This window comes from Enterobacter sp. PL_is379, from assembly GCF_055817355.1.
The window spans coordinates 227,331-284,459 of sequence record NZ_JBVPGT010000026.1 but is presented as its reverse complement, the minus strand read 5'-3'; the positions used below and the strand labels follow the sequence as shown (position 1 = coordinate 284,459).

Sequence of the window (57,129 nt, the reverse complement as noted above, 5' to 3'; positions counted from 1 at the left end):
TTGCAGCGCTTTTGCCACGGCCGCCATCACCGCGCTGGACGGATTGACGTCCCTGCCCTGCTCAAGCCAGGTGTACCAGGTTACGCCCACGTCAGCGAGCATCGCCACCTCTTCCCGGCGCAGACCGGGCGTGCGGCGGCGACCGCTGCGCGGCAGGCCTAAGCGCTGCGGATCGAGGCTTTCACGCCGCGCGCGTAAAAATGCCCCCAGCTGTTTTCGGGTGTCATCCTGAAGTGAAACGACGGGTTCAGACATCAGCGCCATAAATCCCCCTGCATGGTAGTACCAGTACCAGTATAAGTAAGAACTGGTACCCGTTTATCTGATGGTAGATGCTACGACCATCTGTTGAATGACGCAATGGAGTTACCATGAATACGTCAGTTGTTTCACCGGGTCGCGCTGGCCTGATATTGCTGTTAACCGGCCAGATGCTGCCGATGATTGATACCTCAATCACCAACGTGGCGCTGGACGCCATTACCCATTCACTGCACGCTACCGCCACCGAGCTGGAGCTGATCGTCGCGCTCTACGGCGTGGCCTTTGCCGTCTGCCTCGCGCTCGGCAGCAAGCTGGGGGATAATTTTGGCCGTCGCCGTCTGTTTATGTGGGGTGTGGCGAGCTTTGGTCTGGCCTCGCTGCTGTGCGGAATGGCGGGGAACATTGAACAGCTGCTCGCCGCGCGCATCGTTCAGGGCGCGGGTGCCGCACTGATCATGCCGCAAATTCTTGCCACGCTGCACGTGACGCTGAAAGGTACGGCGCATGCAAAAGCCATCAGCCTGTTCGGCGGCATCGGCGGGATTGCGTTTATCGTCGGGCAGATGGGCGGGGGCTGGCTGGTGTCGGCGGATATCGCCGGGCTGGGCTGGCGTAACGCCTTCTTTATCAACGTGCCGATCTGTCTGGTGGTGCTGGCGCTGAGCCGCCGCTTCGTACCGGAAACCCGTCGCGAGACGCCGTCACGCATCGACTGGCCGGGTACCGTGTTGCTGGCCATCATGCTTTGCTGCCTGCTGTTCCCGATGGCGCTCGGCCCGCAGTGGCACTGGTCCTGGCCGCTGAAGACGATGCTGCTCGCCCTGGTCCCGCTGGCCTGGCTGATGGCGCTGAATGCGCGCAAAAAAGAGCGTGAGAATGCCCACCCGCTGATCCCGCCGCGCCTGCTTGCGCTTCGCAGCGTGCGCTTTGGCATTCTGATTGCGATGCTTTTTTTCAGCGTCTGGTCCGGGTTTATGTTCTGTATGGCCCTGACCATGCAAACCGGTCTGGGGATGGCGCCGTGGCAGTCCGGGAACAGTTTTATCGCCCTGGGCGTGACCTACTTTGTGTCGGCGTGGTTCGCACCGCGGCTGATTGCCCGCTACAGCACCAGCACTATCCTGCTGACGGGTCTGGCGATCCAGATTACCGGCCTGCTGGCGCTGATCGCCACGTTCCGCGTTTGGGGCATGGAGAATACCGCCCTGACGCTGGCACCCGCCACCGGACTGGTGGGCTACGGGCAGGCGCTGATCGTGAACAGCTTCTACCGCATCGGGATGCGCGACATTCAGCCTGACGACGCGGGGGCCGCGAGCGCTATTTTAAGCACGCTGCAGCAGGCCGCGCTGGGTCTTGGCCCGGCCATTTTTGGCGCAATCTTGCTGCACGCGCTGCAAAACCATCACGGGGATTACACCCAGGCGATTAACGTCTTCCTGATGGTGGAAACGGCCATGATGGTGGTGCTGGCTCTGGCGACGCTGCGCATCCGCCATAGCCTGTGCCTGCCGGTGGTAAAGGTCTGCCAGGCCGCCAAATAAGTTCGTGAATTTGCATAATAGATCCGCAGCCGCCATTATGGGGCTGCAAAAATACAGGAGACGTTATGCAGGAATTGATTGCTCAGGTTGAAGAGTTAGGCATTGAAATTAATCACACCACCTCTTTAGTGATTATCTTTGGTATTATTTTTCTGACCGCCATCATCGTTCATTTTATTCTGCACAAAGGGGTGCTTCGCGCATTCGAAAAACGCGCGCAGGCCAGCAGCCATTTATGGCTGCAGATCATCACCCAGAATAAATTATTTCACCGTCTGGCCTTTACCCTGCAGGGGATAATTGTCAACGTCCAGGCGGTACTGTGGCTGCAAAAAGGCAGCGAAGCGGCGGAAATTCTCACTACCTGCGCCAGGCTGTGGGTAATGGTTTATGCCCTGCTCTCCTTCTTCTCGCTGCTGGACGTGATTTTCAATCTGTCGCAGAAAATGGCCACCGCGTCACAGCTGCCGCTGAAAGGGATCTTCCAGGGCATCAAGCTGGTGAGCGCCATCCTGGTGGGGATATTGATTATCTCCCTGCTCATCGGCCAGTCCCCGGCGATTCTTATAAGCGGTCTGGGCGCCATGGCCGCCGTGCTGATGCTGGTGTTTAAAGATCCGATACTCGGACTTGTGGCGGGTATTCAGCTTTCCGCCAACGACATGCTCAAGCTCGGCGACTGGCTGGAGATGCCTAAATACGGCGCCAACGGCACGGTGACGGATATCGGCCTGACCACCGTGAAAGTACGCAATTTCGATAATACGATTACGACCATTCCGACGTGGGCCCTGGTCTCCGACGCCTTTATCAACTGGAGCGGCATGTCGGCCTCCGGCGGGCGACGTATTAAGCGCAGCCTGAATATTGATACCACCAGTATTCATTTCCTCGACGAGCAGGAGCAGCAGAAACTCATTCAGGCGAAACTGCTGAAGCCTTATCTGGCCGCACGTCATGAGGAAATTAACCTATGGAATCAGCAGAACGGTGAAGGGGAATCGGTACTAAACCTGCGCAAGATGACCAATATCGGCACCTTCCGCGCCTACCTGAACGAATATCTGCGCAACCACCCGCGCATTCGCAAAGATATGACGCTGATGGTGCGTCAGTTGGCACCTGACGCGAATGGTTTGCCGATTGAAATATATGCCTTCACCAATACGGTGGTCTGGGCAGAATATGAGGAGATTCAGGCCGACATCTTCGACCATATTTTCGCGGTGGTGGATGAATTTGGGTTACGTATTCACCAGTCCCCGACCGGGAACGATATTCGCGCCCTGTCGGGGGTCATCGCCAGGTAATCTGTGTGGGCAACCGGGCGTGAAGGCAAGTGCGGTCTGGTGCCCTCACCCTGGCCCTCTCCCACAGGGAGAGGGTGAAAAACGTGCTACTTTTTGCGGGAAAGCTTAAACGTCACAAACAGGAAGATCACCCACACCGGCAGCAGCATCGCCGAGAGACGCATCTCATCCATGGTGCACATCAGCACCAGAATCAGCCCCAGGAAAGCGATACAGATGTAGTTCCCCGCCGGGTAAAGCAGCGCTTTGAACTGCGTTTCGCGTCCCTTGCGGCGCATCGCGGCGCGGAATCGCAGGTGCGCCAGGCAGATCATGATCCAGTTCAGCAGCAGCGTGGCGACAACCAGCGCCATCAGCAGGCCAAAGGCCTCTTTCGGCAGCAGGTAATTGATTAGCACTACCAGCGACGTAATGGCACCGGAAAGGAACAAGGAATTCACCGGCACGCCGCGACGGCTGACGCGGGTAAGGAACTTCGGTGCGTTGCCCTGCACGGAGAGGCCAAACAGCATACGGCTGTTGGAGTAAACGCCGCTGTTATAGACCGACAGAGACGCCACCAGAATGACAAAGTTCAGCGCCGAGGCGACCACGTTGCTGTTCAGATCGTGGAAAATCATCACGAATGGGCTGCTGTCGGATTTCACTTCCACCCACGGATAGAGCGCCAGCAGCACCACCAGCGAGCCGATGTAGAACAGCAGAATACGGTATACCACCTGGTTAACCGCTTTTGGAATGCTTTTATGCGGGTCGTGCGCTTCCGCGGCGGTGATGCCAATCAACTCTAATCCGCCGAAGGAGAACATGATCACTGCCAGCGAGAGGATCAGCCCTTTCCAGCCGGTCGCCAGGAAGCCGCCGTGCTGCCAGAGGTTATCGATCGTGGCGCGCTCGCCGCCGTGGCCTGAGAACAGCAGCCACAGGCCAAAGCCGATCATGCCGATAATCGCCAGCACCTTGATCAGCGCAAACCAGAACTCGGTTTCGCCATACAGGCGGACGTTAACAAGGTTAACGGCGTTGATAATGATGAAGAAGGCCGCCGCCCAGATCCACGTCGGGACATCCGGCAGCCAGTACTGCATGTAAATGCCTGCGGCGGTCAGCTCCGCCATCCCCACCAGCACGAACATGACCCAGTAGTTCCAGCCGGACAGGAAGCCGGCAAACGGGCCCCAGTATTTATAAGCAAAGTGCGCGAAGGAGCCTGAAACCGGCTCTTCAACAACCATCTCGCCAAGCTGGCGCATGATCAGGAAGGCAATAATCCCGGCGATACCATACCCCAGCAGCACCGCCGGGCCCGCCATCTGAATAGCGGGGCCGATGCCGAGAAACAGCCCGGTACCGATCGCGCCGCCAAGGGCGATTAACTGAATATGTCGATTTTGCAAACCACGTTGCAGCGTCGGATTCTGATCCGACGAGGCTTCGGCGCTACCATGGCCTGAAGCGGATGACGCGTCTTTCACGTCCTACCCCTGTCTCTTTTTTAGAAGGGGCACGTTTTAACACTTCATGCTGGAGGTAGCAAGGGATTGGGGCATCCCTGCCCCGGATAACGAGATGGAACGCTTAGAATTCGTAGCCAACCGAGATCTTAAAGGTACGCGGTTCACCCTGCGTGATGTAAGTACCGGAATCGTCCACGCTGGCCCAGTAGTTTTCATTGGTCACGTTGTCGATGCCCGCGCGCACGGTCATCTGGTTTGCATTGTGGTTCACCGCGAAGCGATAGCGCATACCCAGATCCAGCGTGGTGTAGCTGTCCAGCTTTTTGGTGTTTGCCAGGTCAGCGTACTGCGCGCCGGAGTGGTTCACGCGGGCGGTGGCGGTCAGGCCGTCAATCGGCTTGATGTCGTACTCCGCGCCCAATACGGCGTAAAAGTTCGGAATACCGATCGCATCGTTCCCCTGATTGACGCCATTTTTGGTTTTGGTCAGCTCGGCCTGCAGCCAGGTGGCGCTGGCATTCAGACGCATCCCCAGCATGGGCTCGCCAAAGACGTTCAGCTCCACGCCACGGTTACGCTGCTCGGCGTCAAGGCCGTAGTGGCCGCTGTCGTCGAGGATCGCCGACGGCATCTTGATTTCGAACAGCGCAAGCGATCCGCCCACGCGGCCAAAGTCCGCCTTCACGCCCACTTCGTTCTGCTTAGAGTGCACGATACCGGTGCTCTGGCCGTAGTTGGTGGCGGTATTAGGCGCGGTTTTGCCCGGCTGCAGCGCTTCGGTATGGTTAGCATAGAGGGAGATTTCCTCCCACGGCTTGTAGACCACGCCGTAGGTTGGCATCCAGCGACTGCCGTCGAAGCCGTCTGCCGCGTTTTCCGCACCGGTAATTTTGTTATACCCGCGAATGACCACCTTCTGGTGGCGCGCGCCGGCGGTGAATAGCAGTTTGTCGTCCAGCACGCCCAGGGTATCGCTCAACAGCCAGCCTTGGGTACGGGTGCGTCCGCTGGTCAGCGGATCGCTGTATTTCCCGCCTGAGCCGTTGAGGTTGCTGCTGTCCGGCATATCCACGCCGGTATTGTGGTAGATATTGGTCGTCGGGTTATCCTTCGTCGCCGACATTTTCCACGCGATTTTTTCGTTTTTGGTCATCGCCGAATAACCAACGTTGACCTTGTGCGAGACGAAACCGGTATTGAAATTACCGCGAATGCCCGCCATGCCGCTGACGGAATCGCTGATGCGGTTGGTATCAAGGCGGCTGACCGTTGCCTTGCCGCTTTTATCTACCAGCTTCGGCGCGCTATAGATCCCTTCCTCATGCGCGTGCTGCGCGCCCAGGCCAGTATAGGCGGTCCAGCCGTCGGTGATGTCGTACTCGCTGCGCCACATCCCGAACTCGTTTTCAATGTTGCTGTAGGCCCACTTCTGCGAGAAGTTGCGATCGTTTTTCGGCGGCTCGGGCACGAAATCCACCGCCGAAATATTGACGCTGGTTGGGCTGCCGTGGAAGGTTTTCTTCTGATAGCCCAGATCAAGCGAGGTGCGGAAGCGGTCACCGCTGTAATCCAGGCCGGTAGAGAGCAGCGTGGTGCGGCGGCGATCGTTCGGTATGCCGGTTTCCCCTTCGCGGTGCACCAGATTCACCCGCGCGCCAAACTGGTCGTTGTCGCCGTAGCGACGGCCCGCATCCAGCGTGGTGCCAATCTGAGAATCTGAGGTGTAGTCCACGCCCACTTTCGCCTGCGGGAGTTCGCCCGCGTGTTTTGGCTCAAGGTTGATCATCCCGCCCACGCCGGAGCTCGCCGCGCCGTTCATCAGGGCGTTTGCCCCTTTGAAGATCTCAATGCGCTCAACCATCTGGGTATCCACCACCTGGCGCGGCAGCACGCCGGACAGCCCGCCAAAGGTCATGTCGTCACCGTCGAACTTCAGGCCACGGATACGGTAGGTTTCCGCGCTGTTGCCGAACCCCTGGACGAACTGCACGCCCGCGTCGTTAGCGACGACATCGGCAATGGTTTTCGCCTGCTGATCTTCCACCAGCTTCGAGGTGTAGCTGATGATGTTGAACGGCACGTCCATGGCGTTCTGCTGGCCCAGCATCCCCATGCGCCCGCCATTCGCCATCTGCCCGTCAAGGAAGGCCGGTACCAACTGGTCGCCACCGGGTTTGAAATCGCTGGCTGGCGCAGCCTGGACAACGAGGGTGTCCTCTTTTTGATCGTCCGCCGCGAAGGCGGAATGTGTCACCGCGCCAACGGCGAGCGCCAACAGCGTGTTGTTTATTTTGGTGTTGTTCATCGTTAACTCATTTAAACGTGCGCGCAAAAATGACCCGTTGTCAGGCCTTAGAATGTGTTTATTGAAATGCAAATGAGAACTATACGCATTATATATGCGTTAGCAAGTGTAACCGCGTTCATGAGGAGGTTTGGCGAGAAATGAGGGGAACAACCACCCCGTTGCGGGGGTGGCTGCAATGACGTTATTTTTTCTTGTAGATATTGGCCGTACCGTGAATTTTATTGTTGGTGTTCCCTGACGTGAGCACCAGGACATCTGCGCCTTTCTTATCGGCTTTCTCAATCAGTTCTTTTTTTGCATCATCAACCGATACCTCATTCGAGGTACTTACCGTACCGATTTTTTGATACTGAGACGCAACTTTCTTGAACTCATTTTTTGTCAGCAACTGAGCAGCAAAAGCATTGGTCGTAAACAGTAACGCCGTTCCCAACAAAATAGCAGTCGTCTTTTTCATAACCTTTTTTCCTTGAGATTAATCAGCAACTACGAAAAACCTCACGCATTGTGGTGAGGTTTTATGAGCATGGTAGAGAATCTCAGGAAATGCCATACGTTCGGGAAAATTCTTTTATAACAACCCGTTGCATGAAATTACTAACGAATATTAAGAATATTCGAATACCCGCGCGGTGCCAGCAATATCAATGCGTACCGCCGTGCCCGGGTTCCATCCTGGCTGGCTGACGGTCTTCAGAATCACGGGCTGTTGCTGCCCGGCTAATCCGAGGGTGAGCGTCGATAGCTGTCCGGTGAAATCCACATCAAGAATCGAGATCGGGCTTTCATGTGAGGCACATGCCGTCACGCGTAATTGTTCAGGGCGCATCATCACCCTGCCCTGTCCTGTCGCATGCGCGTTGTCCGTCGGCACTTCACCCAGCGCGCACACGGCATACCCGGCAGCGAGTTGAGCTGGCAGGATCACGGCGTCGCCAAGAAACAGCGCCGTCTCTTCGTCAACGGGACGGGTGTAAACCTCATAAGGCGTACCGACCTGTGTGAAGCGTCCGGAGCGCATCACGGCAACCTGCGTGGCAAAGGACAACGCTTCGTTCTGATCGTGGGTGACCAGAATCGAGGCCACGCCCGCTTCGGCCAGCAGATCGGCCGTTGCCTTACGCGTCATGGCGCGCAGGCCGGTATCCAGCGCCGAGAACGGTTCATCCAGCAGCATCAGTGAAGGACGCTGGGCCAGCGCACGGGCAAGCGCCACGCGCTGCTGCTGCCCGCCGGAAATCTCGTGAGGCCAGTGCGTTGCCAGCTGCCTGTCCAGAGACACCATCTCCATCAGCGCCTCAACGCGCTGGCGTTTCTCGTGGCGGGTGCCGTCCAGCCCCCAGGCAATGTTGTCTGCCACATTGAGGTGCGGGAACAGCGCCCCCTCCTGAGGTACAAAACCGATCCCGCGCTGGTGGGCAGGGACAAAACGGTTTTCATCAAACAGCCTTCTCCCCTGCATGACAATACGCCCGGTGTCAGGCGTTTCGAAACCGGCAAGAATACGCAGCAGCGTGGTTTTCCCCGACCCGGACGGCCCGACAATCGCCGTCCTGCTCCCCGGCGCAACGCTCAGGTTCAAGCTGTCGAGCACCTGCACATCAGCAAACGATTTAGAAATGGCGGTTAATTCAAGCATGTCATAGCCCTGCAATTTTTTTCGACTGCATATAGAGAATGGCGGTCAGCGGGAGTGAAATCAGGATCATCAGCATCGCGTAAGGCGCGGCGGCAACATAGTCAATTTCACTGGTCAGCGCCCAGAATCCGGTGGAGAGCGTGCGCGTGCCCAGCGGAGAGAGCAACAGCGTGGCGGTCAACTCGTTGCTGACGCCGAGGAAAACCAGCGCGGCACCCGCCGCAGCACCGGGCGCGGCCAGCCGCATCGTAACGCTCCAGAGCGCCTTCGCGGGCGTGCTGCCCAGGCTGCGCGCCACGTTTTCCAGCTCGACCGGCGCCTGCGCAATCCCCGCCCGAAGGTTGATGAGCGCTCGGGGCATAAACATCAGCAGGTAGGCCAGGAACAGGGTAATTTCCGTCTGGTAAATGGGGCGGGCATAATGAATAGTGACGGTGACCAGCGCCAGCGCCGTGACAATGCCCGGCAGTGAACTGGTGATATAGATGCACCCTTCCAGCATCCGGAAGATACGGTGCGGATAGCGGATACCGAGCCACGCGATGGGGATCACGCACGCCGTTGTCAGGAGCGCACCGCCCACGCCGAGCATCAGCGTCTGGCGCAGGGAGTGCCAGAGATCGGGACTCATCCAGTTTTGCACGCCGCCGAGCCAAATCCAGCGACACAGGACAATCAACGGCACGCCCAGCGCCAGCACGATCAGCACGATGAAAAACAGCTGGCCCAGCGCGGCAGCCGCAGGCTTCAGCGGCAAGCGTTTTTGCTCGCGCGCGGCCCCGGCGCCAATGCGCGCGTAGCGTGCTTTTCCGCGCGTTACGCCTTCCAGCACCAGAATAGCCAGACAGCATAAGGCCAGCACGCCCGCCAGCATGTTCGCCGCCGGGCCGCTGAAGGTAGACTGGAACTGGTCATAGATTGCCGTGGTGAAGGTATCAAAGCGGATCATCACGTACAGGCCATATTCCGCCAGCAGATGCAGCGCCACCAGCAGCGCGCCGCCGCAGATAGCCAGCTTGAGCTGCGGCAGCACCACGCGGAAAAAGACCCGCCAGGGCGGCGTGCCGAGCGACGCGGCGACATCTTCAAGCGTCGGGTCAAGACGACGCAGCACCGCCGCAACCGGCATATAGATAAACGGATAGTAGGCCAGAACGGAGAGGAACACGCCCGCAGAGAGCCCGTGCATGGACGGGACAACGCTCACCCAGGCATAGCTTTGCACAAACGCGGGGATCGCCAGCGGGGCGACCGCCAGTGCAGACCAGATCCCTCGTCCGGCAAGCTGCGTGCGCTCGGTGAGCCAGGCTATCGCCACGCCCGTCACGATACACAGCGGAACCGCTAAAGCCGTCAGCCACAGCGTGTTGCTGAGTAGCTCAGCAACACGCGGGCGAAACACCAGCGCCTTAATGGTTTCCCATCCGGTCTCAATGCCAATGGCAATGATAAAACCCAAAGGCAGAAGCGCCATTAATGAAAACAACACAGCTAACGCAACCATCGGCAGTGCAGGACGCCTGCGGGCAGGCTCCTGCACTCTGTTTTTTCCGATGTCGAGACTCAGACCAGACATAAGACGTTCACTTCACTCTCAGGATCACAGCAGACCGGCTTGCGTCATCAGCTCGATAACTTTTTTACTGTTGAGCGTTGAAGGTTCAACTTTCGGTGCATCAAGATCTTTCAGCGGGACCAGTTTCGGGTTTGAGGCCGCGTTTACGCCCACAGCGTATTCAAAGGCGTTGTTGGTACGCAGACTCTCCTGACCTTCTTTGCCGGTAATGTATTTGATGAAGGCCCGCGCCTGCGCTTTGTGCTTGCTGGACGCCAGCACGCCACCGCCAGAGAGGCTCACAAACGCGCCCGGATCCTGGTGTTTGAAGTAGTAGAGCTGAGTGTTTTTGCTGTTTTCACCGGTTTTGGACTGATCGACAAAGCGGTAGTAGTGATAAATCACGCCGCCATCAATCTGGCCGGCATTGACGGCTTTCATCACCGTGCTGTTGCCTTTATAGGCAACGAAATTGGCTTTCATCGCCTTAAGCCATTCCAGAGTGGCCTTTTCGCCTTTCAGAGCCAGCATCGCGCTCACGATGGCCTGGAAATCCGCGCCTGACGGTGATGCCGCCCAGCGGCCTTTCCACTCGGGTTTCGCCAGATCCATCAGCGACTTAGGCAGCTGCTGTTCGTTCAGTTTTGCCGGGTTATAGACGAATACCGTGCTGCGGGCGGCAATGCCGATCCAACGACCATGCGCAGGTCGATACTCTGCCGGTACCTGCTTCAGGGTGTCTGCATCCAGCGGCGCAAACAGGTTAGCGTTATCCACCAGCACCATGGACGGCGAGTTTTCCGTCAGGAATACGTCGGCCGGCGATGCGCTGCCTTCCTGAACCAGCTGGTTACCCAGCTCGCTGTCATCACCATTGCGCAAAGTCACTTTAATGCCGGTTTCTTTGGTAAAACCGTCAACCCACGACTTCACCAGGTTTTCATGCTGCGCGTTATACACAACGATACCTTCGTTGTTATCGGCGGCAACTGATTGTGTGGAAAGGAAAAGGGATGACGACAACAAGGCAAGCGAGAAGCAGGACAGCAGGCGAGAATTCATGAACATATCCTTAATAGACCAACGGGAGTAACCACTCATAGCTTTGTGGGACAGGATTAAAGCACACAACAACGCTAATGATAATTAGTATCAATCCAGTTTACGCGTAAAAGTGTAAAATTTCATTATTGCGTGGTTTGAAATGATAAAAATCCAGATGGGAAAGATAGTTCAATTCAAAATTAAGAAAACCTTAAGACTGAACGGAAGAAGAATTCATTAGCCTTCTATTTATTATTGCGATATTTAATGCACAGATGAAGAACTCTCCCGCCAGAGAAGCGGGAGAATGTAATGCGGTGTGTTATTTATCGATTAAATTAAAATCACCCTGGTTATATCTTTGCCCCTGAATATTGTCAGGCGTAAAGACATGGTCAACGAACTTAATATCAGAATCGGAAAGATTCAGGCTGACCGCCCCCGCATTATCCTGCAAATGCGCTATTTTTCGAGCCCCCGGAATAGGAACAATGTCATCTCCTTTACTCATCACCCATGCGAGGGCCAGCTGTGCGAGGGAACAGCGGTATTTATCCGCGACATCCTGTAGCTGGCCGAGCAGCTGTTGGTTTTTCTGCATCGCTGCTTTCTGGAAGCGAGGCAGGTTCCGTCGGAAATCATCCTCGCCAAAGCCGGAGCTGTTCGTGATTTTCCCGGTTAAAAATCCGCGACCCAGCGGACTGTAAGGCACAAACCCAACGCCCAGCTCGCGGCAAGCGTTAAGAATGCTTTCCTCCGGCTCGCGAGTCCAGAGCGAATATTCCGTTTGCACGGCGGTAATCGGATAAACTTTGCAGGCCCGGCGTAACGTGTCGGCTGAGACTTCTGAAAGCCCGATATGGCGAACTTTCCCTTCCTTGATTAAATCAGCCATTGTTCCCACAACGTCTTCAACAGGTACAGACGGATCGACGCGGTGCTGATAAAGCAGATCGATAGTCTCGATATTGAGACGTTTAAGTGAACCTTCTACCGCTTCACGAATATGTTCAGGGCGGCTGTCAACACCAGCCATACGTTCAAGACCATGTCCGGAGGGAAGGATGCGAAAACCAAATTTTGTCGCAATCTGTACCTTGTCGCGAATGCCTTTAATCGCCTTCCCGACCAGGACTTCATTATCATAGGGGCCATAGACTTCCGCGGAATCAAGGAAGGTAACGCCCAAATCGACCGCAGCGTGAATGGTATTGATCGCCTCCGATTCTTCGGCACCACCATAGGCAAAACTCATCCCCATACAACCCAACCCCAGCGCTGACACCTGGAATTTATCTTTTCCCAGATAACGTGATTTCATCTTATATTCCTGTTTTGATAAATGACAGGAAATATATACTTTCATTCTTAACGCATAACAATTAGTATATTTTTAATGCAGTATTTTATGAGAATTAACAATGAAAAATGCACCAGAATTACAACATATAGAAATATTACTTCTTATTGTAAAACACGGGAGTTTTCGTCAGGCCGCAAAAGAATTAAATGTTTCAGCGCCGACGTTAACTGTCGCCATAAATAATCTTGAAGAAAAACTTGGAGTTAGACTTTTGAATCGCTCCACCCGAAGCTTGTCTTTGACGGCCGTCGGTAAAGCGTTTCTTGATGACGTGACGCCCGTCCTGAATGACTACAGACGCGTCATTGATAATCTCAATGACCACAAAGAAAAGCCTGAAGGCGTCATCAAAGTCAACTTACCCCGGATCGTGGTTGATCTCTTTTTTCAAAGCCATTTCGTTACGTTCAAAAATAATTACCCGGGTATTACATTAGAGTTGTTCACCACTGACAGAAAAATCAATATTATCGACTCAGGTTTCGATGCCGGAATACGGTATACACAAGATGTTCCTAAAGATATGGTTGCCATTCCCTTTGGTGGCAAGATGGCTCTTATTCCCGTTGCCAGCCCTGATTTTCTGAAGAAATCAGGCACGCCTGACTCACCAAAAGATCTGGTCAATTTCAGGTGTATAAATCGCTGTTTTCCTGATGGAAAGCTGTATCGCTGGGAGTTTATGGATCCACAAGGGGAAACAATGGAGGTATCTGTTAATGGCGATCTGGTTGTCGATTCAGACGCGGCAATGATCCAGGCTGCTGAATATGGGTTAGGGATTGCGTTTGTTTATGAGAATCTGGTTGAGGATAAAATTAGCGAAAACAAACTTGTCCGTTTGCTACCTGATTATACCTATCCCGCTGATAATTTTTGTGTTTACTACCCGAGCCGAAAACATCTGCCAGCACCGCTGAGAACCTTCATAGCGTGGGTGATGTCGATGAATAAAGACGTGCGTTGAGAGGAAATGGCACGCCCTGTAGGATTCGAACCTACGACCTACGGCTTAGAAGGCCGTTGCTCTATCCAACTGAGCTAAGGGCGCACTGAGAAGCGTGTGCTTCGCGGTGGTGAAACGCGAAGAATTATACGGTCAATGGCAGGTGAGTCAATGCCTTTTCCGCTTTCCTGGGCAATTACCGCTAGCCGATTGTAAATACGGCTATTTTCTCAACATTTCTCCCTGTTTCACCGTAAAATTTAGCGCTGCGAAAAGGCCTAGTTGCATTTAAGTAACGCCTGCTGTTTTCCTGAACGTCAGCTCGTCACACTAGAGTCAGGTATCCCGGCCGCCTGGAGGCTGACAGACAACAGGACAATGGAGTGACAGCGCAAAACCTGATCGATACGCCCCCCCGGTTACAGTACCTTTCTCAGGACATCGTCGGCATTAAGCTTGAGCCTATCGTCGCCCTCACCTCCTTGCGCCAGGTTGGCGTGGAGGTACTTAGCGTTCTGTCCGACACGCGCCACAGCGAGGACTTTTTTTGCGATCGGTCCGCTGAGTGGTCGATAACCCTGCTTGAAGCGCAGCTTGCCACGCTAAAAAATACGCCGCACGGACATAACCTTTTTATTAATCTGCCGATAACCGTCCTGACGGAGCCTGCGTCTTTTCAGCGACTTATCAGGTTACCTGGCGTGCCGCTCAATATTGAGATTGTCGACCTCGCGTCCTTTTTGGCGCTATCTGTCGCACAGAAGCAGCATGTGGTTCAGAATCTGCAGCAACTTAGCAGACAGGGACACGCTATCTGGCTGGATGACGTGGACGACGTCTTAGTGCAGTCGTTTTTATCCTGTCGACTCCCGTTAAGCGGCGTCAAAATAGATAAGGAAGCATTCTGGCGTTTACGCGACACCCCTGCGCTGAGGCAACTGGTTTCCCTTTGCTTTCAGCTGGCCGGGAAAGTGCTTATTGAAGGTATTGAGACTGAACGCGATCGTACCTGGGCACTGCAGGCAGGCGCAGACCTCGGCCAGGGATATTACTGGCCGTCCTGGACATGGCCGGAGGATTAAAACGCCATTTCCAGGAGGGAGACCATGCGAATGACAGTGCGCCGTTACCGGCGGCGGCGTACAGGAAGTGATGCACTGGGATTTACGCGCTCACCTTTTGCTCCCCCCTTTTTCGACCGACTCGAATTTTTGAGCCAGTCCATCAGCCAGCCCCGCAAAACAGACGCCCCTTTTATCCTTCTGGTGACGGAGGATCACTACCTGCGCACCGGCTTTCTCAACGGGCAGTTTCCTCTGAGCAGCTGCTGCGACTACGCCACGCTGGACGACGCCCTTATCGCTCAGACACAGTGGCCCTCCGCCCGTCTGGTCGTGGATATAGAAAGCCGGTCCACGGGGCTGCTGGAGAAACTGGATCAGTTGAGAAGGCATAGCCTGTTTCCTCCGTACCTGACGCCCTGGCTGTTAGTCCGGGCCGATAATTACGACACCCGCCTCTTCTGCAAAGCGGCAGGTCCCTTTCATGTGCTCGAACGCCAACTGAACGCCGCCGCGCTCCAGCACAGCCTGCTGGATACCCGCCCCCCGCAGGGGTCCGACAAAGACTGGTTCTCGCGCAATGAATGGCCCATCCTGCAGGAGCTCTCACGGGGCAAGACGCTGCGTCAGATTGCCCTGATGCAGAATCGCCCCTATAGCCGCATTATCTATCGTCTCAGCTGCATCCTGCTGAAGCTGGGGCTGAGCCATCGCCAGGAATTGCTTCATCTTCTTAATAACCTCTCAGACTGCACGTTTTCACTCACGTCCTAACCCCTTATTTCCTAAAGCGGTTTAGGAATTTACTTACCAACTGCGTTACATAAATGTTAATTTTTAACAATAAAATCGAATTTATAACTATTCCTAATTTATGGGCGTAAACCTTGTGAAATGCCATAAATTGAATGAACGGCAGCACTTTCCTCCATCCGTTAAGCGAATGCAGATAGCGTTAACAAGATGATAATGATGTAAAAACAAGCAGCTTAGCGACAACGTCCAGGAGTAAAAAGCGAAGCGGGTAGCATGTTCTCCTGCGGACCTGGCGCCGTTATCGTGGTCAACGCAAGCACTTTCGGATGAAGGTCTACCGGCCTGTGAGGGCAATTTTTAACCTCCGCGTCGCGGGTTCGCCCGCAGAAATGATGTCTATTCTTGTTAACAATTGATCAACATACAGAGATATCTGTTATTTTTTGTTATTACATAAAGATGAAAATATGCGGTAAATGAGATAATAGGATATTTCCGCTAATTTTAAAAAAATAGTGATTCAGATCCAGAAGATAATACAAACCCATACGCGGATATTAATTTACAGGGTTTTCGGAAAAAACTTACCCTGTATAATAAGATGCGTACCAAATTTGAATAAGAAAAACCTTTTTGCCAACACCAGCCTAATGAGATGACCGCGCTGAGGCATAGTTCTTTTCATTACGTAAACAAGGATGCTTTCGCTCTTTCCAGGGAAATACTACGGTATAGGGATCTGCACATTATATCCTTCCGGCATTTCGAGAGTTTTACCAAACTCTGCATAACGCTTTTAACAATCTGAGGCATTAAAAATGAAACCGGCATCCGTTATCATTATGGACGAACATCCTATCGTCAGAATGTCGATAGAAGTCCTGCTACAGAAAAATAAGAATATCGCAGTCAAGCTCAAGTCTGGCGATAGCCATGAAGTCCTTGACTGTATCCGCAATCACCCTATCGATCTGGTGATCCTTGACATTGAACTCACGGGCACGGATGCTTTCGCTTTACTTAAGAGAATCAGAAACTTAAACAAAGAGATTAAGGTTCTGTTCCTCTCGTCTAAATCAGAGCTATTTTACGCGGGTCGCGCCATTCGCGCCGGGGCAAATGGCTTCGTCAGCAAACGGAAAGATTTGGGTGAGATCTACAACGCCGTAGAAATGATCCTGATGGGCTATTCCTTTTTCCCGTCGGAAACGCTGAACTTTATAAACCACCTGGGTTCAGGGAAAGGGATGGCAGTAGATATGCCATTATCGAATCGTGAGGTCACGGTATTACGGTATCTGGCGAATGGATTATCCAATAAGGAAATTGCTGAACAGCTACTATTAAGCAACAAAACTATTAGCGCGCATAAATCCAATATTTATTCCAAGCTGGGTGTGCAAAGCATCGTGGAATTAATTGACTACGCCAAAGCGCACGAACTGCTTTAACCTGAATTCACTCCCTGCAGCTTATCTGAGCTGCAGGGAGTGCGGTCAGTGCTAATTATAGTTAATCATAAAGGTGGCATCCGCATCGGCTCGTCCGGGCTGAGGATTATCTGCGGTGGCAATATAATTGGCATAAAACGACAATGTAGCATTCCCCTGCGCATCAACTGACACCGGCTGGCTGGCCTGCTGAAGAGCCAGACGCGTTTTATCCGCATCCCTGATCTCTACCGCGACACGGCTCGCTGTACTGGCGTCGTTCAGCGCCAGCAAACCGTTATTGCTCCCGTCGGCTTTGCCCGAAAACGTAATCGACGCGGCGCCCGGCGGACAGCCGGTCAGCTTCAGCGTAAACGGCATGGGCTGCGTGCGGCTCCCGGTGGTGCTGAGCTGTTTCGTGGGCCAGGTGCCCAGCGTGACGGTCTTGTCGCTGTCGCTGCCTTCCGCGACGCAGGTAAAATCAACAATATTGCCGTAGAGCCGAATGTTAATTTCGCCCAACGCGGTGTCCGCCTGAGCCTGTGTGCAAAGCGCAAAGAGCGCCACGGTGAGAAAACGGATCCCGTTTCGCATATCGGCTCCTTAGTCGTAATCCACGCGCAAATACCCGCGCGAGGTGAAACGCCCTTCCGCTGGCTTGTTGCCCGTCACGCTCACCGGCCAGACGCGGATCCCCACCTTTGCCTGCGCGCTGTCGTCGAGGCGGAACGGAATTTTGCTTGTCAGGTTGTTAGGCGTTAGCGGCGCACCGCTCTCGTTGGCAATGATGAACCCGACGTCCGGGTTATCCGACACCAGCACATTATCAGAGACTTTCTCCGCCTCTACGCGCATCGTCAGCATGGCGTTTGCCTCCACGTTGGTGCATTTGATCGCAATGGTTTTGCTTTGCGATGAGACGCCCTCCGGTTTGTTACCTACGCCCGCCTTACTGAACAGGGAGGCGCCAATGTCGCCGAAATCAAACTCCACCACGTTCCCGGCGTTGATAGCGCAGCTTTGCGGCACCTGAATGGTACCGCTGTAGCTGATGGTATAGACCGGCGTGGTGAGCGGATCCGAGGAGGTGGTGGTGACGTAAACGCGGAACATGGTGGCGCGCGGGATCACGACCATATTAATAAAACGTCGGGTTACCTTAAGGCGGAAGACAAGGCTGGAGTCCTGAACGCCAAACGGCCTGTTTTTGGAGACGTTAGGATGGCTCCCCATCTGGATATAGTTTTTTGGCGGATAAAACACGCCAGCATAGCTGTCCGTGATTTTCATGGCTCCGTCCAGATAGTCGTTCAGCTTCAGATACTGATAGCCATCGCTCGTTCCCGTAACCTGATAATCGGTCACATAGCTACGCTTGGTGGTATTCCCGACCGTGCCCTTCGGGCAGACGGCATTGACCCCTACCCACTGCGACTTCTCGCTGAGCGTCACGACCTGTCCAATCTGGTTATTCGAGCTATTGAATTTGTCCGTCAGGTCGTAATGCACCTCCGTCGGCACGCCTTTTTCATTGACGCACACGGTGGCGAATGCATTTGCCGCAGGCAGTAGCGCCAGAAGCGACAAGCCTAAGATGTGGGTTTTATTCACAGCGAATCCCCTTCATTGTGATTGCCTGTTGCAGGCTCTTTTCAGGCAAGCTGTAAGGCGCGCGACACTGAGACTGCGCCCCGTCGCCCCACTGGATCAGCAGCTCGCCCTCCAGCGGCAGCCCGCTCAGGTAAATTTGCCCGTCATCCCCCACCATGCTGGTGACCCCGCTTTGCGTTTCGCGGACCACCGCGCCAAACGGCACGGGCTGGTTGCCGCGCGTTACCGTCAGCAGGGCGCGCACGCCAATGCGAGTATCAAAGCTGGCGCGCACCAGCGCGCCTTTGGTCGGCACCACGCTGCTCACGTTGTTTTCGATGTCGGTGTTGTTGCTCATGGTGTTGGTATCCAGCGCCACGCGGTTGTAGCGGTAGACGGTGGCATACGGCATCACCGCATAGCCTCGCCAGTCGGTTCTCACGCCGGTCTGGTTTTCCACGCTGACGCCGGATGCCCCCGGCGCTTTGATCAGCACGTTGGTGTCGCCCAGCGGCTGGCTGAAGGTCACGCCGTCGGCATGACCGACGACCCCGCCGGAGAGCTGCCAGTTGAGATCGTGTTGATCGTCGCTGTAGTTGTAGCCCACGCCCAACGTGCCGTAGGTCGCCTGCCAGTTGGCGCTGGCGCTTCCGCTTGACCCGTTGGTGCTGGTGTGTCCCTGAGTCACGCTGTAGTTCAGGTTGCGGTCCTCCAGCAGCGTGCCGCTGACGCCGGTTTGCCAGCTTGTGTCGCCATCGCTGTTCCGGCTGGCGGATGCCGTGGCGTAGGCACGGTCAATCGCGCTGTCCCGGCGATAGCCCTGACGGGTAAAGATACTGAACGGCACGGAGACGTTAAACGACGCGATCCGGTCGGTGCCGTCGATCCCGACGGATTTGTTCCACGACCACGAAACGGAGTAGTTGATCCCCTTCATGCCCCCCGCATACCCCAGCTGGTACCAGAGGTTCGACTCGTCGGTACCCCAGTAGGTCTGCTCGCTGCCGGAGATATAGACCGAGCCGTAATCCCCCAGCGCCTGAGAAACGTTAAGCTGGAAGCGGCCTTTTTTATTCCACGTCAGGTTGTGATAGCTCTGCACGTCCGGCACATCGTTATCGTCCTGGCTGTCGGCATACTGATAGCCTTCCATTGAGCGCCATGCCACATCGTCCAGGGTGTAAAACCCTTTTGTGGAGTAACGGTAGCCCAGCAGCTGGAAGTTGGTGCCAAAGCCGTTAAGGGATTTCGCATAGAGGAAGCGCAGGGACTGTCCTTCATGCTTGCTGTCGTCCGCGAGCTGGCTGCGGGCGTGGGTGATATCGAGCGAAACCGCGCCCCAGTCGCCCAGGTTTTTTCCGGCCCCGACGGCAACCGCGGTATAGCGTGACGCCAGCTGCGTTCCGCCGTAGAGCGTAAAGCCGTTGGCAAGTCCGGTAATCAGGGTGCCCTGGGTGAAGAACGGCGTATCCTGATCGCTGTTACCGCTGCGGTAATCCCCCGCGACGAGGTCATACTTCCAGCGCCCTTCACGCTGCAGAAGCGGCACGGTGGAGTACGGCACGGTATAGCGCTGCTGGGTACCGTCTTTCTCTTCTACCGTCACTTCCAGGTCACCGCTTGAGGAGGTGGGGTTGAGATCGGTAATCGCAAATGCGCCCGGCTGCACATAGCTTTGATAGATCACGTAGCCATTCTGACGCACCACCACTTTGGCGGGCGTCCGGGCGATCCCGCGCACGGTGGGCGCGTAGCCCTGCAGGCTGTCCGGATACATGCTGTCAGACGAGAAGAGCCTTCCGCCGCGGAACCCCATGCTGTCGAAGACGTCATTGCCGGTATTGCTGTCGCCCAGGACCAGTTCGCTTTTCAGCGGGATCACGGTGCGCTGCGCCCAGGTGCCAATATTCTGCCACTCGCTGTGCCGCTGCCCGTTGGTCTGCGTGTATCGCCATGCGCCGTTGTTACGTAAACGCCAGGCGCCGTAGTTCAGCCCGCTCTGCAGGTTGAGGTAATAGCTGTCGTCTTCGCTGCCCCGGTTGCCCGTAAAGCTGTAGTTCAGCAGCGCGGCGGGAATGCCTTCATCCCACTGTTCCGGCGGAATGTAGCCCCGGGCGCTGTTCTGCAATGCCACCTGCGGCAGGCTGACGTTCAGGCGCTGTGAGGCAAAGTTGAATACCGTTTCGCTACCGGGAATGGCCGTGGTCAACGGGACGCAGGCCTCACCCTGGACCTGAGCCAGCTCGGGAAACGCCGCGACGTTGACGCCAAAGCGGTCGAGCATCGCCCGCGTAATACACGGCGATAGCCCGCCCGCCACCGGCGGCGTGTTCTCTGCCTGCTCAAAACGCACGTCCTGAGTCCCGATAAATTCATCGTTACGCCAGATATCCACGCGATAAACGCCGGGTGCCTGCTGGTGTCCTTGTTCAAAACGCGACAAATCCGCCACGCTGGCGGTGTCGTCGGACAGGAAGGCCGGGTTGAAATAGCTTTCGCTCCAGCCAGCCTGCGGCCAGAGCGCAGCCATCAGCGCCAGTGCAACCGGGCAGTAACGTCCCTGATGGTTTTTCATCGCCCTGACTCTGCTCACAGGTTGACGCTACGCGCCGGCGTGATGGCACCGTAGTCATTCACGCTCTGCCAGGAGAGCGTGCCGCCGACACCGGCTGGCAGCACCTGCTGTGCCGCGCTTTTCGGCGCCACCATCAGGTTATCCAGCGTCTTCCCGCCCAGCTTCAGATTGACGAGGGTGATGTAATACGGAGACGCGTTGCTGACTTTGAGATGGTTACCCGCGCGCTCAAACCGCAGCTGGGAAAGCGCCTCTTCCGGCTGCATTGCCAGGTTGTTCGGGCGCACAAACAGCTTGATGCGCGAGAGGATAGCCAGCTGCAGCACGTTATTGTTTTCCGTTTTGGCTTTGTTCACTGACGGGATCGCTTTCACGTTCATGTAAAACAGCGATTCGCGGTCGGCAGGCAGCGCAGGCCCGGCGTAAATAATGCGCAGCGTGTTTTCACTGTCCGGCTCGCTAACAAACAGGGGCGGCGTGACGGCAAACGTTTTTTCTTTTTGCCCGTTCGCATTTTCGATCCACGCGTTAATTAAATAGCGCTCCTGTTTATTGCTGTTGGTGATCGCCAGCGACGTTTGCTTCGCGTCCGCCGGGTAAATAACGCGGGTGGCTCCCAGCGCAATACCGCCGGATGCATTCGCGCAGGCAGAAACCATCATTAAAATAAACGATAAAAAAAGTCCTGGTTTAATTAGGGTATTCATCACAACCGTACCTTTAATAATGTGTTCGCAGGTGTTATGGATAAATCAACGTAAACCAGACATCCGACTGAATTTTGCCTGGCTCGAGGTGTTCGGAAATAGCCCGATAGCGGGCGCTAAAATGGAACGCCAGCTCGCGGGTATCGATCGGCAGCCAGCTGACGGCCGTGGCATTTGGGATAATCTGACGCTGCTGCTCGTCAAAGAGCGCCAGCCCAACGCCGCTGCTGACAGGCGTTTCACCTGGTCGCGATGTCGCCAGAAAGACCTGAGGATCTTCTGCGGGTGTGGCCCCCTGAAACTGGATCCCCACGGTGCGCGAAACATCAACGCTGCAGTCCAGCAGCCGTACGGTGAAAGGCACATTCACCGTGGAAAAACTGCCCACGCCGGAAAATGAATTGGTTCGGTACTGCCCCATATCGATGCGCATATTCTGGCTGTCGGGCGCCACGGCGCAGCCGCCGTTCACCAGTTCACCTCTGAGATGAACCTTGCCGCCTTCGATCACCACGGTATGCGCCGATGCCGGGCAAGCCATCGCAAGGGTTAACAGCAGTAGTGTTCCTGTCCTTGTCATCCTTTGTTCCTGGCAATAGCGTATGACGGGCCTCGTCCCTGAGGCCTGAACATCCCTGTGCGGAGGAATTATTCGTATTTCATAACGAAGGTGGCGTCAGCGTTCGCCTGGCCTGGCTCGGTAGTCGCAGCCGTGGATTTATAACGCGCGGTGAACTTCAGGGTGTTCGTCCCTTCGATCAGCGTCTGCGCAGCAGAGAAGGTCGCACCGTCTGGGGTCAGAACGCTGGATTTGCTGTCGAGGATCTCAATACCCACGCCTTTCGCGGTGTTGTCGTTGCTGCCGGAGGTGACGGCCAGCAGGGTTTTGTCGGTTGGGTCGATCTGACCGGTGAACGCAACAGCGGCAGTTTTGGCCACCAGCGGATCGCAATCGTTCAGTTCAATGTTGAACGGAATATTAGAGGTGGTGTCGCCCACTTTGGTGAATTTCGCGGTACGATACTGACCCAGATTAACGGTCTGCTCGGAAGAATCAGTATTTACTGAACAAGCCGCATTAACCAGCTCACCTTTAAAATGTACGGTACCGCCATTTACGGAAACCGGCGCAGCAGGATCCGCTGCATTTGCGGCACCCGCAACCAGGGCCAAAGTTGCAATAACAGTAGAAGCAATGTTGCTGAGTTTCATGTCTATTCCTTTAAAATGTAAATAACCCTTCCCGCGAAAAATCGGGAATAAGAAATACGTTCAATTGAGTAATTGAAAGCTTATTTCGGAGGAGACAAAGTAGCTCAGGAGGTGATTTTTAAATATGTCAAAACGCTGCCATTTTACCAGGTCACATCCTAATCCCGCCTAAGAAATTGACCATCCCTTAAGAAGGGTTTTTGCGTCTTGCGGATAAAAACGCGCAAAGGGTGACTGACAGCGGGGCTCGCTTCTGACAAAATACACGCATCCCCCCTTTCGAACGTTACAGACGGAATCTTCTCTCTGATGGCAGCAAAGATTATTGACGGTAAAACGATTGCGCAGCAGGTGCGCTCTGAGGTCGCGGAAAAAGTGAAGGCGCGTAAAGCGGCAGGATTTCGCGCCCCCGGGCTGGCCGTTGTGCTGGTTGGCAGTAACCCGGCATCGCAGATTTATGTCGGCAGCAAGCGCAAAGCGTGTGAAGAGGTGGGGTTCGTCTCCCGCTCTTACGATTTGCCGGAAACCACCAGCGAAGCAGAACTGCTGGAACTTATTGACACTCTGAACGCCGATAAAGAGATCGACGGTATTCTGGTTCAGCTGCCGCTGCCCGCCGGTATCGACAACGTGAAGGTGCTGGAGCGTATTGCACCGGATAAAGACGTGGACGGTTTCCATCCGTACAACGTTGGCCGCCTGTGCCAGCGCGCGCCGCGCCTGCGTCCGTGCACGCCGCGCGGTATCGTGACGCTGCTGGAGCGTTATAACATCGATACTTACGGCCTGAACGCCGTGGTCATCGGCGCGTCCAACATCGTGGGCCGCCCGATGAGCATGGAGCTGCTGCTGGCCGGCTGCACCACCACCGTAACCCACCGCTTCACCAAAAACCTGCGCCACCACGTTGAGAACGCCGATCTGCTGATCGTCGCGGTCGGTAAGCCGGGCTTTATTCCGGGCGAGTGGATTAAAGAGGGTGCAATCGTCGTGGACGTCGGGATTAACCGTCTGGAAAACGGCAAAGTGGTTGGCGACGTGGTGTATGAAGATGCCGCCGCGCGCGCCTCTTACATTACCCCCGTACCGGGCGGCGTAGGTCCAATGACCGTCGCAACGCTGATTCAGAATACTTTGCAGGCATGCGAAGAATATCACGACGTAGAGGACGCGTAAGATGGCGACTTTTTCATTAGGTAAACATCCGCACGTTGAGCTGTGCGATCTGCTCAAGCTGGAAGGCTGGAGCGAAAGCGGCGCGCAGGCGAAAATCGTTATCGCCGACGGGCTGGTAAAAGTCGACGGCGTGGTGGAAACCCGCAAGCGCTGCAAGATTGTCGCGGGACAGACCGTGAGCTTTGAAGGACAGAGCGTAACCGTGACGGCCTGAGCCCCCTCACCCTAACCCTCTCCCCAAAGGGGAGAGGGAACAGTCCGAACGCCGTTTCCAGGCCGGGTAAGGCGAAGCCGCCCCCCTGCAATGTCTCTCAGCATCCCCTCACACCCATCACGGTTATTTATCGATCAACTTCAAATAATCACTATTTCATCTGTTGAAACGTGAAAATTCAGTTGCGCGTTTTTCACTCTTTGCCCACGATAAGTAGAACGTTCTACTAAAACGTTCTACTTACAATAACAGCGCCAAAAAAAGCGCTACTCGGGGGAAATCAGCATGAGTCTGATATCAGGGTTTGTTAAATCGCTGTCTAAGTTATCGATGATTGGTCGCGCCTTAATGCTGCCAATTTCACTGCTTCCCGCTGCGGGCCTGCTGCTGGCCTTCGGCGATAAGTTCCATCTGCCGCTGATGATGAACGCGGGTGGGGTTATTTTTGATAACCTGCCAATGCTGTTTGCCATTGGCTCCGCCGTGGGTCTGGCGTCAGAATCCGGCATCGCGGCGCTGTCTGCGGCCGTTTCGGTGTTTGTCACCAATATCACCATCAGCACCGTGCTGAGCATCACGCCGGAAATGGCCTCCCAGGGCGGGAAATACGCCATGGTGGTGGGCATTCCGACGCTACAGATGGGCGTCTTTGGCGGCCTGATCTGCGGTATTCTCGCGGCCTGGTGCTATAACCGCTTCCACACCATGCAGCTGCCGGAGTTCCTGGGCTTCTTTTCCGGCAAGCGCTTCGTGGCAATTGCAACGGCGTTCCTCTCGTTCCTGATGGGGCTGCTGCTGCCGTACGTCTGGCAGCATATCCAGGCCGGTATCGACGCGCTCTCCGTGGTGGTGAACGGCGATAATCAGGCGGCGTCGACCTTTATCTTCGGTCTGGTGGAGCGCGCGCTGATCCCGCTCGGTCTGCACCACATCTGGTATCCGTCGTTCTGGTACTCGTTCGGGGATTACACCACCCAGGCAGGCCAGGTGATCCATGGCGACCAGACCATCTGGTTCAAAATGCTAGAAGAGGGGGTGAAATCTTTCAGCAGCGACACCTACCAGAACGCCGGTAAGTTCATGCAGGGTGAATTCCCGCTGATGCTGTTCGCGCTGCCCGCCGCGTGCCTGGCGATGTATCACGAAGCCCATACGAAGAATAAGAAAATCGCGGCCGGTATTCTGTTCTCCGCGGCGCTCACCTGCTTCCTGACCGGGATCACCGAACCGGTTGAGTTTACCTTTATCTTCGTGGCACCGATTCTGTACGTCTTTAACGCCATCATGGCGGGTCTGGCCTACATGACCATGTACCTGCTGCATGCGCATATCGCCAAGTCCTTCTCCGCGGGCTTTATCGACTATCTGTCATTCGGGATCCTACCGTCGTTTAACGGCTACCAGACCCACTTCCTGAGCGCCATTATCATCGGCATTCCAATGGGCCTGATTTATTACTTCACGTTCCGCTTTGTGATCCGTCGCTTCGACGTGAAAACGCCGGGCCGCACTGAAGTGACCGCCAACGCGGATGAGAAATCGGATTCTGAACTCGCGACCGAGATCATCACCCTGCTGGGCGGGGCGCATAACATCGACTCCGTCGGCGCCTGTATCACCCGTCTTCGCCTGGAAGTGACAAAAAGTGAGGTGGTGGATAAAGACGGCCTGAACGGACTCGGCGCGCGCGGCGTGGTCTTTGTCGGCGACAACGGTATTCAGGTGATTTTCGGTGCCAGAGCACAGTTTATCGCCCAGACCATGTCCACCATGATCGGCAAATAATAAGATGCCTGAACGACACGTCTCCTGTACGCTGGGAGACGTGTTTTATCTGGCTGATAATCGGTAAATTTCAGGGAGCGGTTTTGAAGAAAGTCAGCATTATTGATGTCGCGAAGCACGCGGGCGTGTCGGTTTCAACCGTCTCGCTGGTGCTGCGCCAGAAAGGGAAAATCTCAGAGGCAACGATCGAGAAGGTCAACGCTGCCATCAATACGCTGGGCTATGTTCATAACGTTGCCGCTGCCAACCTCCGCGCCAATACGTCCAATCTGATTGGCCTGATCCTCCGTGACTTTAGCGACAGTTTCTCCATCAAGGTGATGGCGAGTATCGTTCAGGATCTTGAAAAACAGGGGTATATGGTTTTTCTCGGACAGCCCCAGAACGACCATGACCAACTTGAGCGCTGCCTGCTGTCGTTTAAGCAGCAGGGCGTCGCAGGGGTGATCTATCTGGCCTCGGATACCCGCACCTCTACCCTACCGGAACAGATTCGCCGCTGCCCGCTGCCGCTGGTGGTGGTCTCGCAGTCGCTGCTGGATGAAAAATGCAATCTGGTGATGCGCGATAACCGTCAGGCGGCCAGTCTGGCGGTGCGTTATCTTATCGAGCGCGGCCATCGCAATATCGCCTACATTGGCGGACGCGAAGGCTGCCTTATCCGCGAGCAGCGCCTGCTCGGTTTTCGCAGCGCGATGACGCAAAACGGGCTGGTCTGGCGCGATGAATACTCTCCGGCCTGCAGCGATGACACCCTGGCCGCGGGTTTCGCCACCCGCCAGCTGCTGGAAAAAAACAATACTATCACCGCCCTGCTCTGCCACTCGCCGGATGCCATGATCGGCTCCATCTCTGGTATTCATCAGGTCGGGCGTACGGTGGGTAAAGATGTGTTTTTAACACAGCAGGTCGCGCTGGTCGGTTTCGAAGATATGCTCCATGTTAACCTCACCTCGCCGTCATTTACCTATGTCTCATCCGCCAGCGAAGAGACGGGGCGTCAGGCTGCCGGGCTGATTATTCGCACGCTAAAGGAGCCGACGCTGCAAACCCAGCGCATTACGCTTTCCGGGCAGCTTATCGCGCGCGAGTCGGCGTAAAATCAGAATTTCGCACAGGTTTTTTAGCGCGGAATGGCTGCTATATTTCCATGATTTGCCATGGATAATCACAATGCCTACCGTCATTACACACGCTGCTGTTCCGCTTTGTCTGGGCTTAGGCCTGGGGACAAAAGTTATCCCACCCCGCCTGCTGTTTGCCGGGATTGTTCTCGCCATGCTGCCGGACGCCGACGTGCTGGCGTTTAAGTTCGGCGTCGCGTATGGAAATGTTTTCGGCCATCGCGGCTTTACCCACTCCCTGCTGTTTGCCTTTGCGGTGCCGATACTTTGCGTGCTGACTGGACGACGATGGTTCAGGGCCAGCCTGACGCGGTGCTGGCTGTTTTTAACGGTGTCACTGCTGTCGCACAGCCTGCTGGATTCGATTACTACAGGCGGGAAAGGCGTCGGCTGGCTGTGGCCGTGGTCAGATGAACGCTTTTTTGCGCCGTGGCAGGTGATTAAGGTCGCGCCGTTTGCACTCTCACGCTATACCACGCCGTACGGGCATCAGGTGATTATTTCAGAACTGCTGTGGGTGTGGCTGCCGGGGGTTGTGCTGATGGGAATGTTGTGGTGGAGAAGAAGGTAAAAAAAAGCCGGGTGGCGGCAGCGCCTTACCCGGCCTACTTTTACCCGTAGGCCCGGTAAGCGTAAGCGACACCGGGCGTTACAGACTTACTTACGGCGCCAGGTGGTACCCTGCGGGCCGTCTTCCAGAATGATGCCCATCTCGGTCAGACGGTTACGCGCCGCATCGGCCGCCGCCCAGTCTTTCGCCTGACGCGCTTCCAGACGCGCTTTGATCAACGCTTCAATTTCCGCCACTTCGCCGTCGTCCGCCTGCGCACCGCTCTGCAGGAACGCGTCCGGATCCTGCTCCAGCAGGCCGAGCACGGAAGAGATCTTACGCAGATGAGACGCCAGCGCATTCGCCGCCGCCATATCTTCTGACTTCAGGCGGTTCACTTCGCGCGCCATGTCGAACAGCACGGAGTAGGCTTCCGGGGTGTTGAAGTCGTCGTTCATCACCTCAACAAAGCGTGCTTCGAACGCTTCGCCGCCTGCCGCCGGAACAGACCTGTCGGTCCCGCGCAGCGCGGTGTACAGACGCTCCAGCGCCGAGCGCGCCTGCTTCAGATTCTCTTCGCTGTAGTTCAGCTGGCTGCGATAGTGGCCAGACATCAGGAAGTAGCGCACGGTTTCCGCGTCGTAATACTTCAGCACGTCGCGCACGGTAAAGAAGTTGCCCAGCGATTTCGACATCTTCTCGCGGTCAACCATTACCATCCCGGAGTGCATCCAGTAGTTCACGTACTCGCCGCCGTGGGCGCAGGTGGACTGCGCAATTTCGTTTTCGTGGTGCGGGAACATCAGGTCTGAACCGCCGCCGTGAATGTCGAAGTGCTTGCCCAGCTGTTTGCAGTTCATCGCGGAACACTCAATGTGCCAGCCCGGGCGGCCTTCGCCCCACGGGGATGGCCAGCTTGGCTCCCCCTCTTTGGACATCTTCCACAGCACGAAGTCCATCGGGTTACGCTTCACGTCAACCACGTCGACACGGGCACCGGCCTGGAGCTGATCCAGATCCTGACGGGAAAGCGAACCGTAGGTTGGGTCCGTTGGCACCGAGAACATCACGTCACCGTTGTCCGCAACGTAGGCGTGACCGCGTGCGATCAGCTTTTCGGTGATCTCGATGATTTCGTGAATATGGTGGGTCGCGCGCGGCTCGCTGTCCGGGCGCTGAATATTCAGGGCGTCGAAATCTTTGTGCATCTCGACGATCATGCGATCCACCAGCGCGACAAAGCTTTCGCCGTTCTCATTAGCGCGCTTGATGATTTTGTCGTCGATGTCGGTGATATTACGCACGTATTTCAGGGTATAGCCCAGAAAACGCAGGTAGCGTGACACCACGTCAAAAGCGACAAAGGTACGGCCATGGCCAATGTGACAGAGATCGTAAACCGTAATACCACACACGTACATGCCGACTTCCCCGGCATGGATAGGTTTAAATTCCTCTTTTTGGCGCGTCATTGTATTAAAGATTTTTAACATCGAAGATTCCATGTAAACACGTGTGTGGTTGAAAACCGGCTATTCTACCCGTAATTCAAACCCGAAGCAGCACACAATGCAAGGTGATCGCATCCTGTGGTTATGCTATAACAAGCCCCTATAGATGACCCGAACGCGGGTCGACGTACCACAATAACGGAACAGGATGCAAAAATGGTTACTTTCCACACTAATCATGGCGATATCGTAATCAAAACCTTTGATGACAAAGCGCCTGAAACAGTTAAAAACTTCCTGGACTACTGCCGCGAAGGTTTCTACAACAACACCATTTTCCACCGCGTGATCAACGGTTTTATGATCCAGGGCGGCGGTTTCGAACCTGGCATGAACCAGAAAGCCACTAAAGAGCCGATCAAGAACGAAGCGAACAACGGCCTGAAAAACACCCGCGGCACGCTGGCGATGGCGCGTACTCAGGCACCTCACTCTGCAACCGCGCAGTTCTTCATTAACGTGGCGGACAACGACTTCCTGAACTTCTCCGGCGAAAGCCTGCAGGGTTGGGGCTACTGCGTATTCGCAGAAGTGGTTGAAGGTATGGACGTGGTTGACAAGATCAAAGCCGTCTCTACTGGCCGCAGCGGTATGCACCAGGACGTTCCGAAAGAAGACGTTGTGATTACAAGCGTGACCGTCAGCGAGTAATTCGTGGCGACACTCTTTATTGCGGATCTGCATCTGCAAACAGAAGAACCGGCGATAACCGCCGGTTTTCTGCGTTTTTTACGCGGTGAAGCGAAAAGCGCCGATGCGCTGTACATCCTGGGCGACCTCTTTGAAGCCTGGATTGGCGACGACGATCCTAACCCGCTGCACCGTGAAATGGCTTCGGCCATTAAAGCGCTGGTGGATTCCGGCGTCCCCTGCTACTTCATTCACGGCAACCGTGATTTCCTGATCGGCAAGCGCTACGCCCGTGAAAGCGGCATGACGCTGCTGCCGGAAGAACAGGTGCTCGACCTCTACGGCCGCAAGGTGCTGATCATGCACGGCGACACGCTCTGCACCGACGATACCGGCTACCTGGCGTTTCGCGCTAAAGTCCACACCCCGTGGATCCAGAAGGTGTTCCTTGCCCTGCCGCTGTTTATCCGCAACCGCATCGCCGCCAGAATGCGCGCGGGCAGTAAAGCCGCCAACAGCAGCAAATCCATGACCATCATGGACGTTAATCCTCACGCGGTGGTCAACGTGATGGAAAAACATGGCGTTCAGTGGTTGATCCACGGGCATACCCATCGTCCAGACGTGCATTCCCTTATCGCCAACGGCGAACCGGCCCATCGCGTGGTGTTGGGTGCATGGCACTCAGAAGGATCCATGGTCAAAGTCACGCCAGAGGGTGTGGAGCTGATCGCTTTTCCGTTTTAACCCCTTACAGTTCATTCTATTTTTTTGAACAATATTGGCAAATTGTTTCGATTTTAATCAGCCCGTGGTCGGCCTATTATTTATCACATCAGGGCAGCACGCCCTATCCCAGATAAATTACTTAAGGAATACGACCATGAAATCCATCAAAACTTTCGTTGCAGTTACCGCTCTTTCCCTGGCTTCCTTCGGCGCTTTCGCGCAGAGCGTCAGCGCAACCGGTTCAACCCTTGACCGCGCAGAAGCGAAAATTGCTGCACAGGCTGCTGAACAGGGCGCGTCTTACAAAATCACCAGCGCGAAGGTCGACAACCGCGTGTATATGACCGCAGAACTGACGAAATAATGATTGCCCTTCGACAAAAACAGACCGCCAGAATGCGGTCTGTTTTGTTATGAATTGATGGCAACAACGGCTCAAGATTTAACCGCGCAACCGTTTTCCTTGCCCGTATAACATGCTATTCTCTGTGCCCTCGAAAGCAGTGTGTTTCGCACCACAGGAGTTTTAAGACGCATGTCTTCCCGCAATAATCCGGCGCGTGTCGCCATCGTGATGGGGTCCAAAAGCGACTGGGCTACCATGCAGTTCGCCGCCGAAATCTTTGAAATCCTGAATGTTCCGCACCACGTCGAAGTGGTCTCCGCGCACCGTACACCGGACAAACTGTTCAGCTTCGCCGAAAGCGCCGAAGAGAACGGTTATGAGGTGATCATTGCCGGTGCGGGCGGCGCAGCACACCTGCCGGGCATGATTGCCGCCAAAACCCTGGTGCCGGTTCTGGGCGTCCCGGTACAAAGCGCCGCGTTAAGCGGTGTGGACAGCCTCTACTCCATCGTCCAGATGCCGCGCGGTATTCCTGTCGGGACGCTGGCGATTGGCAAAGCGGGCGCGGCGAACGCTGCCCTGTTGGCCGCGCAGATCCTGGCGACGCACGATAAAGCGTTACATCAGCGTCTGGCGGAGTGGCGTAAAGCCCAGACCGACGAAGTGCTGGACAATCCGGACCCGCGGGGTGCGGCATGAAGCAGGTTTGCGTCCTCGGTAACGGCCAGTTAGGCCGCATGCTGCGTCAGGCCGGTGAGCCGCTGGGTATTGCCGTCTGGCCCGTCGGGCTGGACGCTGAACCTGAAGCCGTACCGTTCCACCAGAGCGTGATCACCGCCGAGATCGAACGCTGGCCGGAAACCGCGCTGACCCGCGAACTGGCGCGTCATAACGCCTTCGTAAACCGCGACGTGTTCCCGATCATTGCCGACCGTCTGACGCAAAAGCAGCTGTTCGACAAGCTCGGCCTGCCGACCGCGCCGTGGCAGCTCCTGTCCGATAAAAGCGAGTGGAATGATGTTTTCGCGATGCTGGGCGAGCTGGCCATCGTGAAGCGCCGCGTGGGCGGCTACGACGGCCGTGGCCAGTGGCGTCTGCGCGCAGACGACACTGCCGAGCTGCCGGACGACTGCTACGGCGAATGCATCGTTGAGCAGGGCATCAACTTTAGCGGTGAAGTGTCACTGGTTGGCGCACGCGGGCACGACGGACATACCGTCTTTTATCCGCTGACGCATAACCTGCATCAGGACGGTATTCTGCGCACCAGCGTCGCCTTCCCGCACGCCAATGCTGAGCAGCAGGCGCAGGCAGAAGAGATGCTTTCTGCCATCATGCACGAACTCGGATATGTGGGCGTCATGGCGATGGAGTGCTTTATCACCCCGTCCGGTCTGCTGATCAACGAACTTGCACCGCGCGTGCACAACAGCGGCCACTGGACGCAAAACGGCGCGTCCATCAGCCAGTTCGAACTGCACCTGCGCGCGATCACCGACCTGCCGCTGCCGCAGCCGGTGGTGGACAGCCCGTCGGTGATGATCAACCTGATCGGCACCGATCTGAACTACGACTGGCTGAAGCTGCCGCTGGTGCATCTGCACTGGTATGACAAAGAGGTTCGCGCGGGTCGTAAGGTCGGTCACCTGAACCTGAACGACAGCGACACGGGCCGCCTGAGCGCCACCCTGGAAGCCATGATCCCTCTCCTGCCGCCGGAATATGCGAGCGGTATCGTCTGGGCACAGTCAAAGCTCAAGTAAGACATCTGCGCCGGGGAGTTGACCTTCCCCTTCCCCGGCGTACAATCCCCGCCCATTGCTGCTGAGTTTTCTTCTGGAATAACCATGAACGATGGAACGGACTATCGCGCGATCCTCGCGTCTGATACCCCTTTAATCGACGTTCGCGCGCCGATTGAATTTGCCCAGGGTGCGATGCCCGCCGCCATTAACCTGCCGTTGATGAATGACGACGAACGCGCCGCCGTCGGCACCTGCTATAAACGCCAGGGCCCCGAGGCCGCGCTGGCGCTTGGCCATAGTCTGGTGAACGGCGAGACGCGTGAGACACGTATTAACGCCTGGCGTGAAGCCAGCCTTGCCCATCCTGAGGGCTTTCTCTGCTGCGCGCGCGGCGGTCAGCGCTCGCACATCTCGCAGGCCTGGCTTAAAGAGGCGGGCATCGACTACCCGCTGATCCGCGGCGGCTATAAAGCCCTGCGCCAGACGGCGATTCAGGTGACGATTGAGCAGTCACAAAAGCCGATAGTGCTTATCGGCGGCTGTACCGGAAACGGTAAAACCCTGCTGGTGAAGCAGCACGCACAGGGCATCGATCTGGAAGGGCTGGCGCACCATCGCGGTTCGTCTTTTGGCCGCACGCTCACGCCGCAGCTTTCCCAGGCGAGCTTTGAAAACCACCTTGCGGTTGAACTATTGAAAAAAGACGCCGCGCGCTGGGTGCTGGAAGATGAAGGTCGGATGATTGGCTCTAACCACCTGCCGGAGTGCCTGCGCGACCGGATGGTTGAAGCGCCTATCGTGGTGGTAGAGGATCCGTTTGAAATCCGTCTTGAACGCCTGCGCGAAGAGTATTTCGACCATATGTGGGCGGATTTTTCTGCTGCCTACGGCGAGGAAGCGGGCTGGAAAGCGTACAGCGAGTACCTGCACCACGGCCTGTTCGCCATACGCCGCCGTCTGGGGCTACAGCGGTATGCAGAATTCACCGTGCTGTTAGATTCCGCGCTGCTGGAACAGCAACGATCTGGCAGCACGGACGCGCACTTCAGCTGGCTTGTACCGCTCCTGAACGACTATTACGACCCGATGTACGGCTATCAGCTGGAGAAAAAGGCGGAGAAGATTGTGTATCGCGGGACGTACGGCGAGGTAGCTGACTGGCTTAATCGCTAAAAGAAAGCCGGGTGGCGAGGTAAAAGCAAAACGGCAACCAGGGTTGCCGTTTTTAATGTTTGTTCCCTCTCCCCGTGGGAGAGGGTCAGGGTGAGGGCATCAGGCCGCACCCTACAAGATCACTTAGAAGTCGTAACGCAGACGCACCAGGTTCATGTCGCCCAGGTCGTCGGTGCTGGAGGTGAACACGTGTTCGTAGTCCACGCGGAAACCGTAATCCAGCTGGAAGCTGATACCCACGCCGTTGTCGATGCGCTGGTAGTTGCGGCCATTCACGTAGTCAATACGGTCGCCCATGAAGTAAGGCTGGATAGATTTAACCGCATACTGACCAATTGGGAACTTGTAGCCCGCAAAGTATTCAATACCCCATGCATCACCGGCGAAGTAGTCGTTAACAGACACTTTTTTGGTGGTCATGAAGTTCTGATACCAGCCGCCGCCAACGGAGAATGTCCAGTTGTCCGGGGTCCAGCTCAGCGCGGTACCGAGGATGTTCTGGTCGTAGGTTTTGCTGTCGCCATTGGCCGGGTTACGCATATCCGCACGGGTGTAGTTCCACGCGGCGCCCCAGGTCAGATCGGTGGTCAGGTGGTAATCCAGACCCAGTGAACCGCCGCCTTTACGCTTGTAGCGCAGGCCGTTGCCCGGCAGGTATTCGCTGTCTTCAAACAGGTAGGATGCATAAATGTCAGCATCGCCCACGGTTTTCTTATATTTCAGCATATTACGTGAACGGTAAGAGCCGTCGTAATCGCCTTTGATCCCGTTACCTGGCGCCTGACCGATCATGTCGTAGTCCCAGATATCGGTTTTCGCGCCCACCACATCATAGTAAACGCTGTTCTGTTGACCGAAGGTCAGCGTACCCCAGGTGTCGCTCTTCAGACCGGTGTAGAGCATACGACGCGTCGTGTCGTGGTCGCTTTCGCTGTAGTGGTTGTCCCAGTTGAACATTGCAGGGAAGTTCACGCCCAGCTCGTAGTAGCTTACCCAACTGATGTCATCAAACAGGTAGTAATCTGCTGCGAAACGGAAACGGGTGCCGCCGTCGAAGCCGTTACGCTTGTAAGAACCTTTGTCGCCGTCACCGGTCATCATGTTGAACTGTGGACGGATACTCCCACCCACAGTGAAGTTCAGGCGGCTCAGCGGGTTACCCGCCTGAGGATCCTGCTTAAGAACGGTGATTTCCGCCTGAGAAGCGAAGGTAGTCAATGCCACTGCCGCGCCGATCGTTGCCGCCAGCGCTGATTTTTTTATAGTCATTATTTTTCCTTAATAGACACGCTGCTAAATATTTAGCGGGTGAATATTAACTGGAAATAATCGGGCTGTGTGGTCGGGTTTTTAATGTTTTGTGCTACTAAATGAGTGGGTATTATCACTTTGTGCTTTTTAAACACTACGCACCGGCATTTGAAACCGGTGCGTAACTTTCACCGTGCTAAATCAACTCGCGAACTGACGGAACAGGGCTTTGCCCTTTAACAGCCGCGTGCCGAGCCAGCCTCCGCAGAGTGAAAGCAGCACAGCGCCACAGAGAGGCAGGATCAACCAGAGACGCCAGTCAGGCTCCCACGGGAAGTCGAAGACTTTTGTCTGCAACACCGCCAGCGCCGTCTCTGCGCCAATGGCTGCCACCAGACCCGCCACCAGCCCCAGCAGCGCAAACTCGCTCCAGAGCGTCATCCGCAGCAGCCGCTTTCCGGCCCCCAGCGTGCGGTAGACCACCAGCTCCTGATGGCGCTGGCGCATGCCTACCTGCACCTGGGCCAGCAGCAACAGCACGCCGCAGATCGTCACCAGCACCACCATGACCTCCAGCGCGCGGCTCACCTGCTCCAGAACCTGCCCTACCTGCTTCAGGATCGCTCCAATATCCAGCAGGCTGACCGTCGGAAACTCCCGGTTAAGCTGGGTCAGCATGCCGTTGCCGTTTTCCCAGCGGAAGCTGGTCAGCCAGCTCTGCGGCTGACCGTCCAGCGCCCCCGGCGGGAAGATAAAGAAGAAGTTTGGCCGCAGGCTTTCCCAGTCAACTTTACGCAGGCTGGTGACCTTCGCGGTAAAATCCTGGGTATCGCCGGTAAAGGTCACGCTGTCCCCAAGCTTCACGTTCAGGCGCGTCGCCAGCCCCTCTTCCATCGACACTTCCCCCGCTTTTGGCGGCCAGGTGCCAGCGGTTATCGGGTTGTGGTCAGGGCGTTTCTCCTGCCAGGTCAGGTTCAGCTCGCGGTTAAGCGACTCGTCCTTGTTCCCCTCCGTTGGCTGCCCGTTGATCTGCGTCAGACGCGCGCGAACGATGGGATAGAACGACTCAGGGATAATGTGATGCTCCGACAGGAAACCCTTTAGCGGAGTGACCTGTTCTGGGGCAATATTGATCAGGAAAAAGTTCGGGCTTTCCGGGGGAAGCTGCTGCTGCCAGCGATCGAGCAGATCGCCGCGCAGCACCAGCAGCAGCGCCAGCAGCATAAATGACAGCGAAAAGGCCGACAGCTGGCTGAGCGTTGACCAGGGCTGATGCAGCAGGCGGTTGACCGCCAGGCGCACGGGCAGGGATTTTACCGTCAGCCTCTTCAGGACATTGAGCAGTATCCAGCCCAGCACGCCGCACAGCAGCGCCAGCACAACCGCCCCGGCCAGTACCGCCCAAAGCAGCGTGCTGCCCCCCATCAGCCACGCCAGCAGCCCCACCGCCACCGCAATAATCACCGGAAGGTAGAACTTCAGCGGCCAGACGTTCGCCACCACATCGCTGCGGAGCACGCGCAGCGGCTGCGTGGCGAGCAGCAGTCGGTAAGGGCGTAGCCCTACCAGCAGCGAAATTACCGTCATCGCGCCGATTGCCCATAGCCACGGCCAGAGGCTGGCCGGCGGCAGTGCGGCCGGGAGCACCGGTTTTAGCATCACCATCAGCAGTTTTTCAAACAGCAGCCCCATTATTCCGCCGGTCAGCGCGGACAGGACCAGCAGCATCAGCCACTGACCGACAATCAGCTTGCGCAGCTGCGCCCGGCCAGCCCCCAGGGTTTTGAGGATCGCCACCAGGTCGTAGCGGCTGCGGCAGTAGTGCCCCATCGCCACGGCCACCGCCGCCACCGCCAGCAGCAGGGTCAACAGGGCCGACAGCAGCAGGAACTGCTGAGAGCGCTCCAGAGATTTACCGAGCGCCCCCTCGTCCTGCTCCAGCCCGTACCAGCGGTGTTCCGGTTTGAGCTGCGGCAGAAGCCATTTTTCATATGCGTCAAGCTGGGCAGGCGTGCCGCCAAACTTATAGCGCCAGGTAACGCGGCTGCCCGGCTGTACCGCATGGGTTGCTGCTACGTCCGCGGTGTTCATCAGCAGGCGCGGCGCAAGCTGGAACGGGTTAAACCCAGAGTCAGGTTCCTGTACCACTTCCCCGGCAATTTTGAGGGTGGCGTCGCCGACGTCGATACTGTCGCCGGGTTTCAGATTCAGCAGCGCCATCAGACGCGATGCCAGCAGCACCGTACCGGGCGTGGGCTTTAATCCCGGCGGGTGGGTCTGCAAGTCACCGTACATCGGGTAGATGTCATCGACGGCCTTGACGCTCGCCAGCTGCGGCGTGTCGCCCGCAAAGGTCATGGTCTGGAAGCTTACCTGCTCCCCCACCTTCAGCCCTTCTTTACGCGCTTCGTCAATCCAGCCCGGCGGCACGGGGCGGGAGCTTTGCAGCGCCCGGTCTCCCGCCATAAACTCCCGGCTCTGCTGGCTGAGCCCTTTTTCCATCCGGTCGCTGACGCTGCCGAGCGCCAGCACGCAGGCCACCGCCAGGCTTAACGCCAGCCAGACAATCAGCAGCGAGGGCGAGCGCCACTCGCGCCAGAACCAGCGGGTAATCATGCCTCCTCCTGAAGAATACCGTTAACCAGCCGCAGGCGACGGTCGCAGCGGGCGGCGAGCTGCGGATCGTGGGTCACGAGGATCAGCGTGGTGCCGTGCTCGCGGTTGAGCGAAAACAGCAGGTCGGCAATCCTGTCGCCGGTTTTACGGTCAAGGTTACCGGTAGGCTCATCGGCAAACAGCACTTCCGGGCGACCGTTAAACGCCCGCGCCAGCGCCACGCGCTGCTGCTCACCGCCAGAAAGCTGCGCGGGAAGATGGTCGAGACGTTTCCCCAGACCGAGCTGTTCCAGCAGCGCCTTCGCGTGAGCGCGGCTTTCACGGCTATTTTCCCCGCGCAGAAGCGCCGGGAGTTCGACGTTTTCCAGCGCGTTTAGGGTCGGGATCAGCATAAAAGATTGAAAAACAAAACCAACGTGACGCGCGCGCAGCGCGGCCCGCGCCTCTTCATCAAGCTGATGCAGCGGCTGCCCGACAAGGTGGACCTCGCCGCTGCTGCCGTCGTCCAGACCGGCCAAAATCGCCAGCAGCGTGGACTTACCGGAACCGGATTCGCCAATCAGCGCGATGGTTTCAGCGCGTTTGACAACGAGTTCAACTCCGGTAAGGATGGAAAGCTCGTGCTCCCCCTGACCGACGGACTTCTTAAGATGATGAACTTCAACACTGTTTTCCGCTGGCATTTGCCCTTCCTGTTTTTGATTCTGATGACCTTCCGCGCGGCGGCAGCGGACACGTTACTGGTTCTTGGCGACAGCCTGAGCGCAGGCTATCGCATGGCGGCCAGCGCGGCCTGGCCCGCCCTGCTCAATGAAAAATGGCAGAGCAAAACGTCTGTAATCAACGCCAGCATCAGCGGTGATACCTCGCAGCAGGGCCTGTCGCGCCTGCCTGCGCTGCTCAAACAGCATCAGCCACGGTGGGTGCTGGTGGAGCTTGGCGGTAATGATGGCCTGCGCGGTTTCCAGCCTCAGCAAACGGAGAATACGCTGCGCACCATTTTGCAGGACATCAGGGCGGCAAACGCCCAGCCGCTGCTGATGCAAATTCGCCTGCCCGCCAACTACGGTCGTCGGTATAATGAGGCCTTTAGCGCGATCTACCCTAAGCTTGCCAAAGAGTTTGATATTCCGCTGCTGCCATTTTTCATGGAAGAGGTCTATCTCAAACCCCAGTGGATGCAAGACGACGGGATCCACCCCAATCGCGATGCGCAGCCGTTTATTGCCGACTGGATGGCAACGCGGCTGGCTCCTTTAGTTAAACATGACTCCTGATTAAACGGAGATCCTGACAGGTAAAGTTATGCAAAAATCGGTCTTAATTACAGGATGTTCCAGTGGAATCGGTCTGGAAAGCGCGCTCGAATTGAAGCGCCAGGGGTTTCGGGTCCTGGCGGCCTGCCGCAAACCCGACGATGTCGAACGCATGAACGGGCTGGGCTTTACCGGCGTGCTGCTGGATATGGACTCGCCGGAGAGCGTTGAGCGCGCCGCCGATGAGGTGATCGCGCTGACCGACAATCGTCTGTACGGGCTGTTTAACAATGCCGGCTACGGCGTGTATGGCCCGCTGGATACCCTCTCCCGCGAAACGCTGGAGAAGCAGTTTTCGACCAATTTCTTCGGCGTGCATCAGCTCACCATGCGTCTGCTTCCCGCGATGCTGCCGCACGGTGAAGGGCGCATCGTGATGACGTCGTCGGTGATGGGGCTGATTTCCACCCCGGGACGCGGCGCCTACGCCGCCAGCAAATATGCGCTGGAGGCCTGGTCCGATGCCCTGCGCATGGAGCTACGCCACAGCGGCATTAAGGTCAGCCTGATTGAACCCGGCCCAATTCGCACCCGCTTTACCGAAAACGTGAACCAGACGCAGGCGGATAAACCGGTCGAGAACCCCGGTATTGCCGCACGTTTTACCCTCGGGCCAGAGGCAGTGGTGGCCAAAGTGCGCCATGCTTTTGAGAGCGAACATCCCAAAATGCGCTATCCGGTGACGCTGGTCACCCATGCCGTAGGCTGGTTAAAACGCCTGCTGCCGGGCCGGATGATGGACAAAATTTTACACGGCTGAGTTGAAGCGACGACGCGCATCCCCATGTAAAGAACAAACCGACAAAAGAGAAAGCCGCATGTCCGTACAGAATATCGTCAATATTACAGAAGCTAACCTGCAACAGACCCTTGAACAGTCGATGACCAAACCGGTCCTGTTCTACTTCTGGTCTGAACGCAGCCAACACTGCCTGCAGCTGACGCCGGTGCTGGAGAGCCTTGCCGCCCAGTACAACGGTCAGTTCATTCTCGCGAAGCTGGACTGCGACGCCGAGCCGATGGTGGCGTCCCAGTTTGGTCTGCGCGCCATTCCCACCGTCTATCTGTTCCAGAACGGTCAGCCTGTTGACGGCTTCCAGGGGCCGCAGCCGGAAGAGGCTATCCGCGCCCTGCTGGATAAGGTGCTGCCGCGCGAAGAAGAGCTGAAGGCGCAGGAAGGCATGGCGCTGATGCAGGAAGGCAAATACGACGAGGCGCTGCCGCTGCTCAAAGACGCATGGCAGCTGTCGAATCAAAACAGCCAGATTGGCCTGCTGCTGGCGGAAACGCAGATCGCCCTGCACCGTTCAGAAGACGCGGAAGCCGTACTCAAGACCGTTCCGCTGCAGGATCAGGACACCCGCTACCAGGGGCTGGTCGCACAAATTGAGCTGCTGAAACAGGCGGCGGACACCCCGGAAATTCAGCAGCTGCAGCAGCAGGTTGCCGACAACCCGGCGGACGCCGCGCTGGCAAGCCAGCTGGCGCTGCAGCTGCACCAGGTAGGGCGTAACGAAGAGGCGCTGGAGCTGCTGTTCAGCCATCTGCAAAAGGATCTCGCTGCCGCAGACGGTCAGGCGCGTAAGATGTTCCAGGAGATCCTGGCCGCGCTGGGCACCGGAGACGCGCTGGCGTCGAAGTATCGTCGTCAGCTGTACGCGTTGCTCTACTAACAAAAAATGCCCGGTGGCGCTAACGCTTACCGGGCCTACAAAACAGGCTTAACCCGTTTTCTTTAATTGCGTCACCACCAGCTGGTGACGCGCGTTGTAAAACTTCCGATAGGTCAGGTAGCAGGCAATGATGGTCGACAGGCTTGCCGTGGAAAGCAGCATAAACGTCACCATGATCTGATACTTAATCGCTTTTACCGGATCGATACCGGCAAAAATCAGCCCCGACATCATCCCCGGCAGGCTCACCAGCCCCACCGTTTTGGCGGAATCTACCGTTGGGATCAGCGATGAACGAATGCTCTCGCGAATCAGCCGCGCCGAGGCCACTTTTGGCGTTGCCCCCAGGCTTAGTTTCTCCTGTAGCTGCTGCTGTTCACTGCTGAATCGCTGGCCAAGGTTGTTGTAACAGAGCCCAACGGCCACCATCGCGTTCCCGGCAATCATCCCCGAGATAGGGATAACCTGCATCGGCGTAAACTCAATCGAGCCGGAGAGCACCAGCACCGCCAGCGTGAGCGCCGTACCGGTGGTAATGGCGATAAACGACGAGATAAATGCTTTATCAATGTATTTACTGCGTTTTTTCGCATTCCACGCCGCGTTAAAGCAGATAAAGAGCACCATCAGCAGCGTCAGCACCGCGTGGTTAACGTTGAAGATATACTTCAGCACATAGCCGACGATGATGAGCTGAATCACCGCGCGGCAGATGCTCCACACAATATCTTTTTCCAGCCCCAGCTTTTCGCGGTAGCTGACCACAATCGCAATCAATACCAGCACCATCGAAAAGGCCAGCGATTCGTTGGTAATGTTATGTTCACCCACGGTTTGCCTCCTGCATTTTTCCGCCGTGCGGCTGAAGCGTAATCACGTCATCCGCATGGGTTATTTCGTTAGCATCGTGCGTCACCCACAGCACGGCAATATTTTGCTCCCGGGCGTAGCGATGAATAATCTCGTTGACGTTGCGCTTGTTGACGTCATCCAGCGCGCTGGTGATTTCGTCAAGCAACAACACCTTCGGTAAAAACTGCAGGTTGCGGATCAGCGAGACGCGCTGCTTTTCTCCGCCCGACAGCGCGTTGATGGATTTGGTCAGCGTCTCCTGCGCCAGGCCAAAGCGGGCCAGATCGTTGATAAACTGTTCCGGCTCCGGCGTTTTATTGCGGATTTGCCACGGGAAAATCAGGTTGTCATAAACCGTATCGCCAAAAAGCACGGGCGTTTGCACGCAATAGGAGACCTGCTGGCGATAGCTTTCCGGAGAGAGCGACGCAATATCCTGTCCTTCAAACAGAATGGTTCCCTCCGTCGGGCTGAGGAGTGAGGCCACGATTTTCAACAGCGTGCTTTTGCCGCAGCCTGAGGGGCCCGTGATTAATTTAAACTCACCTGGCGACAGGCTAAACCCGACGTGCTGCAGGATCGTGTTTTCCCCGACCCGAAATCCGACATCCCTGAGAAGTAATACGTTTTTTTTATCGTTCATTGCGCTTCCGTTAACCGCTTTTTGTCATAACCGTCTGTAGCATAATCCTTTCGCCCGCACAGAGCGAATAGCCTCACGCTAAAGCAAGTGTTAAACTTTTTGTTTGTTATTTGTCACCACCATCACTACAGGAAGTATGCGACATGGCACATATCTTTTATGAGTTTCCTTCCCTGAAGCCTGGTGTTCCTGATGTCGAAACATTAATGGAAGTCATCAAATCGTCGGAACTCACGCGTTTTGTCATTGGTGCAGAGGTGGTGGATTTTGTTAAGAAGGCGCTCATCGTGAACACCACGATCGGCAGCTTCAAAAATTGCTATTTCGCCTTCGACAACGGGACACACTTCCTTGAATTTGACGGTAAGGGAAAATCAAAACGTTTCAATGACGTACCCGACTGGTTCGTCTCTCCGGCGGAATTTTCACGCACCCAGTGGCTTATCAACCACAATCTTGCGGATGTAAAAGCCACTCAGTTCATTGACGTGCTGATGTCCTACCCGCTGAAAGAACGCCGCGCGCACTGTAATTTGTTATTTGGGCTGGAGCTGGAAAAGGTGAATGCGGTTCCGGCCGCAGGTAAAATCGGCAATAAGAACGGTAAAACCACCAAACCACGCGTGACCGATCTGGGATCGTTTGAATTGTTCCGTCAGTTCTTTGCACGAATGAAAACCGCCGTGCTGGCCGATGAGTTCCCTACCCTGCAGGTCCTGACGGGCATGGATAATCTGACAAAAGCGCCACATAATTTAAAGCAGGGCATCAGAACCTGGTTTAAAGCCATCGCGGGCGACCTTCCACCGAATAACAAACGCGTTGAAGCGGGGAATGCCGTACTGTTCTGCGCCCCCATTCGCGAACAGATCCAGCGTATCGAAGCGCTGGGGCTGGAGAATTACTACGAGGGATTATCGAAAGCCATTGCCGAAGCGGGTGATGGATTCATTTCTGACTTTACCTATACTTACGAGCAATAAACACACACTTTCACTCGTCACAGCATGCAAAACAGGAGGTTTTTATGCTTATCGTTGTTCCTGTCCTTATTTTCGTTGCGCTGGTTATCGTGGGCGCCGGCGTCAAAATTGTCCCTCAGGGTTATCAGTGGACCGTTGAGCGTTTCGGTCGATACACCAACACACTCCAGCCTGGCTTAAGCCTGATTGTTCCGTTCATGGACAGAATTGGTCGAAAGATCAACATGATGGAGCAGGTTCTGGACATTCCGTCCCAGGAAGTGATCTCCAAGGATAACGCCAACGTCACCATCGACGCCGTCTGCTTTATTCAGGTGATTGATGCGCCAAAAGCGGCCTATGAGGTCAGCAACCTGGAGCTGGCGATCGTCAACCTGACGATGACCAACATCCGTACCGTGCTCGGCTCGATGGAGCTGGACGAGATGCTTTCCCAGCGCGACAGCATCAACACCCGCCTGCTGCACATTGTCGACGAGGCAACGAACCCGTGGGGGATCAAGGTCACCCGCATCGAGATCCGCGACGTGCGCCCACCGGCGGAGCTGATCGCCTCCATGAACGCCCAGATGAAGGCCGAGCGAACCAAGCGCGCCTATATTCTGGAAGCTGAAGGGGTGCGTCAGGCGGAGATCCTCAAAGCGGAAGGTGAAAAACAGTCGCAGATCCTGAAAGCGGAAGGCGATCGTCAGTCCGCATTCTTACAGGCTGAAGCGCGTGAACGTTCGGCCGAAGCGGAAGCCCGCGCTACCCAAATGGTGTCTGAGGCGATTGCCGCCGGTGATATCCAGGCCGTGAACTACTTTGTCGCGCAAAAATATACCGACGCGCTGAAACAGATTGGCTCGGCGAACAACAGCAAAGTGGTGATGATGCCGCTGGATGCCAGCAGCCTGATGGGCTCTATCGCCGGTATTGCCGAACTGATCAAGGACAGCGGAAACGAGCGTAAAAAATGATTGAGCTGATCGTTGCACATCCTCATGCCTTCTGGCTAAGCCTCGGTGGCTTATTGCTGGCGGCGGAGATGCTGGGCGGCAACGGCTACCTGCTCTGGAGCGGTGTTGCTGCCGTCATTACGGGTCTTCTGGTCTGGATCCTTCCCCTGGAGTGGGCGTGGCAGGGCGCACTGTTTGCCGTGCTGACGCTGGTAGCCGCCTGGCTGTGGTGGCGCTGGCTCAACCGGCGGGTTAACGAGCAGAAACCGCTGGACACGCACCTTAACCAGCGCGGACAGCAAATAGTCGGCAAACGTTTTACGCTCGACACCGCCCTGGTAAACGGGCGGGGGCATATGCGGGTGGGCGACAGCTCGTGGCCGGTGGTCGCCGACGACGACCTCAGCGCCGGCACGCGGGTTGAGGTCATTGCGGTGGAAGGCATTACCCTGCGGGTGAAAGCCTGTTAGGCAGAGGCCTTACGATGGCAGCAGCCGGCAAGATTGTCGATTATCGGGCAGTCGGCGCTGTCATCCCCCGGACAGGATTCCGCGAGCTGCAGCAGCTGTTCGCGCATCGCCTGCAGCTCGGTGATATGACGTTCAATCTCGGCCACCTTTTCCAGCGTGCGTTTTTTCACGTCGGCGCTGTGACGCTTCGGATCGTTGAACAGGTTAACCAGCTCGCCGCACTCTTCCAGATTAAACCCGACCTGTCTTGCCTGGCGCAGTAGCGTCAGCTCATCAATATGCAGTTTCGTATAGCTGCGGTAGCCGTTTTCGCTGCGCAGCGGCGGCGTGACCAGCCCCTTCTCTTCATAAAAGCGGATTGCCTTGCTGGTTAAGCCGGTTTTTTTTGCCACATCACTGATATTCACATTTCCCCCTTGACCTTCCCCTTGATGGAAGGTTTAACCTTCATAACAGTTAGTAAAAAGCGTTACTCCGGTCAACAACTGACCAAAATATTATACGGGAGTTTTGTTATGTCTCACACTATTGACCTGACGCTGGACGGCCTCTCATGCGGCCACTGCGTCAAACGCGTTAAAGAAAGCCTGGAACAGCGCCCTGACGTTGAAAGCGCTGAGGTGACTATCGATCATGCCGCCGTGACCGGCAGCGCCAGCGCGGATGCGTTGATCGATACCATCAAGCAGGCCGGTTACGGGGCGGAGTTAAGCCACCCAAAGGCTAAACCGCTGGCAGAGTCATCATCCCCGTCGGAAGCACTGACAGCGGCCACTCCTGAGCTTCCGGTAGCTGATGATATTGATGACAGCCAACAGCTGCTGATCAACGGCATGAGCTGCGCCAGCTGCGTCTCCCGGGTACAAAACGCCTTGCAGGCCGTACCGGGCGTCGCGCAGGCACGGGTCAATCTTGCGGAGCGTACTGCGCTGGTGATGGGCAGTGCCTCCGCCGCAGATTTAGTACAGGCCGTTGAGAAAGCGGGCTACGGGGCGGAGGCCATCGAAGATGATGCCGAGCGCCGCGAGCGCCAGCAGGAAACGGCTATCGCCACCATGAAGCGCTTTCGCTGGCAGGCAATCGTTGCCCTGCTGGTCGGTATTCCGGTGATGGTCTGGGGAATGATCGGCGACAACATGATGGTCACCGACGACAACCGCACCCTGTGGCTGGTGATTGGGCTGATTACCCTTGCGGTGATGGTGTTTGCAGGCGGACATTTCTATACCAGCGCCTGGAAAAGCCTGAAAAACCGCACCGCGACGATGGATACGCTGGTGGCGCTCGGTACCGGCGCAGCATGGCTCTATTCGATGAGCGTGAACGTCTGGCCCCAGTGGTTCCCGATGGAAGCGCGGCATCTCTATTATGAAGCCAGCGCGATGATTATCGGCCTGATTAACTTAGGTCATATGCTGGAAGCCCGCGCCCGTCAGCGTTCCTCGAAAGCGCTGGAAAGATTGCTTGATTTAACCCCACCGACGGCCCGCGTGGTCACGGACGAAGGGGAAAAGAGCGTTCCGCTGGTCGAGGTTCAGCCCGGCATGACGCTGCGTCTGACCACCGGCGACCGGGTTCCCGTTGACGGCAAGATAACCCAGGGCGAAGCCTGGCTGGATGAAGCGATGCTGACCGGGGAACCGATCCCCCAGCAGAAATCAGACGGCGACGCCGTGCATGCCGGTACGGTGGTACAGGACGGCAGCGTGCTGTTCACCGCCAGCGCCGTCGGCAGCCACACCACGCTGTCGCGTATTATCCGCATGGTGCGCCAGGCGCAGAGCAGCAAGCCGGAAATTGGCCAGCTTGCTGACAGAATCTCGGCCATTTTTGTGCCGGTGGTGGTTGGTATTGCCCTGCTGAGCGCGGCGATCTGGTATGTCTTCGGCCCCGCGCCGCAGATTGTTTATACCCTGGTGATCGCCACCACGGTACTGATCATTGCCTGTCCTTGCGCCCTTGGTCTGGCGACGCCGATGTCGATCATCTCCGGCGTTGGCCGCGCAGCCGAATTTGGCGTACTGGTGCGGGATGCGGACGCGCTGCAGCGGGCCAGCACCCTCGATACGCTGGTGTTTGATAAAACCGGCACGCTGACGGAAGGTAAACCGCAGGTGGTGGCCGTCCACACGGTCGGCATTCCGGAAGAGAACGCGCTGCGCCTCGCCGCCGCGCTGGAGCAAGGCTCCAGCCATCCGCTGGCGCGCGCCATTCTCGATAAAGCGAGTGAGTCTGCCCTTCCGCAGGTCAGCAATTTCCGCACCCTGCGCGGGCTCGGCGTCAGCGGCGAAGCAGAAGGCCACGTGCTGCTGCTGGGCAACCAGGCATTGCTCAATGAAAACGGTATTGATACCACCGCGCTGGAAAGCGAGCTTAAAGCGCAGGCGTCTCAGGGCGCCACGCCGGTTCTGCTGGCGGTGGATGGCAAAGCCGCCGCGCTGCTGGCCGTGCGCGATCCGCTTCGCCAGGACAGCGTGGACGCCCTGCAGCGCCTGCACCGTGCCGGCTACAGTCTGGTAATGCTGACCGGGGATAACCCGACCACCGCCAACGCCATCGCGAAAGAAGCCGGAATTGATGAGGTGATTGCGGGCGTACTGCCGGACGGTAAAGCGGACGCCATCAAGAAACTGCAAAGTCAGGGCCGTCAGGTGGCGATGGTCGGCGACGGCATCAACGATGCCCCGGCGCTGGCCCAGGCTGACGTGGGGATTGCGATGGGTGGCGGGAGCGATGTCGCCATTGAAACCGCTGCCATCACGCTGATGCGCCATAGCCTGATGGGCGTTGCCGACGCGCTGGCCATTTCAAAAGCCACGCTGCGCAACATGAAGCAGAACCTGCTGGGGGCGTTTATCTATAACTCACTCGGCATCCCGATTGCTGCAGGTATTTTGTGGCCGCTGACCGGCACGCTGCTTAACCCGGTGGTCGCGGGTGCGGCGATGGCACTCTCCTCCATCACCGTGGTGAGCAACGCCAACCGCCTGCTGCGCTTTAAACCGAAGGATTGAACCTTGTACCCGTACGCGCTAGCATGAACCTTTCCGTTCATGGAGCGCGTATGGGTCTGTTTAATCGTATAAAAACATCGTTTCGCGCCCTCTTTCCCCGCCGTTACGCCTGGCCCGGTCTGGATATCTCGCTTCCCGGCGGGCAACACCTGCACCTGGTCGGCAGCATCCATATGGGAACGCAGAATATGTCTCCCCTGCCACCCGGCCTGATAAAACTGCTGAAACACGCCGACGCGCTGGTCGTTGAAGCGGACATTTCGGGTCAGGAGTCACCGTTTGCCGGGCTCGAGAGCGATCTCCCCCTGGCGGAGCGCCTGGATGAAACCCAGCTTGCGGAACTGACGCGCGTGGCCGATGAGACGGGCGTCTCGCTCTCTATGATTGACACCCTGCCGCTCTGGCAAATCGCGATGGTATTACAGGCTACGCAGGCGCAGCGTCTGGGCCTGCGCGGTGATTACGGCATCGATTACCAGCTGCTGAACGCAGCAAGGGCGCGCAGCCTGCCCATCATCGAGCTGGAGGGGACGGACAGCCAGATTGCGCTTCTGCGGCAGCTTCCCGACGACGGCTTGATGCTGCTGGATGATACGTTGACCCACTGGCACACCAACGCTCGCCTGCTGCAGACCATGATTGGCTGGTGGCTGGATGCGCCGCCAGAGGACGGTAAGCTGGCATTACCGTCGACGTTCAGCGAATCGCTGTATGATGTGCTGATGAATGCGCGCAACAAAGCCTGGCGGCAGACGCTGCATGCTTTACCTGCGGGGCATTACGTGGTGGCGGTTGGGGCGTTACATTTGTACGGAGAAGGGAATTTGCCGTCACTGTTAAAATAAAAAAATGGCCAATATTTCTATTGGCCCGTCAAAGAGGAATTTCATCGTTTTTATTATGCCGAAGGAGACCTTCGGTTGAGCCGATTGTCGCTCAAAGTGACCATCACTGCCAATACTATTGCGCAAGATGGTGCTATTTTTTAGACAAACGTCAGGCGTATGCTGTTGGCATGATTTGTCTGTCGTAAGAAGGATAGCTATGACTCCCGCCGTTAAATTACTCGAAAAAAACAACATTTCTTTCCGGATCCACACTTACGATCACGATCCGAACGAGACCAACTTTGGTGATGAAGTGGTGCGCAAGCTGGGGCTGAATGCTGACCAGGTTTACAAAACGCTGCTGGTGGCGGTGAACGGCGATATGAAACACCTCGCCGTCGCGGTGACTCCCGTGGCAGGACAGCTGGATCTGAAGAAAGTCGCCAAAGCGCTGGGGGCAAAGAAGGTGGATATGGCGGATCCGATGGTGGCGCAGCGCACCACGGGCTACCTGGTGGGCGGCATCAGCCCGCTCGGACAGAAAAAACGCCTGCCGACGCTGATCGATGCACCCTCACAGGAATTTGAGACCATTTTTATATCCGGCGGCAAACGCGGGCTGGACATTGAGCTTGCCGCGGGCGATCTGGCGAAAATGCTGGACGCGAAGTTTGCGGATATTGCCCGCCGGGATTGAGGAAATTGCCCGGTGGCGCTGCGCTTACCGGGCCTACGGTTCGGATGTAGGCCGGGTAAGGCGAAGCCGCCACCCGGCACAAAATCCCCGCACTACTGCCAGCTCACCTCGCCTTTCGGCTCATACGCATTCACGTCAATCGGTGAATTCTGCTCGATGAACTGCTTCAGCACTTCGGCATCGATAAAGCCGGTATTCACGTATCCCGGTTTATTATCAATATGCGGATAGCCGTCGCCGCCCGTGGCGTTAAAGCTTAACGTCGCCAGACGGTACGTTTTAGCCGGGTCAACCGGTTCGCCTTTGATCTTCAGGTCGTTAAGCTTGCCGTCTTTCGCGACGAAGCTGACGTTAGCAAACTGCGGATAGGCCCCGGAATCTGGCTTCATCTGCGCCACGGCGGTCAGGTACTCAATCACCTCTTTCCCGCTCATATCCGCATACACCACCACGTTGCCGAACGGCTGTACCTTCAGCACGTCTTTATAGGTGATGTTTCTGCCTTCGATGGAATCACGAATGCCGCCGCCGCTCATTACGCCAAAGTCAGCGCCGGTGCGCGCTATTTGCGCTGCCAGCACCAGGTGGCCCATGTTGGTCTGCACGAAGCGGACTTTGCTGCGGTCCCCTTCCAGGCGGCCATTGAGCGTGCCAATCTTCACGTCCAGCTGCGCCTTGCCTTTGTTCTGGAACGGCGTCAGCAGGGAGAGCATCTGCTGGTTCTCTGCAATTTCAGGCGTGTAAAGTACGCGCTCACTTTTCCCGTCCGGGTAGGTGACCTTCTTCTTCAGGTTGACCGGAATGAGCTGATAATGAACCAGCTTCATCTCGCCGTTACGGAACTCGAAATCTGCACGACCCACGTATTTACCCCACTCGTGCGCCTGTACGATCCAGATACCGTTCTGACGGTCCGGCGCGCACGGCGTGCCCGGCACGTAGTCCACCTGCTTTTTGTTCTCCGAGGCCATACACACCGGATCCTGTGAGTGACCGCCCACAATCATTGCCAGCGAGCCTGCCGGCAGGCTGCGCGCCATCTCGACGTCGCCGGGCGCATTGGAACCGTGCTCGCCGTTATCGTAGTGGCCCATGTGCGTGGTGGCGATAATCACGTCCGGCTTTTCGTTTTGCTGCAATTCCTGAATCACCAGCTTCGCTTCGTCTGCCGGTTTACGGAATTCGATATCGGTGAAGAACTCAGGGTTGCCAATTTTCGCCGTATCGTCAGTGGTTAGGCCGATGACCGCGATTTTCAGATCCTGACGCTTAAACAGCGCCCAGGGTTTAAACAGGCGTTCGCCGGTGCTTTTCTGGTAAATATTGGCGGAGAGGAACGGGAATTTGGCCCATTTTTCCTGCTGACGCAGCACGGTCAGCGGATTATCAAACTCATGGTTACCGACTGCCATCGCGTCGTAGCCAATCAGATTCATGCCGCGAAAGTCGGGTTCGGCGTCCTGCAAATCGGATTCCGGCACGCCGGTATTAATATCACCGCCTGAGAGCAACAGTACGCTGCCGCCCTGAGCCGCCACCTCTTTGCGAATGCCATCCACCAGCGTTTTTTGTGCCGACAGGCCATATTCGCCGTATTCACTGCGCCAGAAGTGACCGTGGTGGTCGTTGGTATGCAGAATGGTAATTTTATAGGTTTTGTCTTTTTCATACGCCTGCGCGGGCAGGCTTACCAGCCCCCACGCCGCGATGAGCGCCAGCGCGACGCCCCGCTTCATTAACTTCATCTTCTCTCTCCCTGACCAATAGACAAAGGCAGAAATTACAGTGACTAATAAGAATAGACAAATAAGTTTTCATAATTGCGACTTTCTTCAAATGTCGCAGGCGGGTATGTTAGTTGGATAATAATTACACCCTGCATCTCTAATAACTAAAGACGTGGTACTTCTCTCTATGGCAATCAGTGAATCAACCCAGCCCGTTCCGGGCGCGCCGGCGTCGCCGCCTGCATCGCGCACCTCCTTTAAAGTCTTAGGCGCAATCAGTCTCTCGCACCTGCTCAACGACATGATCCAGTCGTTGATTCTGGCGATTTATCCGCTGCTGCAGTCTGAGTTCTCACTCACCTTCGTGCAGATCGGGATGATCACCCTGACCTTCCAGCTGGCTTCCTCGCTGCTGCAGCCGGTGGTGGGCTACTGGACGGATAAATACCCGATGCCGTGGTCGCTGCCGATTGGCATGTGCTTTACCTTAAGCGGGCTGGTGCTGCTGGCCATGGCGGGGAGTTTTGAAGCGGTGCTGGTTGCCGCCGCGCTGGTGGGCACCGGGTCTTCCGTGTTCCATCCGGAGTCCTCCCGCGTGGCGCGGATGGCTTCAGGAGGGCGTCACGGGCTGGCGCAGTCGCTCTTCCAGGTGGGCGGTAACTTTGGTAGCTCCCTGGGCCCATTGCTGGCGGCGGTGATCATCGCGCCGTATGGCAAAGGCAACGTGGCCTGGTTTGTACTGGCCGCACTGCTGGCGATTATCGTGCTGGCGCAAATCAGCCGCTGGTATGCCGCGCAGCATCGCGTGAACAAAGGGAAACCTAAAGCGAAGGTTATTAATCCCCTGCCGCGCAATAAGGTTATCCTGGCGGTTGCCGTATTGCTGGTGCTGATTTTCTCGAAATACTTCTATATGGCGAGCATCAGCAGCTATTACACCTTTTATCTGATGCAAAAATTCGGATTATCGGTACAAAACGCGCAGATCCACCTGTTTGCCTTCCTGTTCGCCGTCGCGGCCGGTACGGTCATTGGCGGGCCTGTGGGTGATAAGATTGGGCGTAAATATGTCATTTGGGGCTCTATCCTCGGCGTGGCGCCGTTTACCCTTATTTTGCCGTACGCGAGCCTTGAATGGACGGGGATTTTAACCGTGATTATTGGTTTTATCCTCGCTTCCGCGTTTTCCGCCATTCTGGTTTATGCCCAGGAGCTGCTGCCTGGCCGTATCGGTATGGTTTCCGGACTCTTTTTCGGTTTCGCCTTCGGCATGGGCGGGCTTGGCGCAGCGGTGTTAGGGATGGTTGCGGATCACACCAGCATCTTCCTGGTTTATAAAATCTGCGCTTTCCTGCCGCTTCTTGGGATGTTAACTATATTCCTGCCTGATAACCGACATAAAGCCTGAATTACAGGTAGCCAAAGTTTTACTTTGGCTACCTGACACCCTGATGCCATAAGGGTTTCTTCTTCATCCCCTCTCTGAATTTATCAAAATGCGCTTTTTTACGTGCATATTGCTGTTTTATTCAAACTTCAACAATTATTCATAAACATAAGTGTAAAAATTGTCATAAACTATTACTCGGTTTTTTGGTTTTCGCCAAAAAGGAACACCCACAACGAAAGGAGACGGAATGCACCACGCCACACCGCTTATCACCACCATTGTTGGTGGACTTGTGCTCGCTTTTATCCTCGGCATGATTGCCAATAAACTGCGTATTTCTCCTCTTGTCGGCTATCTGCTGGCAGGTGTTCTGGCGGGACCGTTCACGCCAGGTTTCGTTGCGGATACCAAACTGGCACCTGAACTGGCGGAATTGGGCGTGATTCTGCTGATGTTTGGCGTCGGTCTGCATTTTTCCCTGAAGGATTTGATGGCGGTAAAGTCGATTGCCATACCGGGAGCGATCGCCCAGATAGGGGTGGCGACGCTGCTGGGGATGGCGCTTTCGGCCGTACTGGGCTGGTCGCTGATGACCGGCATCGTATTTGGGCTGTGTCTCTCAACCGCCAGTACCGTGGTGCTGCTGCGCGCGCTTGAGGAGAGACAGCTGATTGACAGCCAGCGCGGGCAGATCGCGATTGGCTGGCTGATTGTGGAAGACCTGGTCATGGTCCTGACGCTGGTACTCCTGCCTGCCGTCGCCGGGATGATGGAAAAAGACAACGTCGGCTTCGCCTCGCTGGCGCTGGATATGGGCATCACCATTGGTAAGGTTGTGGCGTTTATCGCCATCATGATGCTGGTGGGCCGCCGTCTGGTGCCGTGGATCATGTCCCGCAGCGCGGCGACCGGCTCACGCGAGCTGTTTACCCTCTCCGTGCTGGCGCTGGCGCTGGGCATCGCCTTTGGTGCCGTTGAGCTGTTTGATGTCTCCTTTGCCCTGGGTGCGTTCTTCGCCGGGATGGTGCTGAACGAGTCCGAGCTGAGCCACCGCGCGGCGCACGATACGTTACCGCTGCGCGATGCCTTCGCCGTACTGTTCTTCGTCTCCGTCGGGATGCTGTTTGACCCGATGGTCCTGATCCATCAACCGCTGGCCGTGCTGGGCACGCTGGCGATCATCATCTTTGGTAAGTCGCTTGCCGCCTTCTTCCTGGTACGAATGTTCGGTCACTCTCCGCGTACGGCGCTAACCATCGCCGCCAGCCTGGCACAGATCGGTGAGTTCGCCTTTATTCTGGCCGGTCTGGGCATGGCCCTGAATCTGCTGCCGCAGGCGGGGCAAAACCTGGTGCTGGCGGGGGCGATCCTCTCCATCATGCTGAACCCGGTGCTGTTTGCCCTGCTGGAAAAATATCTCGATAAAACCGAAACGCTGGAAGAGCAGACGCTCGAAGAGGCCATCGAAGAAGAGAAGCAGATCCCGGTTGATATTTGCAACCACGCTCTGCTGGTCGGCTTTGGCCGCGTGGGCAGCCTGCTCGGTGAAAAGCTGATGGCACAGGGCATTCCGCTGGTGGTGATTGAGACCTCGCGCACCCGCGTCGACGAGCTGCGCGAGCGCGGTATTCGTGCGGTGCTGGGCAATGCGGCGAACGAAGAGATCATGAATCTGGCGCATCTGGACTGCGCCCGGTGGCTGCTGCTGACCATTCCTAACGGCTATGAAGCGGGTGAGATTGTGGCTTCCGCACGCGCGAAGTGCCCAACAATTGAGATTATCGCCCGGGCGCACTATGACGACGAGGTGGAGTACATTACCGAGCGCGGTGCAGATAAGGTGGTGATGGGCGAGCGCGAGATTGCTAACACCATGCTGACGCTGCTGGAAAAACCGCCGGTTGAAGAGGCGGTGACGGGGTAAGTTTAGTGCGGTCTGATGCCCTCACCCTGGCCCTCTCCCACGGGGAGAGGGAACAAACATTAAAAAAGGCAACTTACGTTGCCTTTTTACATTTACCGATCCCAATACGCCTCTTCGAGGCTGTCTTCCCGTTCCGGCAGACCACGCGTTAAGCGCGGTGAGTGCTGGTTCAGTACCTGATAGCTCACGCGGTTGGCGTACTTACACACCTGCGCCAGCGACGAATAGGTCAGCCAGCTAAACTTGTGCTTGCTGGAGTTCGGCACGTTGGTTTTGTGGTAGGCGTTAGCGGTGATGTCGTGCAACAGCGCGGCCAGCGCGCCGTCGCCCGCGCCGTTGGTGTTCATGATCTTCTCCGGCCCGCCCATATAAGGCGCGATGTGAGAGTAGATCCGCAGCGGGTTGATGCAATCCTGATGGCGCATACCGCGGCTGAACTCGTACTGGTTAAACTCGGCAATCGCGCCGGGCAGCAGCGGGTGTTGGGTCTTGCGTTTGCTCTCTTCCTCCGTGAAGCCGGCCATATACAGCCCAACCGGGCCCGCGGTGCAGAGCACCAGGTCCACCCAGTCCAGCGCTTTGTCAGACGCCAGCAGCGGATCGCTTTCGCCGGTCAGCGCTTCGGCCTCTTCTTCGTTCATCGCCAGAATCGAGACGTGCTCTTTAAGGAAGGCCTGCCACCACTCCGGGTTATCGGCGATAACGAATTTCGTGCCCAGCGTCAGAACGACCGGCACGTTGTATTTCTTCGCGTACTCAATCGCCTTCATGGTCGCTTCCGGCATGGGCTCACCCGGCTTGCAGCGCACCAGGTAGGAGGTCAGCACCAGCGCCGAGGCGCCCGCGATCACCTCTTCAGGAATACTCTCGGCGCGCAGCTTGTTCATGTGGCCAGGGCTGATGGCAAAGGTACGCTCCCCGGACTCGCCGATCAGCGTAAAGCAGCGGCCAATCGGGCCGTCGACGCCCTGAAGATAGTTCAGATCGGTACGGCTGGAGGTGTTGCAGAGATAGCGGTAGGCATAGCCACCAATTTCGATATTGCTGCACATCACGCCGAGCAGCACCGAGCGGTCGTCGGCCAGCACGGAGTAGTTATGCATGGTATTGCCGATGGTGCCACCGGCGAACTGATGGGTAATCAGGTTTTCGCGCACCAGCTCCTGGTACAGCGCTTCGGCAACGTCGTCTTCAATCACCAGCGAATGTCCGGCGCTCAGACCGTAACGGGCGACAAACGCATCATCCACTTTGGCTTCAATGTCCACCAGCGTCTGATCGATACCGACGACCCACGCCGCGCTGGTTTCATTTTCTGGCTGGATTTGCTGCAGGAGCGGATCGCGGGCATCGACGGGGAAGTAGTGTTTGGATTTGCGTTTACCGGGAAATTTCATGGTCTGAACTGTACGAAGAATATGGGCCGGGAATGGTAGCACAAACCCGGCCCGGAGTGCGATCAGCGGCTGTTCGTCACCAGCGAGACCATCATGTCGATATGCTCAGGCGAGTCGTTAAGCGCCGGAATGTACTCGTACTTTTCGCCGCCAGCCTCCAGGAAAAATTCCCGATTTTGCACCGCGATCTCCTCCAGCGTTTCCAGACAGTCTGCCGAGAAGCCCGGCGACATCACCTGAATATGCTTCACGCCCTTCTCGCCGAGCATTTTGAGGGTTTCATCGGTGTACGGCGTCAACCACGGCTCGCGGCCGAAGCGCGACTGGAAGGTCATCATCACCTTCTCCGGCGGCAGGCCAAGGGCGGAGACCAGCTCGCGCGTGGTATCGCGGCAGCGCTGGGGGTAATCATCCCCTTCGTTAGCGAAACGCTGCGGGATCCCGTGATAGGAAAGCAGCAGCAGATCCGGCTCGCCGTGCTTTTCAAACGACGCGCGCGCGCTGTTGGCAAGCGCCTTGATGTAGAGATCGTTATCCGCGTAGTCGCGAATAAAGGTCACGCCCGGAATGCGGCGGCGGGTCGCCAGAATGCGGGCCAGCTCGTCCCAGACGGCGGCCACCGTCGAGCAGGAGTACTGCGGGTAGAGCGCCAGCACGACGATATGGTCCACGCCCTGCGCCAGCAGGGATTCTACCGCGCTTTCCAGGGAGGGTTTGCCGTAGCTCATGCCGAGCGCGACGGGCATATCCGGCAGGCGGGCGGCCAGCGCTTTTTCCTGACGACGGCTGTAAACCATTAGCGGCGAGCCCTCTTTCATCCACACGGACTGATAGAGTTTGGCGACGCGCGGAGAACGAATCGGCAGAATGACGCCACGCAGCAGAGGCCACCACAGCAGTCTCGGGAAATCCACGACGCGCGTGTCGCTTAAAAACTGTCGCAGGTAGCGTTTTACCGCGTCTGATGTAGGTGCTTCTGGGGTGCCCAGATTGGCAAGCAGGATGCCGGTTTTCGCCTGACTCATTCACGCCTCTTAACCATTTGATAGGTTGTCAATTGTAGCGGAAATGCGTTTAAACGAAACCCATTGCTGTAATAGGTAAGATGAGAATATTTCTCACCCGGAGGGCCCGGGTGAGAGAAATGCGATTAGCCGAGGATTTTTTCCAGCTCTGCACGTACGTCAGCCACGGCTTTGGTGCCGTCAACTTTCGCGTATTTGGTGTTACCCGCCTGCGCTTCTTTGGTGTAGTAGCCGATCAGCGGCGCGGTCATCTGATGGTATTCCACCAGGCGCTTGCGCACGGTCTCTTCCTGATCGTCTTTACGAGTGGTCAGCTCTTCGCCGGTCACGTCGTCTTTGCCTTCAACCTTAGGTGGGTTGAATTTGATGTGGTAAACGCGGCCAGAAGCAGCGTGTACGCGACGACCAACGATACGGTCAACGATCAGCTCGTCCGGTACGTCGAACTCCAGAACGTAGTCCACGTTGATGCCCGCTTCTTTCATGGCGTCAGCCTGAGGAATGGTGCGTGGGAAGCCGTCCAGCAGGAAACCGTTACGGCAGTCTTCCTGAGCAATGCGCTCTTTGACCAGAGCAATCACCAGCTCGTCGGTCACCAGCTTGCCTGCGTCCATGATGTCTTTCGCCTGTTTACCCAGCTCG

General features: G+C 56.5%; 53 protein-coding genes and 1 tRNA gene (2 of these 54 running past the window's edge). 28 read left to right on the top strand and 26 right to left on the bottom strand.

Annotated features, from left to right (window positions below):
* Positions 1-264, bottom strand: the 5' end (the start) of a protein-coding gene (locus tag AC0TOY_RS09305; RefSeq protein WP_061715828.1) for a helix-turn-helix transcriptional regulator. Its footprint begins 606 nt before the window's first position; only the first 264 of its 870 coding nucleotides appear in the window; the start codon lies at positions 262-264; its stop codon lies off the left edge, out of view.
* Between the two features lie 107 nt (positions 265-371).
* Between AC0TOY_RS09305 and AC0TOY_RS09300 the strand changes: the two genes are divergently transcribed.
* Positions 372-1,808, top strand: a complete 1,437-nt coding sequence (locus AC0TOY_RS09300) for an MFS transporter (protein WP_048991438.1) — start codon at positions 372-374, stop codon at positions 1,806-1,808.
* 65 nt (positions 1,809-1,873) lie between these two features.
* Entirely contained in the window at positions 1,874-3,118 is a 1,245-nt protein-coding gene (locus AC0TOY_RS09295; protein WP_024906897.1) for a mechanosensitive ion channel family protein, read from the top strand.
* Positions 3,119-3,204: 86 nt separating this feature from the next.
* On the opposite strand, the gene pheP is transcribed toward AC0TOY_RS09295, so the two are convergent.
* The 7 genes from pheP to AC0TOY_RS09260 all read right to left on the bottom strand — a co-directional run bounded on the left by pheP (position 3,205) and on the right by AC0TOY_RS09260 (position 12,442).
* Positions 3,205-4,593, bottom strand: a complete 1,389-nt coding sequence (gene pheP / locus AC0TOY_RS09290) for a phenylalanine transporter (RefSeq protein WP_048991439.1) — start codon at positions 4,591-4,593, stop codon at positions 3,205-3,207.
* Between the two features lie 103 nt (positions 4,594-4,696).
* Positions 4,697-6,880 (bottom strand): TonB-dependent receptor, encoded by a 2,184-nt coding sequence (locus AC0TOY_RS09285; protein WP_473721749.1) that lies wholly within the window; start codon positions 6,878-6,880, stop codon positions 4,697-4,699.
* Positions 6,881-7,064: 184 nt separating this feature from the next.
* Positions 7,065-7,340, bottom strand: coding sequence for a DUF1471 family periplasmic protein YahO (yahO, locus tag AC0TOY_RS09280; RefSeq protein WP_024906894.1), 276 nt, complete (start codon positions 7,338-7,340; stop codon positions 7,065-7,067).
* Positions 7,341-7,490: 150 nt separating this feature from the next.
* On the bottom strand, positions 7,491-8,522 hold the full coding sequence (locus AC0TOY_RS09275) for an ABC transporter ATP-binding protein (protein ID WP_473721748.1): 1,032 nt from the start codon (positions 8,520-8,522) through the stop codon (positions 7,491-7,493).
* Position 8,523: 1 nt separating this feature from the next.
* On the bottom strand, positions 8,524-10,098 hold the full coding sequence (locus AC0TOY_RS09270) for an ABC transporter permease (RefSeq protein ID WP_370884044.1): 1,575 nt from the start codon (positions 10,096-10,098) through the stop codon (positions 8,524-8,526).
* Positions 10,099-10,122: 24 nt separating this feature from the next.
* Positions 10,123-11,139 carry an iron ABC transporter substrate-binding protein gene (locus AC0TOY_RS09265; RefSeq protein ID WP_473721747.1) on the bottom strand — a complete coding sequence of 339 codons (1,017 nt, stop codon included), beginning with the start codon at positions 11,137-11,139 and terminating at the stop codon, positions 10,123-10,125.
* Positions 11,140-11,443: 304 nt separating this feature from the next.
* A complete protein-coding gene (locus AC0TOY_RS09260) occupies positions 11,444-12,442 on the bottom strand; it encodes an aldo/keto reductase (RefSeq protein WP_473721746.1) in 999 nt (332 codons plus the stop codon).
* Positions 12,443-12,542: 100 nt separating this feature from the next.
* Here AC0TOY_RS09260 and AC0TOY_RS09255 point away from each other — a divergent pair, with 100 nt between their 5' ends.
* A complete protein-coding gene (locus tag AC0TOY_RS09255; RefSeq protein ID WP_473721745.1) occupies positions 12,543-13,451 on the top strand; it encodes a LysR family transcriptional regulator in 909 nt (302 codons plus the stop codon).
* Positions 13,452-13,458: 7 nt separating this feature from the next.
* On the opposite strand, the gene AC0TOY_RS09250 is transcribed toward AC0TOY_RS09255, so the two are convergent.
* Positions 13,459-13,535: transfer RNA gene (locus tag AC0TOY_RS09250), tRNA-Arg, on the bottom strand.
* A 278-nt stretch (positions 13,536-13,813) separates the two neighbouring features.
* Between AC0TOY_RS09250 and AC0TOY_RS09245 the strand changes: the two genes are divergently transcribed.
* From AC0TOY_RS09245 to fimZ, 3 genes are all read left to right on the top strand, one after another.
* Complete coding sequence (locus AC0TOY_RS09245) at positions 13,814-14,512, top strand: EAL domain-containing protein (RefSeq protein WP_473721744.1); 699 nt, start codon at positions 13,814-13,816, stop codon at positions 14,510-14,512.
* Between the two features lie 24 nt (positions 14,513-14,536).
* The gene (locus AC0TOY_RS09240) at positions 14,537-15,265 is read left to right on the top strand and encodes a helix-turn-helix transcriptional regulator (RefSeq protein ID WP_048991448.1); all 729 of its coding nucleotides are present in this window, start codon (positions 14,537-14,539) and stop codon (positions 15,263-15,265) included.
* Between the two features lie 800 nt (positions 15,266-16,065).
* A complete protein-coding gene (fimZ, locus tag AC0TOY_RS09235) occupies positions 16,066-16,698 on the top strand; it encodes a fimbria biosynthesis transcriptional regulator FimZ (RefSeq protein ID WP_024906886.1) in 633 nt (210 codons plus the stop codon).
* Positions 16,699-16,749: 51 nt separating this feature from the next.
* Here the strand turns inward: fimZ and sfmF are convergent, their stop codons facing one another.
* From sfmF to fimA, 6 genes are all read right to left on the bottom strand, one after another.
* Positions 16,750-17,271 carry a fimbria assembly protein gene (sfmF, locus tag AC0TOY_RS09230; protein ID WP_008499338.1) on the bottom strand — a complete coding sequence of 174 codons (522 nt, stop codon included), beginning with the start codon at positions 17,269-17,271 and terminating at the stop codon, positions 16,750-16,752.
* A 9-nt stretch (positions 17,272-17,280) separates the two neighbouring features.
* A complete protein-coding gene (gene fimH, locus AC0TOY_RS09225) occupies positions 17,281-18,288 on the bottom strand; it encodes a type 1 fimbria D-mannose specific adhesin FimH (RefSeq protein WP_021241603.1) in 1,008 nt (335 codons plus the stop codon).
* Entirely contained in the window at positions 18,281-20,842 is a 2,562-nt protein-coding gene (locus tag AC0TOY_RS09220; RefSeq protein WP_473721743.1) for a fimbrial biogenesis usher protein, read from the bottom strand. The genes fimH and AC0TOY_RS09220 overlap by 8 nt, the downstream gene beginning before the upstream one ends.
* A gap of 14 nt (positions 20,843-20,856) precedes the next feature.
* Positions 20,857-21,549: a type 1 fimbria chaperone FimC gene (fimC, locus tag AC0TOY_RS09215; protein WP_008499335.1), complete on the bottom strand. Its 693-nt coding sequence runs from the start codon at positions 21,547-21,549 to the stop codon at positions 20,857-20,859.
* Between the two features lie 34 nt (positions 21,550-21,583).
* Complete coding sequence (gene fimI, locus AC0TOY_RS09210; RefSeq protein ID WP_008499334.1) at positions 21,584-22,129, bottom strand: type 1 fimbrial protein subunit FimI; 546 nt, start codon at positions 22,127-22,129, stop codon at positions 21,584-21,586.
* 68 nt (positions 22,130-22,197) lie between these two features.
* Positions 22,198-22,761: a type 1 fimbrial major subunit FimA gene (gene fimA, locus AC0TOY_RS09205; RefSeq protein ID WP_008499333.1), complete on the bottom strand. Its 564-nt coding sequence runs from the start codon at positions 22,759-22,761 to the stop codon at positions 22,198-22,200.
* 309 nt (positions 22,762-23,070) lie between these two features.
* Between fimA and folD the strand changes: the two genes are divergently transcribed.
* The 5 genes from folD (at position 23,071) to AC0TOY_RS09180 (ending at position 27,631) form a co-directional block, all read left to right on the top strand.
* Positions 23,071-23,937 (top strand): bifunctional methylenetetrahydrofolate dehydrogenase/methenyltetrahydrofolate cyclohydrolase FolD, encoded by an 867-nt coding sequence (gene folD, locus AC0TOY_RS09200; RefSeq protein ID WP_006809817.1) that lies wholly within the window; start codon positions 23,071-23,073, stop codon positions 23,935-23,937.
* A gap of 1 nt (position 23,938) precedes the next feature.
* Positions 23,939-24,151 (top strand): ribosome-associated protein YbcJ, encoded by a 213-nt coding sequence (gene ybcJ / locus AC0TOY_RS09195; protein WP_023334767.1) that lies wholly within the window; start codon positions 23,939-23,941, stop codon positions 24,149-24,151.
* A 285-nt stretch (positions 24,152-24,436) separates the two neighbouring features.
* Positions 24,437-25,936, top strand: coding sequence for a PTS transporter subunit EIIC (locus AC0TOY_RS09190; protein WP_024906880.1), 1,500 nt, complete (start codon positions 24,437-24,439; stop codon positions 25,934-25,936).
* A gap of 83 nt (positions 25,937-26,019) precedes the next feature.
* Entirely contained in the window at positions 26,020-27,036 is a 1,017-nt protein-coding gene (gene malI / locus AC0TOY_RS09185) for a Mal regulon transcriptional regulator MalI (RefSeq protein ID WP_473721742.1), read from the top strand.
* Positions 27,037-27,109: 73 nt separating this feature from the next.
* Positions 27,110-27,631 (top strand): metal-dependent hydrolase, encoded by a 522-nt coding sequence (locus tag AC0TOY_RS09180; RefSeq protein ID WP_024906878.1) that lies wholly within the window; start codon positions 27,110-27,112, stop codon positions 27,629-27,631.
* Positions 27,632-27,717: 86 nt separating this feature from the next.
* Here AC0TOY_RS09180 and cysS read toward each other — a convergent pair whose 3' ends face one another.
* Positions 27,718-29,103: a cysteine--tRNA ligase gene (gene cysS, locus AC0TOY_RS09175; protein WP_290094549.1), complete on the bottom strand. Its 1,386-nt coding sequence runs from the start codon at positions 29,101-29,103 to the stop codon at positions 27,718-27,720.
* A 174-nt stretch (positions 29,104-29,277) separates the two neighbouring features.
* On the opposite strand from cysS, the gene ppiB reads away from it, so the two are divergent.
* The 6 genes from ppiB to mnmH all read left to right on the top strand — a co-directional run bounded on the left by ppiB (position 29,278) and on the right by mnmH (position 33,744).
* A complete protein-coding gene (gene ppiB / locus AC0TOY_RS09170) occupies positions 29,278-29,772 on the top strand; it encodes a peptidylprolyl isomerase B (protein WP_008499327.1) in 495 nt (164 codons plus the stop codon).
* A gap of 3 nt (positions 29,773-29,775) precedes the next feature.
* Complete coding sequence (gene lpxH, locus AC0TOY_RS09165) at positions 29,776-30,498, top strand: UDP-2,3-diacylglucosamine diphosphatase (protein ID WP_024906876.1); 723 nt, start codon at positions 29,776-29,778, stop codon at positions 30,496-30,498.
* Positions 30,499-30,634: 136 nt separating this feature from the next.
* The gene (locus tag AC0TOY_RS09160; RefSeq protein ID WP_024906875.1) at positions 30,635-30,844 is read left to right on the top strand and encodes a YdgH/BhsA/McbA-like domain containing protein; all 210 of its coding nucleotides are present in this window, start codon (positions 30,635-30,637) and stop codon (positions 30,842-30,844) included.
* Positions 30,845-31,015: 171 nt separating this feature from the next.
* Positions 31,016-31,525 carry a 5-(carboxyamino)imidazole ribonucleotide mutase gene (gene purE, locus AC0TOY_RS09155; protein WP_014882834.1) on the top strand — a complete coding sequence of 170 codons (510 nt, stop codon included), beginning with the start codon at positions 31,016-31,018 and terminating at the stop codon, positions 31,523-31,525.
* Entirely contained in the window at positions 31,522-32,589 is a 1,068-nt protein-coding gene (purK, locus tag AC0TOY_RS09150) for a 5-(carboxyamino)imidazole ribonucleotide synthase (RefSeq protein WP_024906874.1), read from the top strand. Before purE ends, purK begins: the two co-directional genes overlap by 4 nt.
* An 84-nt stretch (positions 32,590-32,673) precedes the next feature.
* Complete coding sequence (mnmH, locus tag AC0TOY_RS09145; protein ID WP_090417969.1) at positions 32,674-33,744, top strand: tRNA 2-selenouridine(34) synthase MnmH; 1,071 nt, start codon at positions 32,674-32,676, stop codon at positions 33,742-33,744.
* Positions 33,745-33,867: 123 nt separating this feature from the next.
* Here the strand turns inward: mnmH and AC0TOY_RS09140 are convergent, their stop codons facing one another.
* The 3 genes from AC0TOY_RS09140 to ybbA form a co-directional block, all read right to left on the bottom strand.
* A complete protein-coding gene (locus AC0TOY_RS09140; RefSeq protein ID WP_024906872.1) occupies positions 33,868-35,013 on the bottom strand; it encodes a porin in 1,146 nt (381 codons plus the stop codon).
* A 183-nt stretch (positions 35,014-35,196) separates the two neighbouring features.
* Positions 35,197-37,611: a putative ABC transporter permease subunit YbbP gene (gene ybbP, locus AC0TOY_RS09135; RefSeq protein ID WP_473721741.1), complete on the bottom strand. Its 2,415-nt coding sequence runs from the start codon at positions 37,609-37,611 to the stop codon at positions 35,197-35,199.
* Positions 37,608-38,294, bottom strand: coding sequence for a putative ABC transporter ATP-binding protein YbbA (ybbA, locus tag AC0TOY_RS09130; RefSeq protein ID WP_023617272.1), 687 nt, complete (start codon positions 38,292-38,294; stop codon positions 37,608-37,610). The genes ybbP and ybbA overlap by 4 nt, the downstream gene beginning before the upstream one ends.
* On the opposite strand from ybbA, the gene tesA reads away from it, so the two are divergent.
* The 3 genes from tesA to AC0TOY_RS09115 are packed head-to-tail and all read left to right on the top strand — an operon-like array spanning position 38,265 to position 40,600.
* Complete coding sequence (tesA, locus tag AC0TOY_RS09125; protein ID WP_032646200.1) at positions 38,265-38,888, top strand: multifunctional acyl-CoA thioesterase I/protease I/lysophospholipase L1; 624 nt, start codon at positions 38,265-38,267, stop codon at positions 38,886-38,888. The two genes, ybbA and tesA, sit on opposite strands and share 30 nt — an antisense overlap.
* A 28-nt stretch (positions 38,889-38,916) precedes the next feature.
* On the top strand, positions 38,917-39,687 hold the full coding sequence (locus AC0TOY_RS09120) for an SDR family oxidoreductase (RefSeq protein WP_014882827.1): 771 nt from the start codon (positions 38,917-38,919) through the stop codon (positions 39,685-39,687).
* Positions 39,688-39,745: 58 nt separating this feature from the next.
* Entirely contained in the window at positions 39,746-40,600 is an 855-nt protein-coding gene (locus tag AC0TOY_RS09115) for a co-chaperone YbbN (RefSeq protein ID WP_024906867.1), read from the top strand.
* 48 nt (positions 40,601-40,648) lie between these two features.
* Here the strand turns inward: AC0TOY_RS09115 and fetB are convergent, their stop codons facing one another.
* Positions 40,649-41,431, bottom strand: coding sequence for an iron efflux ABC transporter permease subunit FetB (gene fetB, locus AC0TOY_RS09110; RefSeq protein WP_024906866.1), 783 nt, complete (start codon positions 41,429-41,431; stop codon positions 40,649-40,651).
* On the bottom strand, positions 41,424-42,095 hold the full coding sequence (fetA, locus tag AC0TOY_RS09105) for an iron efflux ABC transporter ATP-binding subunit FetA (RefSeq protein ID WP_032646196.1): 672 nt from the start codon (positions 42,093-42,095) through the stop codon (positions 41,424-41,426). The genes fetB and fetA overlap by 8 nt, the downstream gene beginning before the upstream one ends.
* A gap of 143 nt (positions 42,096-42,238) precedes the next feature.
* Here fetA and AC0TOY_RS09100 point away from each other — a divergent pair, with 143 nt between their 5' ends.
* From AC0TOY_RS09100 to AC0TOY_RS09090, 3 genes are read left to right on the top strand one after another with little or no spacing between them, the layout of a single operon-like run.
* Positions 42,239-43,078, top strand: a complete 840-nt coding sequence (locus AC0TOY_RS09100) for a hypothetical protein (protein ID WP_024906864.1) — start codon at positions 42,239-42,241, stop codon at positions 43,076-43,078.
* Between the two features lie 44 nt (positions 43,079-43,122).
* On the top strand, positions 43,123-44,037 hold the full coding sequence (locus tag AC0TOY_RS09095; RefSeq protein ID WP_024906863.1) for an SPFH domain-containing protein: 915 nt from the start codon (positions 43,123-43,125) through the stop codon (positions 44,035-44,037).
* Positions 44,034-44,486: an NfeD family protein gene (locus AC0TOY_RS09090; RefSeq protein WP_473721740.1), complete on the top strand. Its 453-nt coding sequence runs from the start codon at positions 44,034-44,036 to the stop codon at positions 44,484-44,486. The genes AC0TOY_RS09095 and AC0TOY_RS09090 overlap by 4 nt, the downstream gene beginning before the upstream one ends.
* Here AC0TOY_RS09090 and cueR read toward each other — a convergent pair.
* Positions 44,483-44,893 carry a Cu(I)-responsive transcriptional regulator gene (cueR, locus tag AC0TOY_RS09085; protein WP_024906861.1) on the bottom strand — a complete coding sequence of 137 codons (411 nt, stop codon included), beginning with the start codon at positions 44,891-44,893 and terminating at the stop codon, positions 44,483-44,485. The two genes, AC0TOY_RS09090 and cueR, sit on opposite strands and share 4 nt — an antisense overlap.
* A gap of 108 nt (positions 44,894-45,001) precedes the next feature.
* Here cueR and copA point away from each other — a divergent pair, with 108 nt between their 5' ends.
* From copA to ybaK, 3 genes are all read left to right on the top strand, one after another.
* Entirely contained in the window at positions 45,002-47,500 is a 2,499-nt protein-coding gene (gene copA / locus AC0TOY_RS09080) for a copper-exporting P-type ATPase CopA (protein ID WP_473721739.1), read from the top strand.
* A gap of 50 nt (positions 47,501-47,550) precedes the next feature.
* On the top strand, positions 47,551-48,345 hold the full coding sequence (locus AC0TOY_RS09075) for a TraB/GumN family protein (protein ID WP_061715850.1): 795 nt from the start codon (positions 47,551-47,553) through the stop codon (positions 48,343-48,345).
* A gap of 199 nt (positions 48,346-48,544) precedes the next feature.
* Positions 48,545-49,024 carry a Cys-tRNA(Pro)/Cys-tRNA(Cys) deacylase YbaK gene (gene ybaK / locus AC0TOY_RS09070; protein ID WP_023310615.1) on the top strand — a complete coding sequence of 160 codons (480 nt, stop codon included), beginning with the start codon at positions 48,545-48,547 and terminating at the stop codon, positions 49,022-49,024.
* Between the two features lie 92 nt (positions 49,025-49,116).
* Here the strand turns inward: ybaK and ushA are convergent, their stop codons facing one another.
* Positions 49,117-50,769 (bottom strand): bifunctional UDP-sugar hydrolase/5'-nucleotidase UshA, encoded by a 1,653-nt coding sequence (gene ushA, locus AC0TOY_RS09065; RefSeq protein WP_473721738.1) that lies wholly within the window; start codon positions 50,767-50,769, stop codon positions 49,117-49,119.
* 169 nt (positions 50,770-50,938) lie between these two features.
* Here ushA and AC0TOY_RS09060 point away from each other — a divergent pair, with 169 nt between their 5' ends.
* Together AC0TOY_RS09060 and ybaL are read left to right on the top strand one after the other, a co-directional pair.
* Positions 50,939-52,159 carry an MFS transporter gene (locus tag AC0TOY_RS09060; protein ID WP_267217127.1) on the top strand — a complete coding sequence of 407 codons (1,221 nt, stop codon included), beginning with the start codon at positions 50,939-50,941 and terminating at the stop codon, positions 52,157-52,159.
* A 229-nt stretch (positions 52,160-52,388) separates the two neighbouring features.
* Positions 52,389-54,065: a YbaL family putative K(+) efflux transporter gene (gene ybaL, locus AC0TOY_RS09055; protein WP_024906856.1), complete on the top strand. Its 1,677-nt coding sequence runs from the start codon at positions 52,389-52,391 to the stop codon at positions 54,063-54,065.
* Between the two features lie 92 nt (positions 54,066-54,157).
* Here ybaL and AC0TOY_RS09050 read toward each other — a convergent pair whose 3' ends face one another.
* From AC0TOY_RS09050 to adk, 3 genes are all read right to left on the bottom strand, one after another.
* Positions 54,158-55,462: an inosine/guanosine kinase gene (locus AC0TOY_RS09050; protein WP_024906855.1), complete on the bottom strand. Its 1,305-nt coding sequence runs from the start codon at positions 55,460-55,462 to the stop codon at positions 54,158-54,160.
* 62 nt (positions 55,463-55,524) lie between these two features.
* Entirely contained in the window at positions 55,525-56,487 is a 963-nt protein-coding gene (hemH, locus tag AC0TOY_RS09045) for a ferrochelatase (protein ID WP_248272959.1), read from the bottom strand.
* Between the two features lie 125 nt (positions 56,488-56,612).
* On the bottom strand, positions 56,613-57,129 hold the 3' portion of the coding sequence (gene adk / locus AC0TOY_RS09040; RefSeq protein ID WP_006809841.1) for an adenylate kinase. It continues 128 nt past the right edge of the window; 517 of the gene's 645 nt are visible here — the last part of the coding sequence; its start codon lies off the right edge, out of view — the gene reads right to left on this strand; its stop codon occupies positions 56,613-56,615.

Excerpts from the sequence above, each read along its gene's own strand:
- AC0TOY_RS09300 (WP_048991438.1), top strand. The coding sequence starts at position 372 with ATGAATACGTCAGTTGTTTCACCGGGTCGCGCTGGCCTGATATTGCTG.
- AC0TOY_RS09295 (WP_024906897.1), top strand. The coding sequence starts at position 1,874 with ATGCAGGAATTGATTGCTCAGGTTGAAGAGTTAGGCATTGAAATTAAT.
- AC0TOY_RS09285 (WP_473721749.1), bottom strand. The coding sequence starts at position 6,880 with ATGAACAACACCAAAATAAACAACACGCTGTTGGCGCTCGCCGTTGGC.
- yahO (WP_024906894.1), bottom strand. The coding sequence starts at position 7,340 with ATGAAAAAGACGACTGCTATTTTGTTGGGAACGGCGTTACTGTTTACG.
- AC0TOY_RS09275 (WP_473721748.1), bottom strand. The coding sequence starts at position 8,522 with ATGCTTGAATTAACCGCCATTTCTAAATCGTTTGCTGATGTGCAGGTG.
- AC0TOY_RS09270 (WP_370884044.1), bottom strand. The coding sequence starts at position 10,098 with ATGTCTGGTCTGAGTCTCGACATCGGAAAAAACAGAGTGCAGGAGCCT.
- AC0TOY_RS09265 (WP_473721747.1), bottom strand. The coding sequence starts at position 11,139 with ATGAATTCTCGCCTGCTGTCCTGCTTCTCGCTTGCCTTGTTGTCGTCA.
- AC0TOY_RS09260 (WP_473721746.1), bottom strand. The coding sequence starts at position 12,442 with ATGAAATCACGTTATCTGGGAAAAGATAAATTCCAGGTGTCAGCGCTG.
- AC0TOY_RS09255 (WP_473721745.1), top strand. The coding sequence starts at position 12,543 with ATGAAAAATGCACCAGAATTACAACATATAGAAATATTACTTCTTATT.
- AC0TOY_RS09240 (WP_048991448.1), top strand. The coding sequence starts at position 14,537 with ATGCGAATGACAGTGCGCCGTTACCGGCGGCGGCGTACAGGAAGTGAT.
- fimZ (WP_024906886.1), top strand. The coding sequence starts at position 16,066 with ATGAAACCGGCATCCGTTATCATTATGGACGAACATCCTATCGTCAGA.
- sfmF (WP_008499338.1), bottom strand. The coding sequence starts at position 17,271 with ATGCGAAACGGGATCCGTTTTCTCACCGTGGCGCTCTTTGCGCTTTGC.
- AC0TOY_RS09220 (WP_473721743.1), bottom strand. The coding sequence starts at position 20,842 with ATGAAAAACCATCAGGGACGTTACTGCCCGGTTGCACTGGCGCTGATG.
- fimC (WP_008499335.1), bottom strand. The coding sequence starts at position 21,549 with ATGAATACCCTAATTAAACCAGGACTTTTTTTATCGTTTATTTTAATG.
- fimI (WP_008499334.1), bottom strand. The coding sequence starts at position 22,129 with ATGACAAGGACAGGAACACTACTGCTGTTAACCCTTGCGATGGCTTGC.
- fimA (WP_008499333.1), bottom strand. The coding sequence starts at position 22,761 with ATGAAACTCAGCAACATTGCTTCTACTGTTATTGCAACTTTGGCCCTG.
- folD (WP_006809817.1), top strand. The coding sequence starts at position 23,071 with ATGGCAGCAAAGATTATTGACGGTAAAACGATTGCGCAGCAGGTGCGC.
- ybcJ (WP_023334767.1), top strand. The coding sequence starts at position 23,939 with ATGGCGACTTTTTCATTAGGTAAACATCCGCACGTTGAGCTGTGCGAT.
- AC0TOY_RS09190 (WP_024906880.1), top strand. The coding sequence starts at position 24,437 with ATGAGTCTGATATCAGGGTTTGTTAAATCGCTGTCTAAGTTATCGATG.
- AC0TOY_RS09180 (WP_024906878.1), top strand. The coding sequence starts at position 27,110 with ATGCCTACCGTCATTACACACGCTGCTGTTCCGCTTTGTCTGGGCTTA.
- cysS (WP_290094549.1), bottom strand. The coding sequence starts at position 29,103 with ATGTTAAAAATCTTTAATACAATGACGCGCCAAAAAGAGGAATTTAAA.
- ppiB (WP_008499327.1), top strand. The coding sequence starts at position 29,278 with ATGGTTACTTTCCACACTAATCATGGCGATATCGTAATCAAAACCTTT.
- AC0TOY_RS09160 (WP_024906875.1), top strand. The coding sequence starts at position 30,635 with ATGAAATCCATCAAAACTTTCGTTGCAGTTACCGCTCTTTCCCTGGCT.
- purE (WP_014882834.1), top strand. The coding sequence starts at position 31,016 with ATGTCTTCCCGCAATAATCCGGCGCGTGTCGCCATCGTGATGGGGTCC.
- purK (WP_024906874.1), top strand. The coding sequence starts at position 31,522 with ATGAAGCAGGTTTGCGTCCTCGGTAACGGCCAGTTAGGCCGCATGCTG.
- mnmH (WP_090417969.1), top strand. The coding sequence starts at position 32,674 with ATGAACGATGGAACGGACTATCGCGCGATCCTCGCGTCTGATACCCCT.
- AC0TOY_RS09140 (WP_024906872.1), bottom strand. The coding sequence starts at position 35,013 with ATGACTATAAAAAAATCAGCGCTGGCGGCAACGATCGGCGCGGCAGTG.
- ybbP (WP_473721741.1), bottom strand. The coding sequence starts at position 37,611 with ATGATTACCCGCTGGTTCTGGCGCGAGTGGCGCTCGCCCTCGCTGCTG.
- tesA (WP_032646200.1), top strand. The coding sequence starts at position 38,265 with ATGAACTTCAACACTGTTTTCCGCTGGCATTTGCCCTTCCTGTTTTTG.
- ybbA (WP_023617272.1), bottom strand. The coding sequence starts at position 38,294 with ATGCCAGCGGAAAACAGTGTTGAAGTTCATCATCTTAAGAAGTCCGTC.
- AC0TOY_RS09120 (WP_014882827.1), top strand. The coding sequence starts at position 38,917 with ATGCAAAAATCGGTCTTAATTACAGGATGTTCCAGTGGAATCGGTCTG.
- AC0TOY_RS09115 (WP_024906867.1), top strand. The coding sequence starts at position 39,746 with ATGTCCGTACAGAATATCGTCAATATTACAGAAGCTAACCTGCAACAG.
- fetA (WP_032646196.1), bottom strand. The coding sequence starts at position 42,095 with ATGAACGATAAAAAAAACGTATTACTTCTCAGGGATGTCGGATTTCGG.
- AC0TOY_RS09100 (WP_024906864.1), top strand. The coding sequence starts at position 42,239 with ATGGCACATATCTTTTATGAGTTTCCTTCCCTGAAGCCTGGTGTTCCT.
- AC0TOY_RS09095 (WP_024906863.1), top strand. The coding sequence starts at position 43,123 with ATGCTTATCGTTGTTCCTGTCCTTATTTTCGTTGCGCTGGTTATCGTG.
- AC0TOY_RS09090 (WP_473721740.1), top strand. The coding sequence starts at position 44,034 with ATGATTGAGCTGATCGTTGCACATCCTCATGCCTTCTGGCTAAGCCTC.
- copA (WP_473721739.1), top strand. The coding sequence starts at position 45,002 with ATGTCTCACACTATTGACCTGACGCTGGACGGCCTCTCATGCGGCCAC.
- AC0TOY_RS09075 (WP_061715850.1), top strand. The coding sequence starts at position 47,551 with ATGGGTCTGTTTAATCGTATAAAAACATCGTTTCGCGCCCTCTTTCCC.
- ybaK (WP_023310615.1), top strand. The coding sequence starts at position 48,545 with ATGACTCCCGCCGTTAAATTACTCGAAAAAAACAACATTTCTTTCCGG.
- ushA (WP_473721738.1), bottom strand. The coding sequence starts at position 50,769 with ATGAAGTTAATGAAGCGGGGCGTCGCGCTGGCGCTCATCGCGGCGTGG.
- AC0TOY_RS09060 (WP_267217127.1), top strand. The coding sequence starts at position 50,939 with ATGGCAATCAGTGAATCAACCCAGCCCGTTCCGGGCGCGCCGGCGTCG.
- ybaL (WP_024906856.1), top strand. The coding sequence starts at position 52,389 with ATGCACCACGCCACACCGCTTATCACCACCATTGTTGGTGGACTTGTG.
- AC0TOY_RS09050 (WP_024906855.1), bottom strand. The coding sequence starts at position 55,462 with ATGAAATTTCCCGGTAAACGCAAATCCAAACACTACTTCCCCGTCGAT.
- hemH (WP_248272959.1), bottom strand. The coding sequence starts at position 56,487 with ATGAGTCAGGCGAAAACCGGCATCCTGCTTGCCAATCTGGGCACCCCA.